This is a genomic window from Streptomyces sp. NPDC001513, from assembly GCF_042894695.1.
Lineage (GTDB): Bacteria > Actinomycetota > Actinomycetes > Streptomycetales > Streptomycetaceae > Streptomyces.
In genome coordinates, this window is the sequence record NZ_JBIAVU010000018.1 from 1 (window position 1) to 55,643 (window position 55,643).

At 71.5% G+C, this 55,643-nt stretch carries 53 protein-coding genes, 1 tRNA gene and 1 pseudogene (1 of these 55 running past the window's edge); 34 read left to right on the forward strand and 21 right to left on the reverse strand.

What is annotated here, in order from left to right; genetic code table 11:
- The first annotated feature begins 490 nt into the window (after positions 1-490).
- Together ACFYZ4_RS33410 and ACFYZ4_RS33415 are read left to right on the forward strand one after the other, a co-directional pair.
- The gene (locus ACFYZ4_RS33410; protein WP_390785652.1) at positions 491-2,098 is read left to right on the forward strand and encodes an alpha/beta hydrolase; all 1,608 of its coding nucleotides are present in this window, start codon (positions 491-493) and stop codon (positions 2,096-2,098) included.
- Between the two features lie 63 nt (positions 2,099-2,161).
- Positions 2,162-2,236, forward strand: a tRNA-Trp gene (locus ACFYZ4_RS33415).
- Between the two features lie 18 nt (positions 2,237-2,254).
- Here the strand turns inward: ACFYZ4_RS33415 and ACFYZ4_RS33420 are convergent.
- A complete protein-coding gene (locus ACFYZ4_RS33420) occupies positions 2,255-2,614 on the reverse strand; it encodes a hypothetical protein (protein WP_390785653.1) in 360 nt (119 codons plus the stop codon).
- A gap of 158 nt (positions 2,615-2,772) precedes the next feature.
- Here ACFYZ4_RS33420 and ACFYZ4_RS33425 point away from each other — a divergent pair, with 158 nt between their 5' ends.
- Entirely contained in the window at positions 2,773-3,195 is a 423-nt protein-coding gene (locus ACFYZ4_RS33425; RefSeq protein WP_390785654.1) for a VOC family protein, read from the forward strand.
- Positions 3,196-3,358: 163 nt separating this feature from the next.
- Positions 3,359-4,354, forward strand: a complete 996-nt coding sequence (locus ACFYZ4_RS33430) for an LLM class flavin-dependent oxidoreductase (protein ID WP_390785655.1) — start codon at positions 3,359-3,361, stop codon at positions 4,352-4,354.
- Between the two features lie 73 nt (positions 4,355-4,427).
- Here the strand turns inward: ACFYZ4_RS33430 and ACFYZ4_RS33435 are convergent, their stop codons facing one another.
- Complete coding sequence (locus ACFYZ4_RS33435; RefSeq protein WP_390785656.1) at positions 4,428-5,561, reverse strand: DNA glycosylase AlkZ-like family protein; 1,134 nt, start codon at positions 5,559-5,561, stop codon at positions 4,428-4,430.
- 340 nt (positions 5,562-5,901) lie between these two features.
- Between ACFYZ4_RS33435 and ACFYZ4_RS33440 the strand changes: the two genes are divergently transcribed.
- Both ACFYZ4_RS33440 and ACFYZ4_RS33445 read left to right on the forward strand, forming a co-directional pair.
- The gene (locus ACFYZ4_RS33440; protein WP_351303894.1) at positions 5,902-7,341 is read left to right on the forward strand and encodes an MFS transporter; all 1,440 of its coding nucleotides are present in this window, start codon (positions 5,902-5,904) and stop codon (positions 7,339-7,341) included.
- A gap of 530 nt (positions 7,342-7,871) precedes the next feature.
- A complete protein-coding gene (locus ACFYZ4_RS33445) occupies positions 7,872-9,131 on the forward strand; it encodes a tryptophan 2,3-dioxygenase family protein (protein WP_390785657.1) in 1,260 nt (419 codons plus the stop codon).
- Positions 9,132-9,134: 3 nt separating this feature from the next.
- Here ACFYZ4_RS33445 and ACFYZ4_RS33450 read toward each other — a convergent pair whose 3' ends face one another.
- Positions 9,135-9,644 (reverse strand): MarR family transcriptional regulator, encoded by a 510-nt coding sequence (locus ACFYZ4_RS33450; protein ID WP_390785658.1) that lies wholly within the window; start codon positions 9,642-9,644, stop codon positions 9,135-9,137.
- Positions 9,645-9,771: 127 nt separating this feature from the next.
- Between ACFYZ4_RS33450 and ACFYZ4_RS33455 the strand changes: the two genes are divergently transcribed.
- Positions 9,772-10,677 carry an alpha/beta fold hydrolase gene (locus ACFYZ4_RS33455; protein WP_390785659.1) on the forward strand — a complete coding sequence of 302 codons (906 nt, stop codon included), beginning with the start codon at positions 9,772-9,774 and terminating at the stop codon, positions 10,675-10,677.
- Between the two features lie 148 nt (positions 10,678-10,825).
- Here ACFYZ4_RS33455 and ACFYZ4_RS33460 read toward each other — a convergent pair whose 3' ends face one another.
- Positions 10,826-11,416, reverse strand: a complete 591-nt coding sequence (locus ACFYZ4_RS33460) for a cysteine hydrolase family protein (RefSeq protein ID WP_390785660.1) — start codon at positions 11,414-11,416, stop codon at positions 10,826-10,828.
- A 240-nt stretch (positions 11,417-11,656) separates the two neighbouring features.
- Here ACFYZ4_RS33460 and ACFYZ4_RS33465 point away from each other — a divergent pair, with 240 nt between their 5' ends.
- Together ACFYZ4_RS33465 and ACFYZ4_RS33470 are read left to right on the forward strand one after the other, a co-directional pair.
- Entirely contained in the window at positions 11,657-12,646 is a 990-nt protein-coding gene (locus ACFYZ4_RS33465; protein WP_351300189.1) for a DJ-1/PfpI family protein, read from the forward strand.
- A 195-nt stretch (positions 12,647-12,841) separates the two neighbouring features.
- Complete coding sequence (locus ACFYZ4_RS33470) at positions 12,842-13,417, forward strand: hypothetical protein (protein ID WP_390785661.1); 576 nt, start codon at positions 12,842-12,844, stop codon at positions 13,415-13,417.
- An 82-nt stretch (positions 13,418-13,499) separates the two neighbouring features.
- Here ACFYZ4_RS33470 and ACFYZ4_RS33475 read toward each other — a convergent pair whose 3' ends face one another.
- Positions 13,500-14,831 carry a hypothetical protein gene (locus ACFYZ4_RS33475; protein WP_390785662.1) on the reverse strand — a complete coding sequence of 444 codons (1,332 nt, stop codon included), beginning with the start codon at positions 14,829-14,831 and terminating at the stop codon, positions 13,500-13,502.
- Between the two features lie 120 nt (positions 14,832-14,951).
- Between ACFYZ4_RS33475 and ACFYZ4_RS33480 the strand changes: the two genes are divergently transcribed.
- Both ACFYZ4_RS33480 and ACFYZ4_RS33485 read left to right on the forward strand, forming a co-directional pair.
- Positions 14,952-15,659: a 4'-phosphopantetheinyl transferase family protein gene (locus ACFYZ4_RS33480; RefSeq protein ID WP_390785663.1), complete on the forward strand. Its 708-nt coding sequence runs from the start codon at positions 14,952-14,954 to the stop codon at positions 15,657-15,659.
- Positions 15,660-16,217: 558 nt separating this feature from the next.
- Positions 16,218-16,889 carry a hypothetical protein gene (locus ACFYZ4_RS33485; protein ID WP_390785664.1) on the forward strand — a complete coding sequence of 224 codons (672 nt, stop codon included), beginning with the start codon at positions 16,218-16,220 and terminating at the stop codon, positions 16,887-16,889.
- Between the two features lie 8 nt (positions 16,890-16,897).
- On the opposite strand, the gene ACFYZ4_RS33490 is transcribed toward ACFYZ4_RS33485, so the two are convergent.
- On the reverse strand, positions 16,898-17,338 hold the full coding sequence (locus ACFYZ4_RS33490; RefSeq protein ID WP_390785665.1) for a hypothetical protein: 441 nt from the start codon (positions 17,336-17,338) through the stop codon (positions 16,898-16,900).
- Between the two features lie 180 nt (positions 17,339-17,518).
- On the opposite strand from ACFYZ4_RS33490, the gene ACFYZ4_RS33495 reads away from it, so the two are divergent.
- The 3 genes from ACFYZ4_RS33495 to ACFYZ4_RS33505 all read left to right on the forward strand — a co-directional run bounded on the left by ACFYZ4_RS33495 (position 17,519) and on the right by ACFYZ4_RS33505 (position 20,008).
- The gene (locus tag ACFYZ4_RS33495; protein WP_390785666.1) at positions 17,519-18,994 is read left to right on the forward strand and encodes an amidohydrolase family protein; all 1,476 of its coding nucleotides are present in this window, start codon (positions 17,519-17,521) and stop codon (positions 18,992-18,994) included.
- Between the two features lie 71 nt (positions 18,995-19,065).
- Positions 19,066-19,485, forward strand: a complete 420-nt coding sequence (locus ACFYZ4_RS33500) for a hypothetical protein (RefSeq protein WP_390785667.1) — start codon at positions 19,066-19,068, stop codon at positions 19,483-19,485.
- A 256-nt stretch (positions 19,486-19,741) separates the two neighbouring features.
- Entirely contained in the window at positions 19,742-20,008 is a 267-nt protein-coding gene (locus ACFYZ4_RS33505) for a hypothetical protein (RefSeq protein ID WP_351300165.1), read from the forward strand.
- Positions 20,009-20,030: 22 nt separating this feature from the next.
- On the opposite strand, the gene ACFYZ4_RS33510 is transcribed toward ACFYZ4_RS33505, so the two are convergent.
- Positions 20,031-20,495, reverse strand: a complete 465-nt coding sequence (locus ACFYZ4_RS33510) for a DUF2809 domain-containing protein (protein WP_351300162.1) — start codon at positions 20,493-20,495, stop codon at positions 20,031-20,033.
- A gap of 256 nt (positions 20,496-20,751) precedes the next feature.
- Between ACFYZ4_RS33510 and ACFYZ4_RS33515 the strand changes: the two genes are divergently transcribed.
- The 4 genes from ACFYZ4_RS33515 (at position 20,752) to ACFYZ4_RS33530 (ending at position 24,292) form a co-directional block, all read left to right on the forward strand.
- Entirely contained in the window at positions 20,752-21,294 is a 543-nt protein-coding gene (locus ACFYZ4_RS33515) for a hypothetical protein (RefSeq protein ID WP_390785668.1), read from the forward strand.
- A gap of 84 nt (positions 21,295-21,378) precedes the next feature.
- Positions 21,379-22,812 carry a PQQ-binding-like beta-propeller repeat protein gene (locus ACFYZ4_RS33520; RefSeq protein ID WP_390785669.1) on the forward strand — a complete coding sequence of 478 codons (1,434 nt, stop codon included), beginning with the start codon at positions 21,379-21,381 and terminating at the stop codon, positions 22,810-22,812.
- Complete coding sequence (locus ACFYZ4_RS33525) at positions 22,809-23,444, forward strand: hypothetical protein (protein ID WP_390785670.1); 636 nt, start codon at positions 22,809-22,811, stop codon at positions 23,442-23,444. Before ACFYZ4_RS33520 ends, ACFYZ4_RS33525 begins: the two co-directional genes overlap by 4 nt.
- Before the next feature lie 38 nt (positions 23,445-23,482).
- Positions 23,483-24,292, forward strand: a complete 810-nt coding sequence (locus ACFYZ4_RS33530) for an inositol monophosphatase family protein (protein WP_390785671.1) — start codon at positions 23,483-23,485, stop codon at positions 24,290-24,292.
- Here the strand turns inward: ACFYZ4_RS33530 and ACFYZ4_RS33535 are convergent.
- Positions 24,289-25,548 (reverse strand): sensor histidine kinase, encoded by a 1,260-nt coding sequence (locus tag ACFYZ4_RS33535; RefSeq protein ID WP_390785672.1) that lies wholly within the window; start codon positions 25,546-25,548, stop codon positions 24,289-24,291. The genes ACFYZ4_RS33530 and ACFYZ4_RS33535 overlap by 4 nt on opposite strands.
- Before the next feature lie 352 nt (positions 25,549-25,900).
- On the opposite strand from ACFYZ4_RS33535, the gene ACFYZ4_RS33540 reads away from it, so the two are divergent.
- Both ACFYZ4_RS33540 and ACFYZ4_RS33545 read left to right on the forward strand, forming a co-directional pair.
- Positions 25,901-26,710, forward strand: coding sequence for a polysaccharide deacetylase family protein (locus ACFYZ4_RS33540; RefSeq protein ID WP_390785673.1), 810 nt, complete (start codon positions 25,901-25,903; stop codon positions 26,708-26,710).
- 95 nt (positions 26,711-26,805) lie between these two features.
- Positions 26,806-27,801, forward strand: a complete 996-nt coding sequence (locus tag ACFYZ4_RS33545) for a nucleotidyl transferase AbiEii/AbiGii toxin family protein (RefSeq protein WP_390785674.1) — start codon at positions 26,806-26,808, stop codon at positions 27,799-27,801.
- A 56-nt stretch (positions 27,802-27,857) separates the two neighbouring features.
- On the opposite strand, the gene ACFYZ4_RS33550 is transcribed toward ACFYZ4_RS33545, so the two are convergent.
- Positions 27,858-28,886 (reverse strand): phosphotransferase, encoded by a 1,029-nt coding sequence (locus tag ACFYZ4_RS33550; protein ID WP_390785675.1) that lies wholly within the window; start codon positions 28,884-28,886, stop codon positions 27,858-27,860.
- 4 nt (positions 28,887-28,890) lie between these two features.
- Positions 28,891-31,980, reverse strand: coding sequence for a DUF4132 domain-containing protein (locus ACFYZ4_RS33555; protein WP_390785676.1), 3,090 nt, complete (start codon positions 31,978-31,980; stop codon positions 28,891-28,893).
- Between the two features lie 408 nt (positions 31,981-32,388).
- On the opposite strand from ACFYZ4_RS33555, the gene ACFYZ4_RS33560 reads away from it, so the two are divergent.
- The gene (locus tag ACFYZ4_RS33560; protein ID WP_351301951.1) at positions 32,389-32,607 is read left to right on the forward strand and encodes a hypothetical protein; all 219 of its coding nucleotides are present in this window, start codon (positions 32,389-32,391) and stop codon (positions 32,605-32,607) included.
- Positions 32,608-32,666: 59 nt separating this feature from the next.
- Here the strand turns inward: ACFYZ4_RS33560 and ACFYZ4_RS33565 are convergent, their stop codons facing one another.
- Complete coding sequence (locus ACFYZ4_RS33565; RefSeq protein WP_351301948.1) at positions 32,667-33,059, reverse strand: CU044_2847 family protein; 393 nt, start codon at positions 33,057-33,059, stop codon at positions 32,667-32,669.
- Between the two features lie 343 nt (positions 33,060-33,402).
- On the opposite strand from ACFYZ4_RS33565, the gene ACFYZ4_RS33570 reads away from it, so the two are divergent.
- From ACFYZ4_RS33570 to ACFYZ4_RS33580, 3 genes are all read left to right on the forward strand, one after another.
- Complete coding sequence (locus tag ACFYZ4_RS33570; RefSeq protein WP_390785677.1) at positions 33,403-33,954, forward strand: HPP family protein; 552 nt, start codon at positions 33,403-33,405, stop codon at positions 33,952-33,954.
- A gap of 147 nt (positions 33,955-34,101) precedes the next feature.
- Positions 34,102-35,349 (forward strand): MFS transporter, encoded by a 1,248-nt coding sequence (locus ACFYZ4_RS33575; RefSeq protein WP_390785678.1) that lies wholly within the window; start codon positions 34,102-34,104, stop codon positions 35,347-35,349.
- Positions 35,350-35,576: 227 nt separating this feature from the next.
- Complete coding sequence (locus ACFYZ4_RS33580; RefSeq protein ID WP_390785679.1) at positions 35,577-35,918, forward strand: hypothetical protein; 342 nt, start codon at positions 35,577-35,579, stop codon at positions 35,916-35,918.
- 61 nt (positions 35,919-35,979) lie between these two features.
- On the opposite strand, the gene ACFYZ4_RS33585 is transcribed toward ACFYZ4_RS33580, so the two are convergent.
- Complete coding sequence (locus ACFYZ4_RS33585; protein ID WP_390785680.1) at positions 35,980-37,455, reverse strand: amidase; 1,476 nt, start codon at positions 37,453-37,455, stop codon at positions 35,980-35,982.
- 257 nt (positions 37,456-37,712) lie between these two features.
- On the opposite strand from ACFYZ4_RS33585, the gene ACFYZ4_RS33590 reads away from it, so the two are divergent.
- The 5 genes from ACFYZ4_RS33590 to ACFYZ4_RS33610 all read left to right on the forward strand — a co-directional run bounded on the left by ACFYZ4_RS33590 (position 37,713) and on the right by ACFYZ4_RS33610 (position 41,832).
- Positions 37,713-37,937: a response regulator transcription factor gene (locus ACFYZ4_RS33590; RefSeq protein ID WP_390785681.1), complete on the forward strand. Its 225-nt coding sequence runs from the start codon at positions 37,713-37,715 to the stop codon at positions 37,935-37,937.
- Positions 37,938-38,236: 299 nt separating this feature from the next.
- Complete coding sequence (locus tag ACFYZ4_RS33595) at positions 38,237-38,854, forward strand: PadR family transcriptional regulator (protein WP_390785682.1); 618 nt, start codon at positions 38,237-38,239, stop codon at positions 38,852-38,854.
- Positions 38,855-38,944: 90 nt separating this feature from the next.
- The gene (locus ACFYZ4_RS33600; RefSeq protein WP_390785683.1) at positions 38,945-40,687 is read left to right on the forward strand and encodes an acyl-CoA dehydrogenase family protein; all 1,743 of its coding nucleotides are present in this window, start codon (positions 38,945-38,947) and stop codon (positions 40,685-40,687) included.
- Positions 40,688-40,914: 227 nt separating this feature from the next.
- Positions 40,915-41,139 (forward strand): helix-turn-helix transcriptional regulator, encoded by a 225-nt coding sequence (locus tag ACFYZ4_RS33605; protein WP_351301924.1) that lies wholly within the window; start codon positions 40,915-40,917, stop codon positions 41,137-41,139.
- Between the two features lie 36 nt (positions 41,140-41,175).
- The gene (locus tag ACFYZ4_RS33610; RefSeq protein ID WP_390785684.1) at positions 41,176-41,832 is read left to right on the forward strand and encodes a class I SAM-dependent methyltransferase; all 657 of its coding nucleotides are present in this window, start codon (positions 41,176-41,178) and stop codon (positions 41,830-41,832) included.
- Positions 41,833-41,867: 35 nt separating this feature from the next.
- On the opposite strand, the pseudogene ACFYZ4_RS33615 reads toward ACFYZ4_RS33610, so the two are convergent.
- From ACFYZ4_RS33615 to ACFYZ4_RS33625, 3 genes and pseudogenes are all read right to left on the reverse strand, one after another.
- Positions 41,868-42,447, reverse strand: a pseudogene (locus tag ACFYZ4_RS33615) (glycosyltransferase family 2 protein); the annotation flags it as partial.
- 10 nt (positions 42,448-42,457) lie between these two features.
- A complete protein-coding gene (locus ACFYZ4_RS33620) occupies positions 42,458-43,678 on the reverse strand; it encodes a cytochrome P450 (RefSeq protein WP_390785685.1) in 1,221 nt (406 codons plus the stop codon).
- 277 nt (positions 43,679-43,955) lie between these two features.
- The gene (locus ACFYZ4_RS33625) at positions 43,956-45,047 is read right to left on the reverse strand and encodes a substrate-binding domain-containing protein (protein ID WP_384351086.1); all 1,092 of its coding nucleotides are present in this window, start codon (positions 45,045-45,047) and stop codon (positions 43,956-43,958) included.
- 293 nt (positions 45,048-45,340) lie between these two features.
- On the opposite strand from ACFYZ4_RS33625, the gene ACFYZ4_RS33630 reads away from it, so the two are divergent.
- Positions 45,341-46,045 carry an intradiol ring-cleavage dioxygenase gene (locus tag ACFYZ4_RS33630; protein ID WP_390785686.1) on the forward strand — a complete coding sequence of 235 codons (705 nt, stop codon included), beginning with the start codon at positions 45,341-45,343 and terminating at the stop codon, positions 46,043-46,045.
- Positions 46,046-46,160: 115 nt separating this feature from the next.
- The gene (locus ACFYZ4_RS33635; protein ID WP_390785687.1) at positions 46,161-47,774 is read left to right on the forward strand and encodes an FAD-dependent monooxygenase; all 1,614 of its coding nucleotides are present in this window, start codon (positions 46,161-46,163) and stop codon (positions 47,772-47,774) included.
- A gap of 52 nt (positions 47,775-47,826) precedes the next feature.
- Here ACFYZ4_RS33635 and ACFYZ4_RS33640 read toward each other — a convergent pair whose 3' ends face one another.
- Positions 47,827-48,336 (reverse strand): hypothetical protein, encoded by a 510-nt coding sequence (locus ACFYZ4_RS33640; protein WP_390785688.1) that lies wholly within the window; start codon positions 48,334-48,336, stop codon positions 47,827-47,829.
- Positions 48,337-48,501: 165 nt separating this feature from the next.
- On the opposite strand from ACFYZ4_RS33640, the gene ACFYZ4_RS33645 reads away from it, so the two are divergent.
- A complete protein-coding gene (locus tag ACFYZ4_RS33645; protein ID WP_351303067.1) occupies positions 48,502-49,467 on the forward strand; it encodes a glycosyltransferase family 2 protein in 966 nt (321 codons plus the stop codon).
- A 20-nt stretch (positions 49,468-49,487) separates the two neighbouring features.
- Here ACFYZ4_RS33645 and ACFYZ4_RS33650 read toward each other — a convergent pair whose 3' ends face one another.
- From ACFYZ4_RS33650 to ACFYZ4_RS33670, 5 genes are all read right to left on the reverse strand, one after another.
- A complete protein-coding gene (locus ACFYZ4_RS33650) occupies positions 49,488-50,714 on the reverse strand; it encodes a hypothetical protein (protein ID WP_390785689.1) in 1,227 nt (408 codons plus the stop codon).
- 216 nt (positions 50,715-50,930) lie between these two features.
- Entirely contained in the window at positions 50,931-51,548 is a 618-nt protein-coding gene (locus ACFYZ4_RS33655) for an NAD(P)H-dependent oxidoreductase (RefSeq protein WP_351303061.1), read from the reverse strand.
- 153 nt (positions 51,549-51,701) lie between these two features.
- Positions 51,702-52,604: an arginase family protein gene (locus tag ACFYZ4_RS33660; RefSeq protein ID WP_390785690.1), complete on the reverse strand. Its 903-nt coding sequence runs from the start codon at positions 52,602-52,604 to the stop codon at positions 51,702-51,704.
- 127 nt (positions 52,605-52,731) lie between these two features.
- Positions 52,732-53,397 (reverse strand): nucleoside/nucleotide kinase family protein, encoded by a 666-nt coding sequence (locus ACFYZ4_RS33665; protein WP_390785691.1) that lies wholly within the window; start codon positions 53,395-53,397, stop codon positions 52,732-52,734.
- Between the two features lie 20 nt (positions 53,398-53,417).
- The gene (locus ACFYZ4_RS33670; RefSeq protein WP_390785692.1) at positions 53,418-54,260 is read right to left on the reverse strand and encodes a class I SAM-dependent methyltransferase; all 843 of its coding nucleotides are present in this window, start codon (positions 54,258-54,260) and stop codon (positions 53,418-53,420) included.
- A gap of 133 nt (positions 54,261-54,393) precedes the next feature.
- Between ACFYZ4_RS33670 and ACFYZ4_RS33675 the strand changes: the two genes are divergently transcribed.
- Together ACFYZ4_RS33675 and ACFYZ4_RS33680 are read left to right on the forward strand one after the other, a co-directional pair.
- Complete coding sequence (locus tag ACFYZ4_RS33675) at positions 54,394-54,996, forward strand: WHG domain-containing protein (RefSeq protein ID WP_351303051.1); 603 nt, start codon at positions 54,394-54,396, stop codon at positions 54,994-54,996.
- A gap of 71 nt (positions 54,997-55,067) precedes the next feature.
- Positions 55,068-55,643, forward strand: the start of a protein-coding gene (locus tag ACFYZ4_RS33680) for a GDSL-type esterase/lipase family protein (protein ID WP_390785693.1). The gene runs 606 nt beyond the window's last position; only the first 576 of its 1,182 coding nucleotides appear in the window; it begins with the start codon at positions 55,068-55,070; the stop codon falls past the right edge of the window.

The following is a 55,643-nucleotide window of genomic DNA, read 5'->3' on the forward strand; positions in this document are numbered from 1 at the left end:
ACAGACCAGGAAACGGAGAACGGGGAACAGGGAACAGGGAACAGGGAACAGGGAACGGGCCAGACTCCCCTCGACAACCACCCACCACACCCCCGCAAACACAGCACAAGGCACGGGCCCGGCAAGACCAGCCCGTTCCGCGGTGCCACGGGCCCGCGTGCACACAGAAAACCCAGTGCCCGTCTGGTCACCCAGCTCACGCGCCGCAGTGGCAACACCAGACAGCAGAGATGCAGTGCATCACCAACACACCCGGCACCGACACCTACACCCACCACCACCGGGGCGCGTGAACACCGGCACGCGCCTGGTTGAGCGCACTCGGGGAACGGACGGTGCAGCAGGGGGGTTTCGGGGGGTGTACCACTGTGGTGGGAGTGGGGCGCCACCCGTGGGGGTAGGGAGGAATCACCTCCTGGTGGGACGACAGGGCGGCGGGCGGCGGCTACGTTGTCGCCCGTTGCGCAACGCCCATACGGAGGTTCGCCGCATGCAGACCCGTTTGGCTGATGGCTCCCGCAAGCCAGTTGTGTGGGGGATCTCCCTCGTCCTGATCACGGTCGCCGCGCTCCTGGGGGTCTCGCCCGGGGCCGCCACGGCGACGGGGCCCGCGGCCGCGCCCGTGCCCGTTCTGTCCTGGGGGCCCTGTGCCGGCCCGGCGGACGGCTTCGAGTGCGCGACCGCCCAAGTGCCGCTGGACCACCGCCGGCCCACCGGTCCCACGATCCCTCTCGCAGTCACCCGGCGGGTCGCGGCCGCGCCGGCCCACCGCTCCGGCGTCCTGGTGCTGCACCCGGGCGGGCCGGGGAACTCCGGTGTGGACTTCGCCCGTAACAGCTACGCCGCGCTCCCCGCGTCCCTGCGTGACGCCTTCGACGTCGTCGGGTACGACATGCGCGGTGTGGCGCGCAGCGGTCAGGTGGAGTGCTGGGACGACAAGGAGTACGCGGCCGCCGTCGACGCCGCGCGCGGCGTACCCGGGCCGCGGGCCCTGCAAACAGCGATCCGGCAAGGCGCCGACTTCGCCAACGCGTGCCGGCAACGCTCCGGTGACCTCGTGCCGTTCATCGGCACCGCCTCGAACGCCAAGGACCTCGACCTGCTGCGCCAGGCCCTCGGCGAGGAGAAGCTCTCCTTCTACGGCCGGTCCTTCGGCAGTTACGTCGGCACCGTCTACGCCGCGCAGTTTCCCCGGCGAGTGCGCGCCATGGTCCTTGACGGGGCCTACGATCCGCGGCGTTACGCGGACGTGCCGTACGCCTACGACGCCGCGCAGTTCGTCGCCCTGGACGCGGCGGTGGGCCGGTTCCTGGACTGGTGCGCGCACAACCCCGCCGCCTGCGGGTTCGGCGAGGGGCGGCCGCGGCAGGCTTTCGAGGAGCTGAAGCGGTCGCTGGACGCGGATCCGGTCATCAGCGCGAGCGGGCGTCCGGCCACGGGGTACACGCTCGCGTACCGCCTGATGTTCAACATCAACGCGGGCAAGGAGATCTGGCCCGAGCTGGGGCAGGCCCTGCGGGCGGCCCAGGCGCGCCAGGGTTCGTTCCTGCTGAACCCGCCCTCCCCCGCGTCGTTCGACTTCCTCAACGTGAACACGGCCGTCGAGTGCGCCGACCGCGTCTACCCGGCCGGCCGACTGCTCCTGGGCGCGCTGGTCAGTGCCCATGTGGCGTCGGCGCCGTTGCTGGGTCCCCCGATCGGGCTCGGGCCGCCCACCTACGACCACAACCACGCGCCGACCTGCGCCCAGTGGCCGGCCGAGCGCCCGAGCCGCTACGAGGGCTCCTACCGGGCGCGGGGTTCCGCCCCGATTCTGGTCCTCGGCACGACAGGGGACCCGGACACCCCCTACCAGGACGCGGTGGCCCTGGCCGGGACGCTGGAGGCCGGGCGGCTGCTGACGTTCGACGCCGAGGGACACACCGCCTACAACCGCAGTGCGTGCGTCAGCGCCCTGGTCACGGACTACCTCGCCACCCTGGCGCTGCCCGCACGCGGGACCGTCTGTGCGGACGAGACGCCGGCGGGGGCGCCGGGCCGCCGCATCACGGGTATCGAGGTCGACGAGACCCGCGATGTGATCCCCACGCTGCGCTGACCGCACGGGCATCAGGTCGGGGTGGGGCGGGTCGGGTGGGGTGGCTTAGGATGCCGGGCGGACGGAGCCGTAGCGCAGAGGTCGACGCGCGCGGTCTCCAAAACCGCGAGGACGCCGGTTCGAATCCGGTCGGCTCCGTCCGAACCGACCACCGGGTCATGCGTAGCTGAGGATGACCAGCAGCCCGGTGCATTCCGCGAGGAGCTGGGCGGCGAGGGCCGCCCGTCGCAGCCGCCCGGCGGGAGCGGCCAGGGCGGCGGCGAACGCGACGGCGCCGAGGCTGGCGCTCCACAGGAACAGCGAACCGGGAAGCCCGGAAGTGCACTGCTCCCCGTACGTCACACAGCGCGAGGCTCCTGGGGAGGACAGGGCCAGGACGCCGGCGGCGAGGGCCGCCGGTATGAAGAGGGCGGCGGCGAGGGCGGACCAGAGACGGGTGCGGTCCCTTCTCGCGTTCACGTTCACGTTCGCGTTCACGGGTGCCGGGGGCGGCGTAGAGGGAGCGGTTGCGTTCATGCCCCACATCCAACCCGTGCGGCGGGCCCGGCACAGCCGTGCGGGTACTCAGCTCGCGGGTGCGCGCCGTACTCAGACCGACTGCAGCGCACGCGGGCCGGGTTCCCCGGGGCGCGTCGGCCGGCTCGTGGCGGCCGTTGCGCAGGCACACTGGGGCGATGAACGTGAACGGCGATCTTCTGGCCCGGGCGCGCGTGGCGACCCGGCTTCCCGCCCAGGATCTGGAACGGGCACGGCGTTTCTACGCGGAGCGGCTTGGCCTGGAGCCGGTCGACGAACGGCCCGGCGGCCTTCTGTACCGGTGCGGGGGTGCGGAGTTCGTGCTGTTCCGGTCCACGGGGGCCTCGCCCGGTACGTTCACGCAGATGGCGTTCGAGGTCGACGACCTCACGGCCGTGGTCGCGGAGCTCAAGCGGCGGGGCGTGGTGTTCGAGGACGTCGACGTGCCCGGGTTCACGACGAGGGACTCGATCGCCGAGATCGAGGGGAACTACCCGAGCAAGGGCGCCCGGGGCGAGCGCGGCGCCTGGTTCCGTGACAGCGAGGGCAACCTGCTGGGCATTGGCGAACCGGTCATCTGAGCAGTGAACCGGCAAGGGGACCACAGCGGACTCCGGCCGAGGCAAACAGGTCGCCTGCACCTGGGCCTGTCGACGGCGCGCACGCTCCTCGGCCTCGGTTCGCACGTGGCGGGAAAGAGATCGTCGCCGCCCTGACGAGGCGCAAGATCCCTATGCTGACGGCATGCTCGATATACCTCTTTCAGCGCTGGAAGTCGCCATGGTCCAGACGGGCACCCGGGCCGTGGAGACCCTGCGGGACACCGCGGCCTTCGCGCAGGGGGTGGAACGGCTGGGCTACCGCAGGCTCTGGTACGCGGAGCACCACCACTCCCCCGCGATCGGCGCGTTCCCGCCCGTCGTCCTGACCGCGCACGCCGCCGCTTCGACCTCGCGCATCCGCCTCGGGTCGGGCGGGGTGCTCGCCCCCAACCACGCGCCCATCACGGTGGCCGAGCAGTACGGGACGCTGGCCGCCCTGCACCCCGACCGTATCGATCTGGGCATCGGCCGCGGTCCCGGCACCTTCGACGAGGCCACCGCGCGGGCGCTTCGCCGCGGTGCCGGGCCGGCCACCGACGAGGAGTACCAGGAGGACGTCGCCGCGATCCTGTCGTTCCTGGTCGACGAGGTCGCGCTCGGCCCGCTGCCGGAGCCGTGGCTGCTGGCCTCCAGCCCCCAAGGGGCCGTTCTCGCCGCGGCCCTCGGCCTGCCCGTCGCGATCGCCCACCACATCCGGCCGGACAACACCCAGGCCGTACTGGACTGTTACCGGGCGAAGTTCACCCCCTCGCGTTGGTGCGAGCAGCCCCGGGTGCTGCTGTGTGTGGAGACGGTGTGCGCCGAGACGGACGAGGAAGCCGCGTGGCGGGCGAGGCCTATGGAGGTCGTCAAGGCCGGGCTCCTCAAGGGACTGAGCCAGATGCCCTTCCCCACCCCCGCACAGGCGGCCACCCACCCCTTCACCGCCGAGGAACGTCAGGCGCTGGCGGGTTTCCGTGCGCAGCAGGCCGTCGGGGCGCCCGGCACGGTCATCGACCGGCTCGCGCGACTGGCCGCCGAGACCGGGGCGGACGAGCTGATGCTGACCACCCCCGTCCACGACCTCCGTGACCGCCTCGGCTCCTACGAACTCATCAGGAAGCACTCCGGCGCCGCGGCCACGACGACCGTGCCCTAGCGACGGAGCCCGGAACATCACACCCATGGCGGGGCAGGGGCGGGGGCGGGGGCGGGGGCAGGGGTCGCGCAGGTCAGAGCATCCGTACCTCGGCCTCGGGGAGTTTGTCCCACCAGTGGTGGTAGCGGCGGTAGACCTCCGTCTCGCGCTCGCCCAGCAGGGCGGTCAAGGAGTGGGCCTCCGCGGCGAGTCCGTGCCAAGTGGCGGCTGACAGCGGGTGGAAGGCGGTGGCCTCGATGCCGCCCGGCAGCGGGCGCCACACGCCGGCGACGTGGCCGTCCACCAACAGGGTGGGCAGTACGTCGCCGTTGCGGCGGATCACCAGAGGACGGTAGGCGGGCGGTATCACGCGGCTGCGGTCGACGTAGGCCAGTAGGACGCTGTCCCACATGGCCATGAGGCGCGGCGGGGCCGGGGTTTCGGCCGGCGGCCGCAAGGCGCCCGGCAGGTCGAACAGCGTGGTGCCGTCCGGGCCCTGGAGCTGTTCGACCGCTCCGTCCAGCGCGCGTAGTGCCGTACGGACGGAGGCGCGGCGCACCAGGGCGAACTGCGCGACGTCCGCGGCCGAGGCGGGCCCGAACCCCGCCAGGTAGCGCAGGATCAGGGCCTGGAGTGCTTCGGACTCCCCCGTCCACCCGGCGGGAACCGGTCCGGGTGTGGCAGCAATGAAGGACGGGCGGTGGCCGAACGACCAGAGCGCATCCGTCGGGGCGTGGTGCAGGGGCGCGTACGCCTTCAGCCCCCACCACGCGCCGTCCCTCTTCTCGGCGCCGAGCCGCTCCTCGGTCCACGCCTGCATCTGGGCCGAGGTCCGCGGCAGGCGGGCGAAGGCCAACAGTTCCGGGAGCAGTTCGTCGGCGTCGGCGGGGCTCAGTCCGGCGGCGGCGAAGCGGGCACCGAGCCGGGAGGCGTACAGCGTGGGCTGCATCGCCGTGCGCAGGAGCGGGTAGTCCTCGGCGTGCACGGCGTGCAGGGTGATCCGCATCAGGGTGGCCTTGACCACCGACCGCCCGGTGAAGGCGGCGTCGAATTCGGCCGGGGCGAAAGCGGTGAGCCGGTTCCACAGGGCGAGGTAGGGCGAGGCCGGATGCTGTGCCTGGAGGGCGACCACGCGCCGTACCCCCTCGGGTACGGTCAGCGGCTCGCGGTGGAGCAGCAACTGGCGGGCCAGGGTTGCCCGGTTGAGTTCGCGCGCGGTGATCGTCACAATCCGCGATTGTGCCCTGTGCTGCTCCCCCGGCCGAGACCCGGGCCCGTCATCACCCTCAGGCCGGGCGGTCACAGCGGTGGCGGGTCGTGGCCTCGGCCAGGAGGCCCGCTGGAGTGGTGCGGCCGGGTTGCCGGCCAGGTGGGGCCCCGCCGGCCACGGCTGCGGTAGCTGCGGCCCCGGCCCTTGCCCCCGGTGCGGCTCCGGCTGCGCTGTGGCTCTGGTTGTGCTGGTGGGTGGCCGGACTGCGGGCTGTGGCGGGCCGCTCCACAATGGGACGAGGGGCATGCGTGCGGCCGTGGGCGGTGTGCCGGCGGCATCGGCTGAGAGGAACGCCCACATGCGCGCTGGGTCTTCGGCGGCCGCGCGGAGGACTGGGGCCTTCGTTGCGGTGGCCGTCGCGCTGTTCTGCATCCAGCTCGACTTCTTCGCCCTCAACCTCGCCCTTCCCGGTATCGCGGCGGAGCTCGACGTCACGGTTTCGGCCGCGCAGTGGACCCTGTCCGCCTACATGCTCGCCATCGGCTGTTTCTTCATCATCGGCGGCCGGGTGGGGGACGTCTTCGGGCGGCGCGGCACCTTGCTGGCCGGGACCGCCCTGTTCACGGCCGGTTCGGTGGGCTGCGCGCTGGCTCCCGGGCTGGGCTGGCTGGTCGCGGCCCGGATCGCGCAGGGGGTGGGCGCGGCGTTCGTCTTCCCGGTGTCGGTGTCCGTGATCACGAACACCTTTCCCGAGGAGTCCCGCCCCCGGGCACTGGGCGCCGTGTTCGGCGTCGCGAACATCGGGACCGCGCTCGGTCCCTTCGTGGGCGGCGGGTTCACCGAGGGGCCCGGCTGGCGGTGGATCTTCTGGCTGATGGTGCCGCTGAGCCTGCTCTCGCTGCTCACCGCTCTCGTGTACGTGCCGGACTCGCGCGATACGTCGGCGCCGCGCGAGCTGGATCTCGCCGGCTGCGCGCTGATCGTGTGTGCGCTGGCCGCGCTCACCCTGGCCGTGGAGCGGGGGGACGCCTGGGGGTGGGCAAGCGCCCGTACCCTCGGCCTCTTCACGCTGGCGGTGGTGGCCGGCGCCCTGTTCGTGGTGCGGGAGCGGCTGGCCCGGCACCCGCTGATCGATCTGCGGCTGTTCCGCAACGTCCCCTACGTCCTGGTGACCGGGATGGGTTCGCTCTCGAACATGGGCTACGGCGTGACCGTCTTCCTCGCCACCCTCTACCTGCAGGATGTACGCGGGCTCTCGCCGCTCCTGGCCGGCACGGTGTTCCTGGCCCCGGCCCTGCTGGTGGCCCTCAGCGGGCCGCTCGGGGCGCGGCTGGCCCGCCACATGCGGCCGACCGCGGTGATGGCGCTGGCCGGGGCGGTCGCGGGCACGGGGATGTACGCGCTGGCGCAGGTCAGCGCCTGGTGGCTGTACGTGCCGGTGTTCGCGTGGTGCGGGCTGGGGCTGGGGCTGGGCTGGACCTTCTCCAGCGTGGCGACACAGCAGGTCGTAGCGCCGGAGCGGGCGGGTGAGGCCTCGGGGGTGCTGCTGACGTTCCTGGTCACGCTGGGTGCGATCGCGCTGGCCGGGGCGGCGGCGGCGATCTCGGCGATGACGCCGCAGCGGTCGCCCGAGGAGGCCTACGACGCGATCCTGCAGCTGGGCGGGGTGGTCATCGCCGTGACGGCGGTGGCCGTGATGGCCGTACGCCACCGGCTGGTGGTGCTCGGCAGGATCGCACCGCTGTCGATGCGGGCCCACGGTGACGCCGGGCCGGAACCGGGCCGCCGGCAGCCCTGACCCCCGTCAGGCCCGGGCCCGGGAAGGTCCAGGCGCGCCGGTAGCGGGCGTAGGCGGCGTCCCAGTCGTCCGTGGAAGCGGAGGCGAAGCCACCTTCCCAGTCGAGCAGGGAGTGGGCCCGCGTCCCGGCGTACAGGGGGAACAGGTCACTCAGGATGACCGCGGTCAGCAGCAGCACCACCACGGCGGCCAGGAGGAGGCGTGGCGTCTGCGGTGTCTACCGCGTATCCGCAGGTCGCAGGGGTAGCGCCGGTCCGCCGCCCCGGCCGCGAGGGGCGGCGGACCGGACGGTGGCGGATGTGGCGGGCGCGTCGGGACGCGGCGGGGCTCGGGGTGCGGGGTGCGGGGCGGGGTGTCAAGTCACGAATGTTCGAGACATGACGTGCGGAGGTTCGGTCGCGCCTACTGAGAGCTCCTGCCTCACCCGGAGTGTGTGAGGCCCGCCTGAGCGCGTGAGGAGTCGATGGGTGATGAATTCCGAATGCCGTGGACACCAGTGTGCCGATCGCCCTCGCGTCGGTCCGTGCGCGTTGACGTTCGAGGAAGTGGAGCGGTGGGCGGCCGCCGGGCAGGTCGACGGTGATCTGGACGGGATTCACCTGGCCCGGGTGATCACGGAGGAGGTGAGGCGGGCTGGGAAGCACTTTCTGCCGCAGCCGTTCCTGCTTCAGCTGAGTGAGATCCGCCGCCGGCACACCACCGACCGCCGGCCTTTCCTGCGGGCCTTTCTCGACTGCCTGCTCGACAAGCACGAGGAGCGCTACTGGAACCGGACGTACCTTTCCCTGCCGCTGCTGGAGCTGATCTCGGACGAGCCGGGGCACGGGCCGGGGCCGAGCCGGCTGGCGACCTGGCTCATCTCCGACGTGGTGCGTTTCGAGGCGCGGAGTGCGGCCGCACCACAGGAACCGGCAGGCGCGGACGCCGACACGGACGAGGACCGGGGCCCGGACACGGATCCGGACCGGGACCGGCCCGGGGCGGTGACCTTGCGCAAGCGTCTGCGGCACGCCCTGCGGTTCGTGGCGCACGACCACGACGGGCTGGACGTCGAGGATCTCAGCCTGCGGGCCGCCGAGTTGCTCCCGGGGCCTGCCGCGACGGATGCGGGGCGCTGGTTCGAGATGACGGTGCAGCCCGTGTACGTGCTGCACGACGAGTACTTCTTCATGCGTGCGCTGCAGGCCCACGAGATGGTGTTCACGGCGATCGCGCAGGACATGACGGCGGCGATCGCGGCATTGCGCGACGGCTGTCTGGAGCCGGCGGCCGCGTGCGTGGACCGGGCGGCCGCCTCGTTCGAGCGGGCTTCGGCGCTGTTCAGGCTGGTCGCGACGATGCGGCCGGAGCATTTCCACGGGTTCCGGGAGTTTACTCAGGGCGCGAGTGCCATTCAGTCCGAGCAGTACAAGCGGTTCGAGATCCTGTGCGGCCTCCCGCACGCCGAGCGTCTGGGATCCGAGGCGTTCACGAGTGTTCCGGCCGTACGGGCCCAGGCGCAGGACGCGGGCCATGACACGGTCACGCACGCGTACCTCGACCTCCGCCGCAGGGCTCGGTTCAGCTGGACGGACTGGAACCGATTCCACACCGCCCTGGGCGGGCTGGAGGAGCGGCACCAGCGGTGGAAGTCCACGCACCGCAGTCTCGCGACGCGGATGCTCGGCAGTGCGCGCGGCTCGGGTGACACCGAGGGAGTGCCGTATCTGACGCAGTGTCTGGACAACCGGCTCTTCGGCCGGCTGAGCGGTCAACGCGTGCCCCAATGCGGCCGGGCCGCGGCCCCGTGACGGCTACGGCGTGGGCGGGGCGCCGGGTGAGGGGGGTGGGGTGGCGTCGAGGGCGCGGGCCCGGGCGGCGACCGAGGGGGTGAGCCGGCGGGCCAGCAGGTCGAGGGCCTCGGCGACCTCTCGGACGGTGTCGGGCTGCGCGGCGGCGCCGTCCGGGCCGGCCAGCGCGGCGGCCAGGGCGTCGTCGATGGTCGTGGCGCGGACCTTGGTGAGGCGGGCGGAGGGCTTCGCGGCGGGCCGGATGAGGCGGCGCCGACGGTCGGCCGGGTCGGGCTCCGTGTCGATGGCGCCCGCCTGCTCCAGGCGGGCGACAGCGGTGGAGACCTGACTCTGCGGCAGGCCGGTCCGGCCGGCGATCTCACCGACGGTCGTCGCGGGGTTGGCGACCAGGTCGCCCAGGACGACGGCGACCGCACGGTGCGAGCCGGGCGTGCCCGGTTCCGCCTGCGGCATGGCCTGTTCGCCGATCTTCATGAGGGTGCGTCCCAGGAGGAACAGTTCGACTCCGTTCACGCCCCCACAGTACATCCCAATCGATGCATCTATCTTGATGCATCGATTGGGATGGGTTACGGTCGGGGTGCCGCTCACCGACACAGGCGATAACCGGCAACAACCGGCACACACAGGGGGATTCACCATGATCACGACCACGACCACGACGGCCACAGCCACAGCCACAGCCACGAGCACGCCGGCCACGGCCGCCACCACTGTCCGTACGCTCCCCGTCCCGGGCGCCACCCTCCACTTCCAGACCCAGGGCAGCGGCCCCGTCCTGCTCCTGTCCCAGAGCGGCGAGGGCGACGCGGACCGCACCGCCGACCTCGTCCCGCACCTGGCCGACGCCTTCACCGTCGTCACCTACGACCGTCGCGGCCTCTCGCGCAGCACCCGCGACTCCCCCACCCGGCCCCTCGCCATGGCCGACCACGCCGACGACGTCGCCCGCCTGCTCGCCGAGGTCACCGACGGGCCGGCCCTGATGGCCGGGTTCAGCATGGGCGCGGCGATCGGCCTGCAGGCCACGGTCCGCCATCCGGGCCTGCTGAGCACGCTGATCGCACACGAGCCGGTGATGCCTGGCCTGCTGCCCGCGGCGGAGTGCGCCGAGCACACCGGCGAGCTGACGGCCATCCAAGTCGCCTACGCGGCCGGGGGCTTGACAGCTGCCCTCCCCGCGATCACGGCGCACCTCGGCATCGACGCGGCGCACGACGAGACCGAGGAGAACCTCACCCCCCAGCCGCTGACACCCCGCCGGCAGGCCAACTTCCGCTTCTTCATCGAGACGGAGTTCACGGCTCTGACCACCGACCCGATCGGTGCGGCGGAGCCGGTGCGGGCCGCGGCCCTGGCCGGCGCACGGATCATCGCGGCCACCGGCCGCACGACCCGCCCCACCGTCCACACCCACCGCTGCGCTCGGGCACTGGCCGCCCGACTGGGCACCGAGCCCGTCGAGTTCCCCGGCGGCCACAACGGGAACACCGCCTTCCCCCGGGCAACCGCACAACTCCTGAAGGAACTCCTGCTCGCCCGCTGACCCCCGGCACACGGGAGGGCAAGCATGACGTCCGGCACCCCCGGGCGAGGCGCCGCCTGCGGCGTCTCCCCCGACGGCAGGGCCCCCGCTCACCTCCGGCAGCCGGAGAGAGGCGGCGGGGGCGGGCCGCGCCGAAACCGGCCGCCGGTCAGCCCAGGGCCGCTACGGACGGCACCACCACGCCGTACAGGTCCTCGACCGTGGCGAGCGCCGCGTGGTGGAGCTGGATGGCCGACACCTCGACACCGGCGGCCCGCAGCGGGCGGGTGGCCGAGGCGTCCGCGACCACGGTGGGCCGGTTGCCTCGCAGGAACGCACCGGCCGCCGTGTACTGCACGCACATGTGGGTCATGAACCCGGCGAGGACCAGGTCGGTGTTCCCGGCACGGTCGACGACCTCGCCCAGGTTCGTCTCGTGGAAGGCGTCAGGGGTGGTCTTCACGACGACCTGCTCACCCTCGGCCGGTGCCACGGCCGGGTGGATCTGGCCGATCTCGGCCCGGATGTCGTACGGGGTGCCCTCACCGCCGTCGTTGACGACGTGGACCACGGTTGCGCCCGCCTCCCGGGCCCGGGCCAGCAGCTCGACGGCGGCGTCCAGCGCCTCCTTCCAGCCCTCCAGCTCCATCACACCACGGGTGTAGGTGTTCTGGTAATCGATCAGGACCACGGTCGCCGCGGCCAGGGAGGCCGGGCTCTGGTCGAAGCCGTTCAGTTCACGCAGGGTCGTCGAAGACATGCCGCACCGTTTCGGTTCGCGTATCGGAAGAGAGTAGGAATGGCGCCACACGCGGTGGCGCACCAACCACGCTACGAACCCCACCCGCATGGCGGCAATGTCACGTAACTTGCAGATACCGACACCACTGTGATGTCGTGCGACCACCCCACCCACACCTTCGCTCTCGCCCTCGCCCCTGCCCAGGCCTGTGCCTTCGGCTTCGGCTTCGGCTTTGGCCCTGACTGGACGGACATCCCTGTGAGCACCCTGAACCGGCTCTTCGTCGTACTCCTCTTCGACGGCGTCGACCTGCTCGACGTCACCGGCCCCCCGGAAGTGTTCGCCCTGCTGCGGCGAGAGACCGGCAGCGCGCAGGGTTACCACGTGGTGCTGGCCGCCGAGACCATGGAGGCGGTCACCACGTCCGCCGGGGTGCGGATCCTGCCCGATCTCACCTTCGAGGAGGCCGCGGCGCGCAGTATCGACACCCTCATGGTTCCCGGCTCGGTCGAGGTCGACGGCCAGTCGCGCGTCCATGCCGTCACCGATGCGGCCGTGGTGCACTGGGTGAAGGAACTGGCGGGCAGGTCCCGGCGTATCGCGTCAGTGTGCGTGGGGGCGCACCTGCTGGCGGCCGCCGGGCTCCTGGACGGCAGACGTGCCACCACCCACTGGTCGACCGCGCAGCAGCTCGCCGCCGACCACCCGGCCGTCGAGGTCGACGCCGACCCCATCTTCATCCGCGACCAGAACGTGTGGACCGGAGCCGGAATCACCGCCTGTCTGGACCTGTCGCTGGCGCTGGTCGCCGAGGACTTCGGCGAGGCGGTCGCGCTGCGCGTCGCCCGGCAGCTGGTCATGTACCTCAAGCGCCCCAGCGGGCAGAGTCAGTTCAGCGTCCCGATCGAGCCGCTCTCCACGACCCGGCGCATGGACGACATACGCCACTACATCACCGGCAACATCGCCGGCCGGCTCACGGTCACCGACCTCGCCGAGCAGGCCCACGTCAGCGAACGGCAACTCACCCGCATCTTCAAGACCGAACTGGGCACGACACCGGCCGCCTACATCGAGGCAGCCCGCGTCGAGGTGGCCCGCAACCACCTCGAATCCACCGACGACACCCTGGAACGCGTCGCGTCAGCCTGCGGCTTCAACACCCCCGATACCCTCATCCGCGCGTTCCGCCGCAAACTGAACACCACCCCCACCGAGTACCGCAGCCGCTTCCGCCACACCCCATGACCACCACACCCACTCTCACCGGGGTGAAGAACGCCACCGCCCAGGGCGAGCTGTACATGTCCTGTTCCGATCCGGTCCGATCCGATCCGGTTCCCAGGGGCTGGGCCGTCTCGTGCGGATCTTGGGTCCGCACGGGGACAGGCTGCGGAAAACTGCTTTGGGCGGCCATGCCTCCGCACGCGAGAATCCGTTGTCATGGGAGCGGAAATACACGGGTTCATCGAGTGTCGGGGCACGTACGGCAACCTTGACGAGGAGGATTCGAGCTGGCATGCCGCCATCGACCTGGATCTGCTGTACGGCGGACGGAGCTACGACGCCTTCGGCTGTCTGTTCGGTGTACGCAACCATGCCGGCTTCCGGCCTCTCGCCGAAGGGCGTGGGCTGCCGCCCGACGTGACCGCCGAGGTCCGGAGCCAGTACGAGGACGCACCCGACCTCTTTCACAGCGCGTCCTGGATCGGGTGGGCGGAACTGACCGCCGTCGACTGGGACGAGCCCGCGCTCACCCTCGACGCGCGCGTGCGCGAGTACCGGTACAGCGTCGAGCACGGCTGGTACGAGTCGGGGAAGACGTTCCAGAACCTCGCCGGCCGCTCCGAAGGCGACGAGTGGATACAGGAGGGCAAGATCATGCGGGTGAGCCGCATGACGCGCCGGGAAGCGGTGCGCGAGGACGGCGAGTGGACCCCGGTCTGGGCGACCATGAAGGCCCTCGCCGACGTACACGGTCCCCAGTACGTGCGGCTCGTCGTCTGGTTCGACAACTAGGCCGTGCCACCCCGGCCATCGGAGCCGGACCCCACCTCGCTGCCACCTCATCCGGACAGCGAGGTGATCCGAAGGAACGTGACTAGGGGTGCAGGACGCCGGGGCGGTCGGCGGTGCGCAGCGCGTCCAGCCGCTGCTCGGCCAAACGCAGATGGCGAGGATCCGGCAGCGGCAGGACCCGCAGGAGGGCAACCAGGTCAGGCCCGAACTCCAATACGAGAGCACGGTCCCTCAACTGCGCCCAGCAGTACAGGGCGCCGGCCGCCGCGGCATGCACCTCCAGCCCACCGGCACCCTCACGCGTCAGACGGGTCTGGCCCACACCCATCCACAACCGGGTCGCCAGAGGGAAATCACCCGCCATCCGCGCCAGATCCGCACGGATCTCCGCCCACCCGATGGCCTCCGAGGATCCCTGCCCGCACGTCTGCAGCGCATGCTCCTCCCACACCCGGGCAAGCCCGGCCGCCTCCCCATGACGACCGGCCACAGCCAAAGCATGGATGGACGGCCGTGGATCCTCACCCCCACCCCAATCCATCCCGGACTCCGAAACCGACACCGACACCGAGCCCCGCGCAGGAGGAGCCGGCGCGGGTTGCTGCGGCTGTTCGGGATGCGGGGACTGCTGAAGGTGTGGTGACGGGTTGGTGTGTGGTGGCTGTTGGGGGTGGTGTGCCTGTGGGGGATGCTGGGGTTCGTGCTGCGGGCCGGAGCGCATGCCGAGCTCACGCGCGGTCGGCAGGACCAGCGTTCCCGGAGGCAACGCCGCCGCCGAAACCGCGAGCGCATGCACCTGCACATTGGCCGGCCGGCCCGGCCCGCGACGCAGCTGCTCAATCCAATGCCGGGTGTAGCCGCTCACCGCAGCGCCCACCGCAGCCGGGGCGAAAGCCGGCGGACAGACCACCCCGTACACCTCCGCCGACCCGGAATCCGGCAAACCACCGCTCTCCTGAAGCAACGGCCACGCACTCTTGTCCGCAACAAGATCGACAACCACCGTGGTCAGCCCCGCCGGACGCCCCCGCAGCTCAACACCCAACCATTCCCACGGCAACGCGCTGTAACGGACCGTTCCCGCCGTCGCCCCGGCCAGCGCGAAACACAACCCACCGCCACGGCGATCGACCGTCAGCCGCCCCGAGAGATAGACCAGCAACGGCCCACGCGTCGCAGCAGCCGCCCGCAACCGCGTCAGCACCGTATTCGGGTCACGCGCCCCGTCCAAACACACCGTGTCACACGGTACGTCGCTCCCCAGCAACACCGAACCCGGCACCATCGCAAGAGCCGCGACATTGGCACTCGGCGCCACCTGCACCACACGGCGACGCACGGCCACATCACCCGCCACCACAAGGACGTGCCCCCGCCCCTGCCCCTGCTCGTGCCCCGCTCCACTCAAGTACATGAACAGACCGTACTCACACCACACGCCGCCCCATCACCCGCACACCAAAAACCCCACACCCCCCGGACGCCCGCCCGGGTACCCGTCCGGACACCCGCCGGCTGGTCTACCCTCGGACAGGTGATCGAGCATGTGAATCAACTCTGCGGCCAGCCACCACACATCGGACCGGCCCCCACCGACAGCACTCCCATCGTCTGGGCCTGGAGTACCAGTACCGAGACCCTCGGCGGGCACCCGGTCAACACCGCGGCAGCCATCCTCGACACAAACGAACGCACCCGCGCCGAGCGAATGATCAAGCCCGCCGACCGCCACCGCTATCTCGCCTCCCACCTCGGCCTACGCATCATCCTCGGCGCCTACATCAACCTCCCCCCACAGCACATCCGCCTCACCCGCGAAGACTGCCCCACCTGTGGCGGACCCCACGGCCGCCCCACCACGCCCGACTCCCCCCTCCACTTCAATCTCTCCCACAGCGGCGACCTCGCCTACCTCGCCCTCGCCACACGACCCACCGGCATCGACGTCGAACTGACCCCCACCCCTCAGACCGTGACCGACATCCTCCACACCCTCCACCCCACAGAAACCGACGAACTCACCAGCCTCCCCGAAGACCAACGCCCCCAAGCGCTGGCCCGCATCTGGACGCGCAAAGAGGCCATCCTCAAAGCCACCGGCCACGGCCTCGCCGAAGGCCTCACCCACCCCTACGTCGGCTCCCACCCCACCCCCGCCGCCATCCCCGGCTACACCCTCACCGACCTCCATGCCCCCGACCACTACACCGCCGCCCTCGCCACCGCCAACCCCACCGAATAGCCCCGGCAAGGCGCTCCCTTCCGGCGTGTTCACCGCCCTCGCGCCATTCCGCCAGGTCCGCCGCCGCCGGCCCGAGCCCCGTCGGCTGGAGCCCGGTCACGCCTCGTCATCGACCAGCTCGGGGAACCAGCGCATCATCAGCGCTCACTCGGCTCCTCGCCATGGACAACGCGTCTCCTGTGTCTCGTGGCGACCTCACAAATGGCCTCCGCCGAGCTCGATATCCCGTAGGCGTAACCCAACGGCCGGTCTGTCGTTGAACCGGACGGTCAAGCGAAGTGCACAACGAGGCCCCGGGACACTCGTCCCGGGGCCTTGTGCGTGCCACCCGGAGACGTCCCGCCCCCGGACCACTGGCGTCCGCAACGCGCTGGTACGGTGCCGGTGTCCGGTTGATCCCGGACCTGCCCCGCAGACAGGGACGCACCCCCGCGAGGGCGGTCCTCCCGTCCTCCCATTCGCTCGCCCACAGGCTCCCCGCCGACCGCCTCCCGCGCGCCCGTGCACGAGCCCGGCCGCGCAGGCCCGCCCCCCACCCCATCGCCGAAGGAAGCGCGCATGACCGACCAGACTCCCCCCGCCGCCCAGGACGCCGCCGCGGACCCGCTGCGCAACGTCTATCTGCGGCTGGCCGCCGCCGAGTCCATACCGCCGGAGGCCGCCCAGCAGTTCGGCTACCTGCGGCCCGTCGCGACCGACCTTCTCGAAGGCATCGCGTACGACACTCCGGACAGCGTCCGCCTGCTGGACGACCAGGATGTCGCCCGGGTGGACCGCGACGTGCTCTACGCGGCCGCGCGCGCCAACCTGCTTGCCGAGCCGGTGGGTTACGACACGATCGAGCGGCCCGGTGGCGCCGTGCTCCACATCATCGGCGGCGATTCCGTCTACGCCGCCAGCAAGGCGCTCGTCTTCGAAGAGGCGGTACGCGCTGCGGGCGGGCCCGAACTTCCCGCCGAGGGCGTCCTGCTGACGGTCCCGAACCGCCACAACCTCGTCTTCTACCCGCTCGCCGACCGCCATGTGGGCGAAGCCGTCAACGACCTCGCCCAGTTCGGTCTCGGCGCCTACGAGGACGGTCCCGGACGCCTCTCGCCGCGCGTGTTCTGGTGGCGGGCGGGCAGCCTGACCACGATCACCGTCTTCGACGAGGAGACCAGGACGATGAGCATCGCCCCGCCGCCCGAGCTCATGGACACGATGCGCCGCCTCGCCGGCAGCGGGGGCTGACCTTACGGTTACGTCCGCACGCGCGGCCGGAGCCGCTCCCGCGGCCGGGGCGGACCGGCACCGCGGTGGGGTGGGGACGTTTGTGCTGCCAGGCCTCGGGCCGGTAGCGGTTGGTGCGCTCGTGCCAGGCGTAGTCTCCGGCAAGCCCAGTCCTTGAGGCCCTGGAGACAGCGTGCCGTGTCGCGGCCGTCGGAGGCCTGTGGGGAGGCCGTGTCGGCGAACGCCTCGTGCAGCCGCTCCAGGGCCGGCTGTTCGCGCACAACCGGCGGCAGGTCGAGACCGAGGGCGCGTTCGACGAGCTGTGCGGCCCAGAGGGCGCCGCCGGCTCGGCGCCGCATGCCGATGTAGTCCACCGGATCGGGGATCCGGCCGGAGGCCAGGTTGTCGACCTCCCACAAGGCGTCATCGAACATGTTCGGCAGCCGCGCCCTCAGCCGCTGCCGCCACACCGTGTCCCCGGACCACCATCACCCCCAGGAGCGACAACAGCGGAAAATGTTTTCCACTGGTGCCTATCGAAAGGCCGTTCGCTGGGCATGATGCGTGTAATCTCCCGCCACTGCTCGACGCCCTCCCATGGCGTCGCCCGGGCGGGCCTTCCGTTCTGAGCCCTCGGGAGGTACCACGCCATGCAGTCGATCCCCACACCGCCGTCGGCCCCCAGCCGGCGCGATCTGCTCACCGGCCTCGGTCTGGCCGCCGCCGCCCCGCTCGTCCTCGGCGTCACGGCGGGTCCCGCTCTCCTCGGCCGCCCCGCCCACCAGCCCGTCGGGCACGTCCAGCCCGTCGAGGTCGGCCAAGGAAGCCAGGGAGACCGGGCGGTCCTGCTCCGCGGGGCCTCGCTGGTGCTCACCATGGACCCCGCCGTCGGCAACGGCCCCCTCGGCGCCGTAGCGAACGCCGACGTCCTGATGCAGAACGGCACCATCACCGCCGTGGGCACGGCCCTCCGGGCACCGCGCGGCGCCTGGGTGGTGGACGCCACGGGCAAGCTGGCCATGCCGGGATTCGTCGACACCCACACCCACCTCTGGCAGGCGGTGATCCGCGGTGGGTGTACCGACCGCGACCTGTTCGGCTGGTTCGAGGGGTGTACCGACCCCCAGCGCGGCCGGCTGACGCCCGCCGCCGTCCACAGCTTCGTCCGACTCGCCGCCCTCGACGCCGTCCAGTCGGGCGTGACCACGCTGGTGGACTGGGTGGACATCTTCTCGTACGACCTCATCGAGAGCTACGTACGGGCCCTGGCCGGCACCGGGGTGCGGTTCACCTACGCGATGTTCCCGCCCAAGCCCGACGGGGTGCTGGTCAGGAAGGTGAAGAAGGAACTCGTCGACCCGGTTCCGCTCGGCTCCTTCCAAGTGGCCACGCATGCGGCCCGGGCCGTCCAGGACCTCAACCGCGCGCACTGGGAACTCGCCCAGGACATGGGCGTCATGCTCAACTCCCATGTCCTGGAGCGCCCCGAGCAGCGCGCCGACGACCCCATCGGGGTCCTCACCGACATCGGCGCGCTGGGTCCGCGGCTCCTGGTCAACCATGCGATCCACCTGACCGACGCCGAGATCGCCGCCGTCGCCGAGCACGACGTGCGGGCGGCCCACTGCCCGCTGAGCAACATGCGGTTGGCCTCCGGCATCATGCGGCTCTCCGAGTTCAGCCGGCGGGGCGTCAAGGTCGGGCTCGGCCTGGACGGCGGGACCAACGACAGCTCGGACTTCCACGCGCTGATGAAGACGGCCATCGGCCTGCAACGCGCCCGCGCCACGGACGCCGGCGTCTTCCCGCAGGTGCACGACGTCCTGCGGATGGCCACACTGGGCGGCGCCGAGGCCCTCGGCATCGCCGACCAGGTGGGCTCCCTGACCCCCGGCAAGCGGGCCGACCTCGTCGTCGTGGACCCGGCGGCCCTGAACTTCGCGCCGCGCTTCGACTGGATCGGCCAGGTCGTCTTCAACGGGCGCCCCGAGAACGTCGACGCCGTGTTCGTGGACGGACGGGCGCTGAAGCTCGGCGGCCGTCTGGTCGAGGTCGACACCGACCGCGTCGTACGGGAGGCCGAAGCGGCCGCCACCCGGCTCCGTGCCGCCGGCCAGGCCGGATAATGGCAGCGACCGGGGCCACCACCGTGCGCGTACGAGGGCGCGGCCCGACCGACCGGAGAGATGAAGGATCCATGACGCTCGAACAAGGCCAGCGGGTCACGCTGGCAGCAGACCTCAGGCTGGCCGGGTCGGTCGTTCTGGCCGAGGACCCCGCGGCGGACACCGAGGACCTCCCGGCGGACACGGGTACCGTCGCCGGCTCGCTTTCCCTGGCATCGGGCATCGAGGGCACCGTCGAGCGGGTGAACGATCCCGAGCAGGAGGAACAGAGCCGGGAGGTCCGCGAGTACGTACGGCTCAAGTCGCTCCTCGACGACTTCGGCCACCAGATGCCCACGGGTACCAGGAAACAGCTCGAAGAGCAGGTCAGGTCGCTGGAAGCCGAGTGGATCGCCTACCAGGAGCAGACGCTCCGCGTGACGGTCCGCGTCCGGTTCGACAACGGGTTCGTCCTCGACGACGCGCACGAAGGGGTCTTCGCCTCCGTCTGACCCCGCATCACGGTCTTGAGGTGTACCGGTGGGTGCCGGTGGGTGCCGGTGGGGCAGGGAGCCCTCGGAGGACGCACCCTCCCGGGTGAGGCGATCACGTGCCCGGCGCGTGCGACGGACCATGGAACGTCCGCCGCCGCGCGGCCCGGGGGAAGGCCCGCCTTCGTGGACGCCCGGCAGCGCGGCTCGTGGCACTCTCGCCGTGTCCTGCCGCGCGAGCGCGCGTTACTCGCGTCCGGCAGACGACACTGGACCCATGAGCGAGCACCGCTTCACCCTCGAACACGTCAGCGACGGCATCGCCCCGGCCGCTGCCCGCACACGCCACTACCCACACAACCTCCGATACGAGAGGCCTGCGGGGACCACCCGGACCGGCCCCGAGGGCCACACCCTGCGCGCTCTGTCCGACCTCACGGTGGTGACCTGTGCCTGCGGCCTCACGACCCCGGCGCTCCCGAACGACGACGCGCGGCTCGTCTACGAGGAGCACCGCAACGTGATCCGCGACGAGATGGCCTGAGGGCCGGCTCGACGGCAGCGGCTCAGGCAGACGGGCAGGGAGGGGGCGGGAGCTTCCCGCTCCCCCGCCCACCGCGGCGGGACCGCACCGCGGCGGTGTGGACGAGCCATCCGGCTGCCGCGCCCACCGAGTACCACAAGAGGTCCGGCGGGTTGAAGGTGGAACCCAGCACGAGGCGGGCGACCGTGCTGCGTCGGGAGAGGTCCGCCGGCACCGAGCTGAGCTGGAGGAACTCGACCATGCAACTGACCGCGAGCGCGCTTCCGGCGGCCCTCAGGGGCGATACTCGTGGCGCCACCAGCACGACGAGACTCAGGAGGAGCACGGTGTAGAGCGCGTCTCCGCCGTACTTGGCCACGCTCCCCGTCGTCACGGCCCTGAGACCCAGTCCCGCACCGACGACCACCAACGCCGCGGCCGCAGCCGCCAGACGGGTCCGTACCCGGTCGGCGGCGGCACGGTCGCGGTTTTCGGTTGTGCGGGCCACGGGGTCATACTGCCAGCCGCACCGGCTCCGCCCGCCCGCCCTCTCGGGAGTCTGAGCACGCGGCCGCCCCGATCTGAGTACGCGCACTCATCCGTTCCCCGCGGTCGGCCCCCAGAATGATCACATCACCGCAGATCAGCGCCCGGGAGTCCGCCATGTGCACGGCGCCCATGAAGCAGAGCCCGGGCGCATCCCGACACACTTCCGCCCGCGGATGGTGTCGGCACGCACGAGCAATCCTGGAGAACCGTTCACCATGGCAACACCGCAGCACCAGGCGTCCGACCAGAGCCCCGTACCGGGCAACCCGTACGGTGCCGCCGGAGAGTACGGCCAGACCCAGGCACCCTGGAACCAGGGGCCCGTGCCCGGCGGTTGGGGAGCCCCGGCGGCCGCGAGCCACGCGCCGCGCCATTGCCGCGCGTGCGGCGGGCAGTACGCCGAGGACTTCAAGGTCCGGTCCCACATGGGCATTCTCATCATGATGAAGTTCGAGCACCTGAACGGACCGTTCTGCCGGGACTGTGGCATAGCAGTCGTCCGGCAGATGACCACCAGGGCGCTGGTCCTGGGATGGTGGGGGCCGCTCTCCCTCGTGATCTTCAACCCGTTCACGCTCATATGGAACCTGCTGGGCTACCGGAAGTTCAGCAAGCTTCCCCCGTCGACGCCCGCGCCGGGACGCACCCACCTCGACACGGGCCCGGCGGTGCTCCGTCGGCCGCAGGCCTACGTGACGCTCATCCCCATCGCATGGGCCGTCTGGATCATCTCGCAGGCCCTGACACACTCCTCCTAGGCGAGCGCCGACTTCGGCGGCCGCGCGGCACGAGTCCGACCTCAGCACGCACCACCCATCAGAGCGAAAGAAGAACACCAGCGCATGGCGCACCACTCGCGGCCGCACCCCGCCGAAGGCCGCGGCCCCATACCGCCACGGCGGAGCGGCACCCGTCTGCGGGACCGCGGCCGCCGGATCCTCGCCGCCACCGCCACCACCGCTCTCCTCCTCACCGGCGCGACAGCCTGCGGCGGCACCGCCGAGAGCCCGGCGCCCCAGAGCAGCCCGGCGCCGAAGGAACCGTTCGTCCCGGCGCAGCTCGCCCAGGCCTGGAAGACGGCCCCCGCCGAAGGGCACACGCTGCGCACGCCGTTGATGGCCACCTGGCGCACGAAGACCGCCTACTACGTGGGCCGCGGGACCGGCGTCGAGATCCTCGACCCGGCGACCGGAAAGCCGCTGGGCACCCTCGCACCGCCCGAACCCGACATGCACCCCTGCGGTATGACCGAGGGTCTGACCGCCGAGGGCCTCGGCGCGATCGCGTGGATCAAGGGCGACCCGCTCGACACCAAGGCCAGCTGCGACCGCGTCTCACTGATCGACACCCGCAACGGCAACTCGATCGCCTGGACCAAGCAGGTGTCCGGCGCGCCCATGGACGGCAAACCGCTGACCGACGACACCACCCGGCTGGCCTTCATCGCCGGCGGGGTCCTCGCGGTCATGACCCCCAACACCGTCGTCGGCATGCGTCCCGACGGCACCGAGGCGTGGACCTGGCGCAACGCCGGTGTGCCCCTCAACGAGTACGTGCTGAACTGGACCATGAGCACCCACCACGACCGGATCATGGTCGTGCTCGCCGTGCAGCGCACCGGATGGCGGAACTGGGTGGTCACTCTCGACGCCACGGGCAAGGAGTTGTCCCCCGAGCCCGTGTCCATCCCGAAGGAATCGCGCGTCGGTGTGATCGACGGCGGCCCCATGGCCGTGATCCTCACGCCCTCGGCCCTCGGGGAGGCCAAGAATCCGGAGCTCATGACCTTCACCCGTGAGGGCCGCGTGGCCCGGGTCATCCCGCTCGCTTCCGACGCCGGCCCGGTCCAGCTGAACCGGAGCAGCCGCCTCGGCCGCTCCGCTCGCTATGACATCGCCTTCAGCGGATCCACGGCCTACGTCGTCGCGGGCGATTCCCTGAGCAGCAGCTCAGTACTCGCTCAGATCGTCGCCTTCGACCTGGAGACGGGCGCCACGCGGTGGACCCAGCCTGTCGACACGCTCACCATTCCTCGATTCCTCGGATCCGACAAAGACATGGTGTACGTCCTCGGAGGGAAGGCAACCAAGGACATGGCCGTCTACGCCTACGCGGCGAACGACGGCACCAGGACCCAGATCAGCACCGTGAAGGCACCCGACACCACCTTGTCCTTGGGCGGCGTGGCCGTCGACTACGGCGCGGGCAGCCTCGCCCTGACCGATCCCGGCCGCTACACGTACGGAACCGTCATGTTCCGGTCCCCCACCCCTTGACGGGCCGGCAGGCGGCAGGGCCGAGCCGCAAGCGGAGGGCCGCCACCACCACGCGGCCCGGTGAGTCCCGGGCCGCACGCCTGATCACCGATGGGCTCGATCCCAAGACCTGGATCATCGCCGACACCCTCCTCATCGGCTGGCACACCGGCCGGCTCGCCGGGATCGGATGGGGTCTCGTCGGCTGTCTGTTCGCCGCGGGCATTCCGCTGGCCTTCATCAAGTACGGCATCCGCCGCGGCCGCTGGGCCGACCGGCACGTCGGCCAGCGGCGGCAGCGGATCATCGTGATGGCCTTCATCATCGCGTCGGTCGCCACCGGCACCGCATTGCTGTGGGCCTTCGGTGCCCCCAGGACGATGATCGCGCTGATCGCGGCCATGCTGAGCACCCTGGCCGCGCTGCTCGCCGTGACCCCCGCCTGGAAGATCAGCGTGCACGCCGCCGTCTCCTCCGGAAGCGTGGCCATGCTCGCCTTGACCTACGGGCCGTGGGCGCTCCTTGCCTACCCCGTGGTGGCCGTCGTCGGCTGGTCACGGGTGGAGCTGAAGGACCACACCCTCGGCCAGGTGCTGGTGGGCGCCGCGGTGGGCGGGGCCGTCGCGGCCGGTACCTTCGCGCTGGTCCGGTAGCCATGGGTGCGCCGGGGTGGCCCGGTATGCTCCAGAGCATGATCGACTTACACACGAACCTTGATGATGCCGGGGTCGCGATAGCCGCGGCACGTGCCGGTGCGGACGTGGTGGGCCGCATGTACGGCCGGCCGCTCTCGCGGATCGACAAGGGCGCCGGGGACTTCGCCACCGCTGCCGACGTGGAGGCCGAGAAGGCGATCCTCGGTGTCATCCGTGCCGCTCGGCCCGACGACGCGGTGCTGGGCGAGGAGGGCGGGCAGCAAGGTGCGGCCGCCGCCGTCCGCCAGTGGTTGGTCGATCCCCTGTGCGGCACGCTGAACTACGCCGTCGGCAACATGCTGGTGGCCGTCAATGTGGCGTTGCGCGACGGGGCGGCGGCGGTGGCCGACCCGTTCAGCGGCGAGGTCTTCTTCACCGACGGTGAGACCGCCCGCGTGCGGAACGCAGGGGTCGACACACGGCTGGCACCCACGCCCGCCACCCGGCTGGTGGACGTCAACCTGGATCCGCCGTTCCCGAGTGCGCCCGGATTCCGGGCCGTGGACCTGCTGGCCGACGCCGGGTTCGTCGAGCGGTTCCGGCCGCGGGTCGTGTCCACGACGTTGGCGTTGGCCTGGGTCGCGGCAGGCAAGCGGGCGGCGTACGTCACCGATGGCGGTGACCTGTCCGGAAGCGTGCACTTCGCCGCCGGTATCGCCGTGTGCCGGGCCGCCGGCTGTGTGGTCACGGGGCTGGACGGCGGCCCGCTCGGCCCGGCGGGCCGCGGGCTCGTGGCGGCCGCCGACGCCGAGACCCATGCACTGTTGCTGTCGATGATCTCCGGTCCCCGCCCGGACAGGGCTTAGAGCCGGGCTCCCGTCCGGGGTGACGGAAGGACGAGGCGGACCTCGAAGCCACCGAGGGGGCGGGGGCCGGCGGTGACCGTGCCGCCGTAGATCTTCGCGCGTTCGCTCATCCCGATCAATCCGTGACCTGGTGTGATCACCGTGTCCGGGCGGGAGTTGTCGCTTCCCTCGTCGGTGACCGACACCACGATGGCGCGGCTCTCGTAGCGGATGGTGACGTCCGCGCTGGTCGGCCCGGCGTGCTTGAGCACATTGGTCAGTGCCTCCTGGATCACGCGGAAGACACACAGCGCCATGCCTTGCGGAAGGGGTGTGGGGGAACCGACGATTTCCATGGTGGCCCGGACCCCCGCGCCCCGTACCCGCTCGAGCAGCCGGTCCAGGAGGTCCAGCCCGGGGGCCGGCGCGTACGCACCGCCGTCCTCCGGCTCGGCGGCGTAGGCGGCGTCGGCATCGGCCGGATGCGCCCGCCCTTCCGGTGGCCCTTCCCGGCCGACGCGGAGCACGACGAGCATGCGGCGCATCTCCTCCAGCGCCTCCCTGCTGGTACGGGCGATGGTGTCCAGGGCCTGCCGGCTCACCGCCGGATTCGTGGGAAACACGTACGAGGCCATGCCCGCCTGGAGCGAGATCACGGACATGTGGTGGGCGACCACGTCGTGCAGTTCCCGGGCGATGCGCACCCGCTCCTCCGTGAGTGCCTGGCGGGCGTTCTCCTCCTGCTGTCTGCGCAGTTGGCAGGTCAGTTCGGCGAACTGCCTGTTCCGCTCGGCAAGTCGTCCCGAGCCGCGCCCCACGACGAACACCACGGCCGGGAACAGGACCGCCTGGGCGAAGACGGTCGGCATGGAGCTGTTGTCGGCGTTGCCCAGTCCCGCGTACACCCACGTGCAGGACACAACCACCGCACAGACGAGGGAAGTACGCAGGTGGCGGGTCGCCGCCACCGTGTACAGACCGAGGAGCGGGGGCATCGAGTTGATCACCGGCCAGTACCCGCAGGCGATGAACAGGATCCACAGCGCGCTGCTGGTGGCGAACACCCCGACGGGCGCGATGCGGCGGGCGAGCAGCACCAGACCCACGAGTACGGTGAGGACCGCCCCCAGCCCGTCCATGGGCTGCCATCCGACGGGCGGCTGCTCCCGCCCCAGGAGCAGGCCCGCGCCGGCGTAGCCCAGTGCGAGCAGCGAGTCGACGACGAGCGCCCGGTACCTTCCCGTGAGCTTGTCGAGGAACCCGGATCCGGCGCGCATCGCCGCAGCCTACGGGCCGCGGCCGGGGCAGGTGCCCGGAATCGCGTCTCAGGCCGGCTGTGCCCGTACTCTGCCGGCCGGAACGGGCGCGGGGTGTCCGGCTGAAGATCGATGCGCGGCCTCCTCGTCCGCCTCTCGCGCCGGCTGTTCGGTGACACTGCTCACACGCGGCGGGACGCCGTGCGCCGTGCGACTCCCGCAGACCGGGTGCGGACGCTGGCCAGGGCCTGCCTCGCTCCCCCGGCGGGGCCGTCGAAGGGGCCGTTCGGACGAGGAAGGGGCCCGGACGCATGACCTAGCCTGGATCGGCAACGCGAGATCCGGGGGCCGAGCGCAAAGGAAGAGCGCGTCCATGGGCATCACCACCAGTTCCGCACGTCGTCTGCGTGCGGGATCCGCCGCGGCGGCGGCCGTCCTCGGCCTTCTGGCGGCAGCCGGCACCCCCGCCCTCGCCGCGACGGACGACTCCGCGGGCCGGTCCCCGGTCACGGCCCCCGGCCGCCACTCCGAGGCCTCCGGAGGCTCGGGATCCGTCCAGGGCGCCGCCGGGGTCCCGCTGGGGATATCCAGGCTGGCGCAGGGCGCGGGCCGCGACGTCGCGATCACCATCGACGACGGCCCGGATCCCCGCTGGACGCCCCAGGTCCTCAAGGTGCTGCGGGAGAACCACGTCAAGGCCACCTTCTGCATGATCGGGACGAAGGCGCAGAAGTACCCGGACCTGGCGCGCGCCGTTGCCGCCGACGGGCACCGGCTGTGCAACCACTCCGTCGACCACGACGTGACCATGGACCACAAGCCCGTCGCCTACCAGCAGCAGCAGATCCTCGACGCCAAGGCCATGATCGAGAAGGCCGTACCGGGTGTCCCCGTCGGGTACTACCGCGCGCCTGGCGGAGCCTTCACCCCCGACAGCCGGGCGATAGCCGCGGCCAGCGGGATGCGGCCGCTGGGCTGGAGCGTGGACCCCAAGGACTGGAGCCAACCGGGCCTGCCCGCGATCATCTCCGCCCTTGAGGAGAAGCTCCCGCAGCAGCCGACCGTCCTCTTCCACGACGGGGGCGGCGACCGCAGCGAGACCGTCGCGGCGCTGAAGGAGTACCTGCCGTGGCTCAGGGCACACGGCTACACCTTCTCCTTCCCGGCCCGCACCACCCCGTAGTCCTGCCTGCCGCGACCCGGCCCGTCCTTCGTCGCTGTCAGTGGTGATCAGTACCGTTGGCCACCAGTGAGCGGACGGGCGCGTGTGGGGCGGCAGTGAAGGATTCTTCGGGGAAGTTCGCGCGCGAACGCGGGCGCGCCGCGCACCGGGCTGTGCTGGATCACCTGCTCGGCCTCGTCGCCGGGTCGCCGTTGGGTGACGACCTGGTGCTGCGCGGGAGCATGGTGATGGCGGCATGGGTGGGGGCCGACGCGCGGGAGCCTGCGGACCTGGACTGGATCGTTCCCCCGCCTCTGCTGGTCCCGATCGATGCCGGGCACCCGTATCCGTACGTGGAGGGGGTGGAGGTCGTCCAACAGTGGCCCGAGGCGGCCGACGGCGCGGAGCGGTACGAGATCTGGAAGTTCGAGGAGTTCGACACCAGGAGCCTTCGGCCTGCGGTACCGCCCGAAGGGCTGCGCTGGGTCCTCGAAGCGGAGCCGGAGGGCTGCCCACCGCACGAGACGCTGCTCGATCTGGTGCGTGAGCGTCCGGTGGCCGCGCCGGGCGTGGTCCTCGACGCGGACGCCGCCCGGGACGACGGCACCTGGACCTACTCGGAGTACGACACCCCGGGCATCCGGCTGAGCATCCCCTGGGAGGCGGAGGGGCTCCCGCCGGGCGTGGTGCGGCTGGACTTTGCCCGCGACGAGTGGCTCCCGGAGCCGCCCGTTCCGACGGCGATACCCCGTGGTGACGGGACCGGCCCCACCGTCGTGCGCACCGCGAGCCGTGAACTGTCGCTCGCCTGGAAGTTGCTGTGGCTGCACGCCGACTGCGCCGCGGAGGGCCGGGCGCAGGCGAAGGACCTCTACGACGCCGTACTTCTCGCGGAGGCGGAAGCCACGCGACTGTCCCCGCGGCTGCTGCGCACGGTGTTCCGCCACGAGCCGGGCCGTACGGCTGCCGCGGACGCCCTGCGCCTGGACGTCGTCGCGCTGTGGTCGGTGGACTGGGAGGCCTTCCGCGCGAACCACCCGCGGGTACGGGGCACGGCGCAGGAGTGGCTGGAGCGCCTGGGCCGGGCGCTGGAGCCGGTGTGGGGACGGTAGGCAGAGCGGTGACGTTTCGGGCGGGGGTGAGGCCCCTCGTGGGTGTCCGGGGCTGCTCAGGGCCGCTGTGTGGGGACGGGCCCAAGGGTGGGCCAGCGGGCGAGCATGCGGTGACGCATGGCGGTGCTGAGGCTGCTCAGGCCGGTGAGGGAGGCGTCGTCGGCCGCCATCCGGCCGACGACGTCGAGCCGGTGCACGAGCCGTTGGCGGGCGGTCGCGGTGCCCCACGTCCAGTCTTGGTGGGGAGTCCGGGCGAGGTGGTCCGTGCCGTCGCGGTGTGCCCGCTGGACCAGTGCGTCGCCTCGGATCAGCCAGCCGGCGCACGCGTCGGCGAGCCCACCGTGGGCTTCTGAGCCCGTCGCGGTGCGCCACGCCTCGCGGTAGGCGTTCTCCGCCCGCTCCAGCAGCGGCTCCGACGCCGAAGTGACGCACCAGCAGGTCGGAAAGCCGATGCGCAGGTAGGCGAGCTCCATCACGCCGCTGCCCAAGGAGGCTTGTTCGAAGTCGATGAATCTGATCCCCGATGCCGTGTGGAGATCGTTGCCGGGGCAGGGATCCCCGTGGAGGAGGGCGTGCCCGGGTGCCTGGTCGAGCCTGTCGACGAGGGCGTCGAGTTCGCCGGACACGCCTGACGTGACCGGGACCTCCAGCGCACCGGCCAGGCGCAGGAAGGACTCGACGTCGCCCTGGTTCGGTCCCTGCCATCGGGGAAGCGCCCCGACGTCATCGGGGCGGGCCGTGGCGTGCAGCCGTGCCAACGCGGTCGCGTACCCGACGATCCAGTCGCCGGCCGGGCGTTGATGTTCGAGATGCTCCAACACCAGGACCCGCTCGGCGGGATCGGTGGCCAGCAGCGCCGGCACCACGGGGACACCGGCTCGGGCCGCGAGCCGCAGGGCGGCCACTTCACGGGCGTACCGTTCGTCGGCATCGGGACCGCCGACGAGTTGCTTCACCACCGCTGTCGACGTCGGCAACTCGACGCGCCACACCCGCGAGCGGGGGCTGCTGCTCAGTCTGAGAGGGCGCTCGGGCACTCCCAGCGCGGCGCGTAACGTGTCTCCGAAAGGCAGTCGTGTCCCCATCAACTCATCCTCCCACGCGCACGAACCGGCGGAGCGTTGCCTGCCACGTCTCGCACCACAGCACGCCCTGTACGACGCCGAGCGCGTGCGATCGGCAGGCTTCGTCCGTCGGCTGCGGCAGGGCCGCCTCGATCCCGGGCAGCAGGTCCTGCGCGAACTCCGATCCCACGTCGAAGGCGAGGTACCGGCTTCTGCGGGTGGCCGGTTCCACGGCGAACCCCTGCGCATGGCGCTGCCGTGTGGCCGTGTCCGTCGACTCCAGCAGTTTCCGCGCGTGGTCGACGGTCACCTCCCGCAGTCCGCAGGTGTCCGGCCGGCCGCTGTCGTGCCCGTGGCCGACGCAGTGCGCGCGCAGGGTGTCCGCCAGCAGTGCCGCCGGATCGGCGGCCAGTGCCTCCTGTACGTACGCGTCGAAGTGCTTCGCCGCCCCGGCGACGACGAAGGGCTCGACATGGAGCAGCAGGTCCTGGAGGGCGAACAGCCCGCCCGTGCCGCCCGCCCGTACGCGCCGTGCACGTTCGTCGAGGATCCCGGTCATCAGCTCCCGCAGTGGTTCCAGCGCTGCCACCCGCTTCGTGACCTTCGGGAACGGCGTCAGGCTGTGCCGTGTGACGGTGTAGCCGTAGCTCCCCCGCACCGTGCCGGTGAGTTCGGTGCGGATCGGCTCGCGGAACGCGGGATCGCCCAGTACGGATTCGACACCGTCGGTCCCCCGGCGCTGTATCCACTGCAGGGCGAAGACGCGCTGACCGTCCTTGGGGTCGGCGAGGGGCATTCCCGCGCGCCGCATGAGGACGAGCAGTTCGAGGTCGATGCCGACGCCCCAGAAGTCACCCCCGAGCGATCTGCTCTCCAGCCCGAGCAGTGGGTCGCGGGTCTCGCCCGCCGCGCGCATCCGTGCCGCGATCGACGCCACCACCGGTTCCAGACCGGCGACGGGCTGGCGCAGGCCCGCGTACCGCCGGAGGAACAGCGTCAGCCAGGCGTTCGCCGCCTGCGTCGATGCGACGGAGGCGGGCTCCGCCCCTCCGGTGAGCCGTTCCAGCAGGCCGAGGCGTGCCATCAGGGCGAGCCAGGCCTCGGCGGCCGCGGTCTTCGCCACGGCCGAGGAGCCCCGGGGCTCCGGCAGGTGGGTCCGCAGGTGTCCGGCCGTGTCGGGGTGTTCCGCGAGATCCCGCTCCAGCGGCGCCGCCCAGGCCTCCCATACGGGCGCCGTGGCCGTTGACAGTGCGCCGCCTCGCAGCAGCCGGTGGAAGATCTCGGTGTTGGTGTCGTCGGCGGCCAACGGGCCGCCGCCGGTTCCCTCCGCCAGCTCCACGGCGAAGGACGCGGGGATCCCGTTCTCCCTGCGGCACGATGCGAGGACGAGCCGGCGGTAGCGCTCGTACGCCTCGCCCGCCGTCGTGCGCGCGGCGATGTCGTCGCGGTACTGCCTGAGCAGCTTCTCGTCGACGACGCCGAGCGCACGGAACTCGGAGACGAGCTCCCACAGGGCGCTCTCGTCGATGCGGCCCAGCCGCTTCTCGGCGGTGCGTGCCTCGGTGTAGAGCGGCCTGGCCATCGCCACGCTGCCCGCCGCGGCCACGATCCGCGCCCCCTCGTCCAGGGCGAAGGGCAGGAGCTCGGGGTGAGGTGCCGTCAGTTTCCTCATGCCGGCCGCAAGCTGGGTCGCTGCCCGGCCCGGTTTCGTATCGGCCGTCTTGGCGCAGGTGCGCAGCGGAGCGAGCAGTCCCATCGCCTGCCGTGCGAGCTCCGGGTGCACCCGGCAGACCCGGGAGAGGAAGTCCAGGGGGCGTACCGGTGTCCGGCCGACCGGCGTGGCCTCGCCCGTGTCGGGCTCCAGGCCCAGCGACCGCGCCACCGCGTCCTGGGCCCCGACGGCCCGGGCCACGACCAGCCGTACGAAATGCCCGCCGTCCTCCAGCAGCGGCGATCCGTAGCGGCGCGCGGTCAGCGGTTCCTCGTCCGGGCCGGCCGGGTCGCCCGCGAGCACCGCGCCCGCGTCGAGGAGCCGGCGTGCGTCGGCGGGCTGCCATGGCTCCGGAGGGCCGGCCTCCGGTGCGCCTGTCGCGGCGTACTCCGCGCACGCGACGAGAAAGGACTGGTACCCGGAGGCCCCGTCGGCGGGCATGGTCCTGAGGGAGCGCCCCTCAGCGGCTTCCCGCTCGTCGTAGAGGGCCGTGATCGCTCTGATCCCCTCGGACCAGACGGTCCTCGGCACCACGTCGTACGTCCCGGATCCCTGCCACCCCCGGACGTCGGTGAACCGGAAGTCGTTCAGGCTCACCGGAGCCAGCGGTCCCTGGTAGCGCAGGTCGGCCACCATGCCGTGCCAGCGCCCCTGGTGGCCGAACGTGAATCCGGCGTGCTCCCCGCTGATGCGTCCGCCGAACCGCGCCACCGAGCGCTCGAAGCGGGCACCGGACTCGTACGAGGCGCCGTGGAAGACCCTGATCCCCTCGCGTGTGCTCCGCGTTCCCGCGGCGGGCGCGGGCGAGCAGTCCGGCCGTACGTACACCGCGCGGTGCAGCTGCTCGATCCCCTGCTCCCCGCCCAGCGGATCCAGCAGCTTCCGCCAGCGTTCGAGCAGGCCGGTGCCGCGCGGGTCGAGGAGCACCGGATGCGGGATCACGACCAGGGCGTCGTCCAGCTCGTGTTCCCCGTCGAGCCCCGTCACCACCAGCACAGGACCGCCCGGGCGCGCCGCGACGCCCGTGAGTACCCCGGCGCGCCGCACGTCCGGCTCTTCCGCCGTCCCGTCGCCCGCCCCGCCGTAGGGCGCGATCACCGCGTACCGCAGAGCGCGCTGCCAGTACGGGTCGGGCCACACCTGCCGTATCAACGTGGCGGGCACCGGCAGGCATTGCGTCATCCACCGCTCGACGCTCGTCTGCGCCTGGACGGCGTGGTCGCCGATCCATTCCGCCAGCGCGGTCAACTCCTGCACCAGCGGCTCGGTCTTGAGTGCAGGGGGCACCTTCTTCAGCTCGCGGCCCGCCGCGGTGCGGCAGCGGAGCACCGGCTTCGGCCCTGCCCAGGGATCGAGTGTCAGCTCGTGGTCCCCGGCAGCCCTCCATGCAGTGGTCGAACTCATCGCGTGTACCCCCGTGGTGCATCGGTGCCCGCGCTCGTACGAGCAGCCGATCACAACCTACCGGCCCCCACTGACAGCCGACCGCCTGAGCCTCACCGGCCTGCCGTCCCGAGATGCCGACCGACGGGTGGGTGACTAGTATCTTCCGTAGGTAACTGTGGCAATTGCGGGAAACACACCCTTTGCCTGCAGTGATGCGCCAGCACGCGTGGCGTGCGAATTTCGCACCAGCCCCGAAGGTCCGTGGCCCAACGAGGCCGCGTTGACGGCGGGCGCGCACTCTACACATCACATGTGCAAGGAAATTTATGGACACAGGTGCGGCGCGTGCACACATCTCATGCGTGAGGAGGAAAAGAAGTCTTCGTGCTCAAAGCAATGATGAAGGGTTCTGAAACCATGCGAGCAATGAGAGTGAAGCGGCTCTTCGCGGTCTCCGCCATCGGTGTTCTGATGGCCGGCGGCGCCGCCATCGGAGCCGCAGGTACGGCTTCGGCTGCAACCCCGACCCACTCCGCCACTTATGTGACCGGCGGCGGCTGGGACCACGACCGGGGCGGCCACGGCTGGTACGACGACGATGACGACGACTGGGGCGGCTACGGAGGGTACAACGACGACTGCTGACCGGCCAGAAAGGCGCTGTGCGGCCCCAACGCGGGCTGCACAGCGTCGCCTTTCGGTTTTCAGTGCGCGAGCCGTCCATGTGAGGTGTCCGGATCCACCGCGCCTTCACCTTCCCCGGGGCGCCAGGTGAGGGTGACCGAGATCGCGGCCTTGGCCTCGCCGTCCGCCAGCAGGGCGACGGCCTTGCCGGGCTTGGCCATCAGCTCGATGCCGAAGGTGACACTGACCTCGTCGGGGCCGGCGGCCAACGCGGAGTCGAGTACGGCGGAGCCGATGCCGCTGACCAGTTCGTTCAGCTGGTCCACCCGGGCGGTGAGCTGGTCCAGCGCGCCCACGTCCTCGTAGGCGGGTTCGTCCGATCCGCGGGGAACGTCCTCGGGCCGCATCACGCTGACGCGTGCCAGTACGGTCTCCCCGCCCGGTAGTTCGATCTGCTGGATCCGCCGTTCCATCGGCTCTCCCCCCGCCACGGACAACCGGCGTTCGCCCATGCCGCGTTGACCTCGCCGAAGGACATTGTGCCCGCCGTGTCCGGCTCGCGTGAGGGCGATGGCCCGATCCGTGCGCGCACCGCGGCCGGACCCACCGGGTGCCGGCGGTGCGTCCATGGCCCAGCCCGGCTCCGCCGACGGCTGCCGCCCCCGGCGGAGTCGTCGCGCACCGGCCGGATATCGTCGTACCGGACGTCCCCGGCCCACCCTCGCCCCGGGCCGCCCCTGCCCCGGCAACCCGCCCGGGCGCCCTCCCGCCCCGCCCCGGCCCGTCGGCCGCCTATCCCGGACGTTCCCCACCTTCATGAGCACCCACACCGTCCTGCGCCCCGAGCCCACGCCTGCCCCGGCACCGCCCCCTTCCGCGAAGGGAGCCGGGCGGGCTCCGGCCAGGCCCACTCCGGCGGCGGCCCTCCACAGCATCTGCGCGGCGACCGCCGTCCTGCTGGGCCTCGTGGCGATCGGCGCGATGATCCACGAACCGGTGCTGATACCCCCGCTGGCCGCCAGCGCCGCGCTGGTCCACAGCGCCCCGGCCCTGCCGCTCGCGCAGCCTCGCAGCGTCGTCATCGGCCACCTCGTCGGCTGCGCCGTGGGCTATTGCGTACTCGCCGTGGCGGGCAGCAGCGCCTGGGCGGCGGCCGTGGCGGCCGGGATCACGCTCGCCCTGAACATGGCCGCCCGCACACCCCACTCGCCGGCCGTGGCCACCGCCGTGATCATCCTGCTCCAGACGCCGGACCCCCGCCGGTTCGTCCCGCTGCTGTTCGGTTCGGCGGTCCTGCTGGTACTGACCGGATACGCCGCTTCCCGGGTTCGCCGCAACGCTCCGAGGTACCCCGCCTACTGGTGGTGATCCGGTCACCGGCCGACAGGTGGCTCGGCCTGGTGGCTTGACCCGATGGTTTGACCCGGTGGTGTGCCGCTCGCTTTGATTGCGCCCGCCGACTGAGGTTGTTTGTAGGAGATAGCTCAAGGGCGAGAGGGCGAGGGCGCGCTGATCATGGTGGCTGGGCGCGCGCTGGGGCGGCGGTTCGGGTGGCTCTGGGCGGCGTACGCGGTCAGCACGCTCGGCACGTGGCTCGCGTTCGACGCGTTCACCTTGATCGCCATCCTCGTCCTGCACGCCGGGGCGACCGAGGTGTCGGTGCTGGCGGCCGCGGGGCTGGCGATCGGCTCGGTCGTGGCGTTGCCGCTCGGCCCGTGGGTGGAGTTCCGCCGCAAGCGGCCGGTGATGATCGCGATGGACCTCGTCCGGTTCGCGGCGTTGATGAGCGTGCCCGTGGCGTTCGCGCTCGGCCGGCTCGGCTTCGCCCAGCTGCTCGTCGTGTCGGTCGTCGTCGGCGCAGCCGACATCGCCTTCACGGCGGCCAGTGGCGCGTACCTGAAGGCACTCGTCCGCCCGGAGGACCTGCTCGTCGCGAACGGCCGGTTCGAGTCCACGACCTGGACCGCCACCATGCTCGGCCCCCCGCTCGGCGGTGCCGCGATCGTCCTGATCGGCCCGGTGATGACCGTGGTGGCCAACGCGGTCAGCTTTCTGCTCTCGGCAGTGGGGATCCGCGCGATCGGCGGGCAGGAGGCGCACCCGGCGCCCGCCGAAACGCGGCCGCGGCTGCGCGTCCGCGACCTGGCCGAAGGATGGCGGTACATCCTGACCGACTCCGCGCTGCGCCCCTTGTTCGCCAATACGGTCCTGGTCAACGGCCTGATCATGGCGGCCTCGCCGCTGCTCGCCGTCCTCATGGTCCGCGACCTCGCCTTCACACCCTGGCAGTACGGCCTCGCCTTCGCCGTGCCCTGCGTCGGCGGCCTGATCGGCGCACGGCTGGCTCCCCGCCTCGTCGCGCGGTTCGGCCGGCACAGGGTCATGGTCACGACCGGGGCGCTGCGGGCGTGCTGGCTGCTGGGGCTGGCCTTCGTCGGCCCCGGGGCCGCCGGGCTCGTGCTCGTCATGGCCGTGGAGCTCGGGCTGATCACCTGCATGGGCGTGTTCAACCCGGTGTTCGCCACCTACCGGCTCGACCGGACCCCGACGGACCGGGTCGCCCGGATCCTGTCCGCGTGGTCGGTCACCAGCAAGGCGACCATCGCCGCGCTGACCGCCCTGTGGGGCCTGCTGGCCGGCATCACCGGCCCCCGCACCGCGATCGCGCTCGCCGGTCTCCTCGTCATGGCGACCCCGTTCCTCCTCCCCCGGCGCGACGGCACGCCACGGCCCGAGCGGGAGCCGGCCCACGACCGCACCTGACACCCCGCGGCCCAAGGCAGGGAGCCCGGGCCATGGCCGGGCCCCGGCGCGGGCGGTCAACGGCCCCCGTCCGTACGGTACGTTGGGCATGCCTCGCGGTGACCTGCACGGACGGACCGGATCACGACGAGGCCACCTGGCCGAACCGACACACTGCCTCCCGGGCGTGCCCGGACGGTCCACGCCGTCGGGGCCCGCCCCGGACCGCCCTACTCCAGGAGTCACCCGTGGCGCGCTCGCTCGACGGCCTCGTCTTCGTCCCGGTGGCCGATCAGGCACCCGGCCAGGTCGGCCGGCAGACCCGGTTCGAGTACCACGAGCAGGACGACCGGGTCTGGGCCGAGTACGGCGGCGGGGACGTGCTCAGGGGCTATCTCGTCGGCACCCGGGCGGACGACACCGTCGACTTCCGCTACGTTCAGCTCCGCCTCGACGGCACGACCGCGTCGGGGCACTGCACCTCGCTCGTCACGGAGCTCGCCGACGGCCGCCTCCGCCTGGAGGAGACGTGGACGTGGGAGTCCCAGGAGGGGCACGGCACCAGCACGGTCGATCAGCCGCTCGGCTGAGGCCCTGCCGCCGACGCCGGAGCCGCCGCGCCGAAGCTCGCCCCACGGCCGGCCCGCTCGATCACCGAGCCGGCGGCTCCGGACGCCGCTGCGACCACGGCCGGACCGTCTCCAGCTGCGCCGCCACCCTGAGTACGGTCACCTCGTCGTCGCGGCGGCCCACCAGTTGCACGGCGAGCGGCAGCCCGTCCGGCCCGAGGCCCGCCGGGACGGACGCGGCCGGGTGTCCGGTCACGTTCCACAGCGCGGTGTAGGCGACCATCGGGCGCGAGCGTGCCAGCGCCGTCAGCAGCCCGGCGCCGTCCAGCGCGCCCACCGGGCGCGGGCGCTCGGCGATCACCGGGGTCAGCAGCAGGTCCATGGTGGTGAACATCCGGTCCGCGCGTACCGCCAGCCGCTCCCCCGCCCGGATCCCGCGCTCCACGGCGGATTCGGGGACGAGCCGGGCGAGCGCGAGGGTGCTGCGGGTGCGTCGCTCCAGCAGGTCGGGGCGCTCGACCGCGGCGGCCTCCGCCCGTACGCCACCGCAGAACTGCGCGGCGAACGGGGCCGTCGCGTCCGGGTAGCGGGGGTTGACCTCGCGCACGTCGTGACCCAGTTCGCGCAGTGCCCGTACGGTCTCCAGCATGGCCTCGACGTGCACGGGATGCGGGCGTACGCCGGGCACGGCCGGCTTGGCGGAGTAGCCGATCCGGAGCCGGCCGGGCTGGGTCTCCAGGGCCCGTACCCAGGCGGTGGTCGCGGGGCGGGCGCTCCAGCGGTCGGTCGGGGTGGTGCCGGCGAGGACGTCGTAGAGCAGGGCGGTATCGCGGACAGTGCGGGTCAGCGGCCCCACGGTGCCGAGGGCGTACCAGAGGTGGGCGTTCGGGGCGGTGGAGACCCGGCCGCGCTGGGGTTTGAGGCCGAAGAGTCCGCAGCAGGCCGCCGGGATGCGGATCGAGCCGCCGCCGTCGCCGCCGAGGGCCGCCCCGACCAGTCCGGCCGCGACGGCGGCGGCGCTGCCGCCGCTGGAGCCGCCGGGGGTGCGGGTGGTGTCCCAGGGGTTGCGGGTGTGGCCGTGGGCCACGGATTCGGTGAAGGGCCACTGGCCGAACTCGGGCATCGTCGTCTTGCCGATGACGACGGCACCGGCGGCGCGCAGGCGGCGTACGGCCTCGGAGTCGCCGGTCACGGGGGTCTGGTTGGCGGCGCCGCCGAAGGTGGTGACCTGACCGGCGACGTCCAGCTCGTCCTTGACCGCGATGGGGACGCCGTGGAGCGGGCCGTCCGCTCCTTCCGCGTCCCGGGCATCGGCCTCGGCGAGGGCCTGCTCGGCGAGGACGACGCGGAAGGCTCCGAGGGCGGGGTCGACCCGGGCGATGCGGCGCAGCGCGGCCTCGACGAGGGCGCGGGAGGTGGTCTTGCCGGTGCGTACCAGCTCGGCCTGCCGCTCGACGGACTGGTACATCAACTCCGCATCGTCCCGGTCCTGTTCCCCGCTCCGCTCCCGGCCCTGTTCCCTGCTCTGTTCCTTGCCGTGTGCGCCGTCCGTGTCCATGGCCACCCCTCCCGCTTACCTGTCGGTAACTCCGGGCAAGGCTGTCGTCCCGCCGCGTGCACGTCAAGCAGTCGATGTCGGCCCGGTGTGCGGCGACATGCCCTGTCACACGCCTGTGACAGTCGGCTGACACAGCCATGAAGTCACACGACCAATCTCTTTATCAGGGACAAACACCGCATTACGGAAAGCGTCCCCTGCTTCCGAGGTCGTGAGCAGAGATGACCGAGACGAAACGAAACGTCGGAGGAAATCCCATGAGCCTCACCCTCACCGCACCGACCGCAGAAGCCACCCTCCTCGCCCCCCGCGAACAAGAAGCCCTGCGCCACATCGCCGCCGGACACACCTACCTCCAAACCGCCCGCCAGATGGGACTCTCCAAACACACCGTCGACGCCTACCTCCGCCGCATCCGCGCCAAGCTCAACATCAACAGCACCGCCGAAATGACCCGCATGGCCATCACCCTCGGACTCTGACAGCGGTCTACGAGGCGCTGGGAACGGGACCCGGCCGAGCCGCGGCCCGGTACGTGCCCGGGCGGTCGTACGTGCACACGCGGGTGAACGCGGCCACGCCCGGCAGCACCGCCGGGACCTTCGGCACGGGCGGGGTGATGTCGGTCAGCGACCACGGCTCCGGTGTGCCCGGCCCCCGGTGTGCCCGCCACCAGTAGGACGACGGCGACCGCAGGGGCCGTCACCCCGCCCGGGTGAGCCGCGTCTCACCTGGCTGCCGCCGCTTGTCTGTGCAACAAGTTGCATAGCAAGATCGCGGCATGGCGCTCGAACACGCGATCCTCGTCTCCCTGCTGGAGAAGCCGGGCTCCGGCTATGAGCTGGCCCGCCGGTTCGACCGGTCCATCGGCTACTTCTGGACCGCCACCCACCAGCAGATCTACCGCGTCCTCAAGCGCATGGAGAGCGACGGCCTGCTCACCGTCCGCACCGTCCCACAGCAGGGCCGGCCGGACAAGAACGAGTATTCAGCCGCCGGCCCGGGCCGCGCCGCCCTCGCCCAGTGGCTGCACGAGCCGATCGAACCCGAGAGCCTGCGGCACGACCTCGCCGTGAAGATCCGTGGCGCGGCCTTCGACGACCCCGCCTCCCTGATCCGCGAGGTCGAGCGGCACCAGCGGGCGCACAGGGACCGCCTGGCGCGCTATCTCGCCGGGGAGCTGCGCGACTTCACCGGGCCCGACGCCCCCGCACCCCTGGACGCCGGCCAGGAACTCCAGCACGTCGTCCTGCGGGGCGGAATCGCGCAGGAGCGGATGACGATCGCCTGGCTCGACGACGTCCTGGCGACCCTCCACCGGCTCGCCCGGCCCACGCAGACCGTTCAGGGCGGGCAGGCCGCGCCCAGCACGCTCACCCCGCCCACCACTGCCGCCTGAAGCGCACGGCAGACACCCCCACCAGCACCGCCTCCTCCCTCCGCGCGTCCGCGCGACCTACGGTTCCAACCCCTCGGAAGGTGAATCGCCATGTCCGACCCTCTGCTGTTCCACCCGCACACCTACGACCCCGCGCACTTCGACCCGGAGACCCGCAGGCTCCTGCGCGCCACCATCGACTGGTTCGAGGCCCGCGGCAAGCGCCGGCTCATCGAGGACTACCGCTCCCGCGCCTGGCTGGCCGATTTCCTCGCGTTCTCCGCCAAGGAAGGGCTCTTCGCGACCTTCCTGACCCCGGCCCCCGCCGCCGGCGAGGGCGAGGGCGAGGGCGAGGGCGAGTCGGACAAGCGCTGGGACACCGCGCGCATCGCGGCCCTCAACGAGATCTTCGGCTTCTACGGCCTCGACTACTGGTACGCGTGGCAGGTCACCATCCTCGGCCTCGGCCCGGTCTGGCAGAGCGACAACGCGGCCGCCCGCGCCCGCGCCGCGCAACTCCTCTCCGAGGGCGAGGTGTTCGCCTTCGGCCTGTCCGAGAAGACCCACGGCGCCGACATCTACTCCACGGACATGCTGCTGGAGCCCGACGGCGACGGCGGCTTCCGCGCGAGCGGCTCCAAGTACTACATCGGCAACGGCAACGCCGCCGGCCTCGTCTCCGTCTTCGGCCGCCGCACCGACGTCGAAGGCCCCGACGGCTACGTCTTCTTCGCCGCCGACAGCCGCCACCCGGCCTACCGGCTCGTGAAGAACGTCGTCGACTCCTCCAAGTACGTCAGCGAGTTCCGCCTCGACGACTACCCGGTGGCCGCCGACGACGTCCTGCACACCGGCCGCGCCGCCTTCGACGCCGCCCTGAACACCGTCAACGTAGGCAAGTTCAACCTCTGCACCGCCTCCATCGGCATCTGCGAGCACGCGATGTACGAGGCCGTCACGCACGCGCACAACCGGATCCTCTACGGCCGCCCCGTCACCGCCTTCCCGCACGTGCGCCGCGAGCTGGCCGACGCCTACGTCCGCCTCGTCGGGATGAAGCTGTTCAGCGACCGCGCCGTCGACTACTTCCGCTCCGCCGGACCCGACGACCGCCGTTACCTGCTCTTCAACCCGATGACCAAGATGAAGGTCACCACGGAGGGCGAGAAGGTCATCGACCTGATGTGGGACGTCATCGCCGCCAAGGGCTTCGAGAAGGACAACTACTTCGCCCAGGCGGCCATCGAGATCCGCGGGCTGCCGAAGCTCGAGGGCACCGTCCACGTCAACCTCGCGCTGATCCTCAAGTTCATGCGCAACCACCTGCTGGACCCGGCCGAGTACGCACCCGTACCGACCCGCCTCGACGCCGCCGACGACGACTTCCTGTTCCGGCAGGGACCGGCCCGCGGCCTGGGCTCCGTACGCTTCCACGACTGGCGTCCCGCGTACGGCGCCTACGCGGCCGTGCCCAATGTCGCGCGCTTCCGTGAGCAGGCGGACGCCCTGTGCGAGTTCGCGGCCACCATCGCCCCCGACGAGAAGCAGAGCCGGGACCTCGACTTCCTGCTCTCCGTGGGCCAGCTGTTCGCCCTGGTCGTCCACGGACAGCTCATCCTGGAGCAGGCTCGCCTGACGGACCTGGACGAGTCCGTACTCGACGAACTGTTCTCCGTCCTCGTACGCGACTTCTCCCAGCACGCCATCGAGCTCCACGGCAAGGACTCCACCACCGTCGAGCAGCAGGCCTGGGCACTCGGCGCGATCCGGCGCCCGGTGGTCGACGAGGCTCGCGCGGCCCGTGTCTGGGCGCGCGTCGAGGCGCTCTCGGGCGCCTACGCAATGACTCCGTAGGCGCCGCGGCCCCCTCGGCGGCGTGCAGGCCGCCGAGGGGGGGACCCCTCCGGGGGCGTGCGGCGACATGCCCTGTCACACGCCTGTGACAGTCGGCTGACACAGCCATGAAGTCACACGACCAATCTCTTTATCAGGGACAAACACCGCATTACGGAAAGCGTCCCCTGCTTCCGAGGTCGTGAGCAGAGATGACCGAGACGAAACGAAACGTCGGAGGAAATCCCATGAGCCTCACCCTCACCGCACCGACCGCAGAAGCCACCCTCCTCGCCCCCCGCGAACAAGAAGCCCTGCGCCACATCGCCGCCGGACACACCTACCTCCAAACCGCCCGCCACATGGGACTCTCCAAACACACCGTCGACGCCTACCTCCGCCGCATCCGCGCCAAGCTCAACATCAACAGCACCGCCGAAATGACCCGCATGGCCATCACCCTCGGACTCTGACACCCCGGTGTCAGCGGGGGCTGAGAACATCGGTTCATGACCGACCGTGCCGCCTTGATTACCGCGTACTGGGATGCCGCCGCAGCGACCTTCGACGACGAGCCCGACCACGGGCTGAGGGCCGAGAGCACGCGCACCGCGTGGATCCGGCTCCTGCACGCGCTGCTGCCGACTGAACCGGCCGACGTCCTCGACATCGGCTGTGGCACCGGGTCGGTGTCGGTGCTACTGGCCGAGGCCGGGCACCGGCCGACGGGTGTCGACCTGGCGCCGCGCATGGTGGAGCGGGCGCGCGCGAAGTTCGAGGCCGCCGGCCTCGCGGGCCGTTTCATGGTCGGTGACGCCATGCTGCCGCCGACGGGGAAGCAGCGGTTCGATGTCGTGCTGTCCCGTCATCTCGTGTGGACGCTGCCCGATCCGGAAGCCGCCTTGCGCGCGTGGGTGACGCGCCTGCGCCCGGGAGGCAGGCTGGTGCTGGTCGAGGGGCGCTGGCGCGAGGCGGGCCAGACGGGTGCCCCGTACGTCTCCGGGGCCGAATCGCTCCCGTGGAACGGCGGAATCACCGCCGAAGACCTCGCGGCGGCCGTCCGCCCGCTGGCTGCCGCCGTACGCATCGAACCACTCAGCAGCAACACCGACCTCTGGGGTGGCCCGGTAACCGACGAACGGTTCGCCCTGATCGCCGACGTGTGAGCCACCGAGGAGGCGTGCACCCGCACCTGCATCGGCTAGACGACCGGTGGGCGGCCCAGTCGGGGCATGCGGAGCACGGTCGACCACCGCATGGGCCGCCTCTCGCCACCGCTGCTGCGCACGCCTTCGCCGAATCCCGCCAGCCAGGCCCGCAGGCCTGGCGTCGAGCGGGTACGGGCGACGGTCAGCACCGTCCAGACACCCAGGTAGACGGGGATCAGGAGGGCGGGCAGGTGCCGCTTGGCCAGCCATACCCGGTTGCGGGCGGTCATCCGGTAGTACACGGCGTGCCGCGCCGGGGACGTCTTCGGGTGCGCGGCGCATCGGGTCTTTGGCCCGCAGCCGGGGGATGTGCCGGCGTTGCGTCTCGCCCGTCTCGTCCGCGATCCGGAAGCTGACGATGCCCAGGCGGCCGTCGGTCTCGTAGAGGTCGGCGATCCTGCGGATCACGTCGGAGTCGACGAGGAGGCCGTCGTCGTCCAGGTCCACGAGCACGTCGATGTCGCCGAGCTCGCGCAGCGTGCGCCAGGCGACGTTCCGGCCGCCGGACACCCCCAGATTCTCCGCGAGCTCCACCCCGCTCACCCCGGACGGCAGGTCCGCCAGGGCGCAGCCACCGAGCGGGCTAGCCGACGGGGGTGAAGGTGACCGGGAGGGTCTGGGGGCCGCGGAGGCCGCCGGGGCGCCAGCGGATCTCGTCTGGGGCTACGGCGAGGGCGAGGCCGGGGAGTCGGCGCAGGGCCGTGCCGATGGCGATCTGGCCCTCCAGACGGGCCAGCGGCGCGCCCAGGCAGTAGTGGATGCCGTGCCCGAAGGCGAGGTGGGGGTTGTCCTGACGGGTGATGTCCAGGTGGTCGGGGGCGGGGAACCGGGCCGGGTCGCGGTCGGCGATGGCCGAGGCGATCAGTACGGTCGCGCCGCGCGGGATGGACGTGCCCGCGATCTCGACGTCCTCGCGCGCGAAGCGGGCGATGCCCGGGCTGACGGGGCCGTCGTAGCGGAGGAACTCCTCGATCGCGCCCGGCAGCAGTTCGGCGTCGGAGCGCAGCAGGTCGAGCTGGTCGGGGTGGGCGAGCAGCATGGCGATGCCGCCGCCGATCAGGTTGACCGTGGTGATGTAGCCGGCAACCAGCAGCAGGAACACCATGGCGATGAGTTCGTCCTCGCTCAGCTGCTGTTCCGCGTCGCGGGCGGTGATGAGGCCGCTGAGCAGGTCGTCGCCCGGGGCTGCCCGTTTGGCGCGGATGAGCTCGGTGACGTACGCGCGCATGTGCTGCCACGCCTCGTTCACCACGGCGGGGTCCGGCGGCTCCGCGCCCCGCATGATCATGCGGTCGGTCCAGCCCTGGAAGTCGTGACGGTCGTCGACCGGGACTCCGAGCAGTTCGCTGATCACCGTGACCGGGAGCGGCAGCGCGAAGTCCGCGATGAGGTCGGCGCGGCCGTGCGCCGCGACCGCGTCCAGCAGCCCGTCGGCGATGGACTGGATCCGGGGCCGCATCCCGGCCACCCTGCGGGCGGTGAACGCCTTGGAGACCAGGCGGCGCAGGCGGGTGTGGTCGGGCGGGTCGCTGCGGAGCATGTTGCTCAGCATCGACTCGCGCTCCGTTTCCGGCAGCTGTTGCAGGAGGCGGGTGTCCGAGGCGTCGCGTACGTCGCTGCTGAGGCGGGGTTCGGAGAGGGCCGCGAGTCCGTCTTCGTAGCGGGTGACGAGCCAGGCCTCCAGGCCGCCCGCGATGACGACGCGCCGGACGGGGCCGTCCTCGCGCAGCTGCCGGTACAGGGGGAAGGGGTCCGCGACGAAGGCCGGATCGGCGTAGGGGAGAAGGACCGGCCGCTCGCTCATCATGCCTCCAGAAGTACGTCGCCTTCTCTGTGGAGCGTGATGATATATGCCTAGCTCTCCCCTAATGTCGGTTTCCGGCCGCGCCCGTCGCTGCCCGCCCTAGGGCCTGTCTTTTGGATCAGGCCGGATCAGCCCGCGGCGTCTGGTGCCGTGCATCGCAAGGCCGAGGAGGGAGTCCATGCGGAGCATCGACGACCGACGAGAACGCAGCGAGGTGCGGTGCCAGGCGTCGCGGGCCCGGCATGATCCGAAAGACAGGCCCTAGGGGAGGACCGGGTCACTTCAGGCCGATCTCCTCGCATGTGGCCTTGAGCTTGTCGGTGCAGATCTCCTCGATGGTGAAGACACCGTCGAGGACCACGGTGCTGCCGATGTTGTTCCTGGTCACGGAGGTGCCGGGAATGAGCACGGACGGCACGCGCTTGGTGGTCGGGCTGCTGACCACCTGGTTGATGATCCCGTCGATCTTCTCGCCTTCGGCGAGGGTGACGGCGAGCTCCGCGGCGGCCTCGGCCTCACGGGGGTACGGCTTGTAGACGCTCATGTACTGTTCGCCGGCCACGATGCGCTGCACGCCGGCGAGTTCGGCGTCCTGACCGGTGACCGGGGGCAGCGGGTTGACGCCCGCGGCCTTGAGGGCCGCGATGATGCCGCCGGCCATGCCGTCGTTGGCGGAGTAGACGGCGACGATCTTGTCCTTGCCGAGAGCGGAGATCGCGGCCGCCATGTTGCTGTTGGCGTTCTCCGGCTTCCACTCGACGGTGTCGTACTCCTTGCCGACGTTCACCTTGCCGTCGAGGACGGAGCGGGCACCGGATCTGAACTGGGCGGCGTTCGGGTCGGTGACCGCGCCGTTCATCATGACGATCTTCCCGTTCCTGGCCTTGTCGCCCAGGGCCTCCAGCAGCGCCTTGCCCTGCACGCGACCGACGTCCTCGTTGTCGAAGGAGGTGTACGCGTCGATCGGGCCCTCGGCCAGGCGGTCGTAGGCGACGACCGCGATGCCCGCGGCCTTGGCCTTGGCCACCGCGCCGGCGATCGTCTTGGCGTCCACCGCGTCGATGATCAGGGCATCGACCTTGTTGCCGATCATCGTGTCGACCTGGGCGTTCTGCTTCGCCGCGTCCCCCATGGCGTTGGCGTAGAGCACCTTGCCCTTGCCGAGCGTCAGGAGGGCGACCTTCTTCTCGATCAGGGGCTTGTCGAACTTCTCGTAGCGCGCGGTCTCGTTCTCGGGGAGCAGGAGGCCGATCTTGACCGCGCCCTTGCTCCCGCCGGCCGCGTCCTCCGCGCCACCGCAAGCGGCGAGCGTGACGGTGAGGGCCGAAACGGCGAGTCCAACGGCGGCACGACCCACATACACGTTCACGAAGTGAACCTCCCTGACGGGGCCGTGTCCGAACGGCCGAGGTGGGGGCAGTCAACGTGGCCGCTCCACTGCCGTCAAGAAGTGAAGTGTTAACGACCTGGCAACGTTGTCTTGATCTCGCCGCAAATCCCCCATGCCGGTGTTTTATCCCCTACTTGCACCCCTGCTTCCTGACATTGCGTCAACTTCTGAACGAATGGTCCAGGCCAGGCCGGGCCGCCGAAACCCGCCGGCGGCCGGCCCTCGGTGTGTCGGTACCGACCGCCGAAGGCGCCGTCCGGCACGGTGGGCGCATGGCCGAGAACGACACCAACCGGACCAGCCGTCGTGCTGTTCTACGAGCCGCCGGTACGGCCGGGGCCGCCGCGCTGGCCGCGGCCTGCGCCGGTCCCGCCGGGACACGGGGTGCGGCAGGACAGCCGTCGGCCTCGACCCCCCGGCCGTCGGCCGGCAGCGGCAGCCCGTCCTGCGTCCTCGCCGTCGAGGCGGGCGCAGGCCCGTACTACCTGGACCTGGACCGGGTGCGTTCGGACATCACCGAAGGCATGGGCGGAGTGCCGTTCCGGCTGGACCTGACGGTGGTCCGGGCGTCGGCGGGCTGCCGGCCGCTCGCGGCCGCCACCGTGGACGTCTGGCACGCCGACCCCGCAGGCGCGTACTCCACCGGCAAGTCCACCTTCCTGCGCGGCACACAGGTCACCGACAACGCCGGCCGATGCGTGTTCCGGACGATCGTGCCCGGCTGGTACGCGGGGCTGGCACCCCACATCCACTTCAAAGTGCACCCCGACAGCCGCACCGAGACGACCTCCCAGCTCTTCTTCCCCGAGGACCTCCTGCTGAAGGTGTACGCGCGCCAGCCCTACGCACGCCGCCCCGCACCGAAGCACCCCAACCAGCGGGACAGCCGCTACCGGGCCGCCGGCGCCACCATGACGCTGGCCGTCTCACCCGACGGCGACGGCTTCCGTGGCGCGTACACGGTGGGAATCGCCTAGACGGCCTAGACGGCCTGGCCGGGCGGCCGCGCGCCGCTTGCGGGGCTCCGGCGCATCGCCTGGCTAAAGTAGGGCGTAGTGCCCCAGCCCCTCGGATCAGCAGGAGGATCGTGGCATGCCCGCGGCAGACACCGAGGTGGACGTACTGATCGTCGGCGGTGGGCCGGTCGGGCTCACCGCACGCGCGCTGCTCCAACGCTGGGGCGTACGGACCGTGCTGGTCGAGAAGCACTCCGAGCTGTCGCCGTTCCCCCGCTCCCGGCTGGTCAACGCGCGCTCGATGGAGATCTTCCGGCAGCTGGGCGTCGCTGCCGAGATCACGACCAACGCGTTCCCACGGGAATTCGGCCGCATCCGCTTCCGCGACACGCTGTACGACGGCGACTTCGCCACTGCGGCGATGGTCGGGGTCAACGCGCCGATCCCCGAAAGCCCCGTGATCGGCGTGGCGACCTCGCAGGACCGGCTGGAACCCACCCTGCTCGCCGCGGCGGACGCACCGGTGTGGTTCGGGGTCGAGCTCGTCGGCCTGGCCGAAGAACCCGACAGCGTCGCCGCCGAACTCGTCGACCGCCGAAGCGGTGGCGGGATGCGCGTCCGCGCCCGCTACGTGCTCGCCGCCGACGGCGCGAACTCCACCGTCCGGCAACGGCTGGGGATCGACACCACCGGACCGGGAGCGATGGCGGCCGTCACCACCGTCGTGTTCGACGCCGACCTCACCGGCTGGTGCGCCGACCAGCCCGCCGGGGTCTACTTCACCGCCCACGGATCCTTCCTCCCGCTCTACCCGGAAGGGGGCTGGGCCTGGCTGGCCCCCACGCCCGAGGACCCGGATCGCGCCGACTGGGCCGACCTCGTCTCGCGCGCCCTCGGCTCGGGCCCCGGCAGCGGCCCCGGCGTGCGGGCCGACGTGGTGCGGGTCCAGCACTGGGTGATGAACGCGTTCGTCGCGGAACGCTTCCACCACGACCGGATCCTGCTGGCGGGCGACGCCGCGCACGCGATGCCCGTCATCGGCGGCCTGGGCATGAACACCGGCCTCTCCGACGTGCACAACCTGTGCTGGAAACTGGCGGGCGTACTCCACGGCTGGGCCGGATCAAGCCTGTTGGAGACGTACGCAACGGAACGTGAACCCGTCGCCCACCTGACCCTCCGCCAAGCGGTGGCCAACACCCGCCTCATGTTCCAGGCGCAAAGTTTGCGCCAAGAGCAGCTCAGCTCCGGCGAATCAGCACCGGCACACGTCGAACTGCCCTGGTCGGACCGGTACTTCGCTCAGCTCGGCCTCGTGCTCGGCGTCACCTACCGCTCCGCGGCCGTCCTCGTCGACGGCAGTCCCCCGCCGCCCGAACCACCCGAGCCGTCCGACCTGTCCGAGCCGTCCGACGTGGGCACGGACTACGTCCCCACCGCGGAACCGGGCCACCGCATGCCCCACTTCTGGCGCGCGCCCGACCGCTCGACGCTCGATGCCTTCGGCGAGTGGTTCACCCTGCTCACCCCGGACCCCACCCGCTGGGAACGACAGACCCCCGCTCCGTGGCCGCTGCGCGTCGAGACCCTTGCCGCGGAGCACGCGGAGCTCTGCGGTCTGTCCGCGGACGGTGCACTGCTCGTCCGGCCCGACGGCCACATCGGCGCCCGCTGGCCCGGCCGTCCGCCGGACGACTCCGCCCTCGTCCGAGCCCTCGCGGCCGTCACCGGCTCGACGGCGCCCGCATAGCCCGTACGAGGACGGCCCCGTCGGTGGTTCACCGACGGGGCCGAACGCTGCGTCAGAGGGCGCTCTTGGTCGCGCTGTCGACGGAGCACTTCTTGTACTCGCTGCCGTCGCCCTTCCCGGTGTACGGGGTCTTGGCCTCGGCCTGCGCGGACGCACCCGCCTTGACGGTGAGCGCGCTCACCCTGGCCTGGGCGGGGGTAGCGGTCGAGGTGGTGTCCCCGCTGAACTTCATGGTGATGTTGTAGGTGTAGTCCACCGAACCGCTGTTGGTGACGGTGAGCCGGGCGACCAGGTTCTTGCCCGAGTCGTCCAGCTTGCAGCTGTCGATCCTGATGTCGCGCTCGGCCTTGTTCTTGCTGCTGGAACCGCCGGTGACGGACGTGCCGCCGGAAGTGCTGCTGCTGCTGTCGCTGCCACCACCGGTGGTGCCCCCGCTGGAGCTGCTGGAGCTCGAGCTGTGGCTGCTGCCGCCGCAGCTGGCGCCGTGGGAGCCACGGGCTCCGGTGAGTGCGACGATCGCGATGCCGAAGACGGCGATCGCACGGACATGGCGAAGCTTCACGTTCAACCCCGTTGAAATATCAGTGACCAAAAACCACCCGTCTTGACGGGCACACGTCACCCTAACAGCGGACGTCGGAGGCCTTGTCCGAGCCCACGCCGGCGGCACGGCGGCGCAGTGGCACTCGGGCGTCTCAACGTGCCGCCTCCAGGCGGTTCACGCATCATGAGTGCTGTGCATGACCCACACAGGGGACCGGTCTCTCTGTCGATCGTGGTCCCCATCTTCAACGAGGAGGAGGCCCTGCCTGTTCTGGCGGCGCGGCTCCGGCCGGTCCTGGACGGGTGCGACGAACCGTACGAGGTCCTCGCCGTCGACGACGGCTCGACCGACAAGACCTCCCATCTGCTGGAGGACCTGCGCAACGTCTGGCCCCAGCTGCGCGTCGTGGCCCTGCGGCGCAACAGCGGCCACCAGGCGGCCCTCACGGCCGGACTGCACCGCGCCCGTGGCGCGTACGTGATCAGCATGGACGCGGACCTGCAGGACCCGCCGGAAGTCATTCCCGGCATGCTGGCCCTCGCCCGGGCGGACGGTCTCGACGTCGTCTACGGCGTCCGTTTGGACCGCTCCGCCGACACCGGCTTCAAACGCCGGACCGCCGGCGCCTACTACTGGCTCATGCGCCGCCTGGCCGGCTCCCACGTCCCCGCCCAGGCCGGCGACTTCCGCCTGCTGACCCGCCCCGTGGTGGAGACCCTGAGAACCCTCCCCGAGCAGCAGCAGATCTACCGCCTGCTCATCCCCTGGCTCGGGTTCCCCAGCGGTCAGGTCACCTACCAGCGCGCGGAGCGGGTGGCGGGCACCACCAAATACCCCCTGCACAAAATGGTCCTCCTGGCCTTGGACAGCATCACCAGCTTCTCGGCGGCCCCCCTGCGCCTGGCCACGGCACTCGGCGCCTTCAGTCTCGTCGTCTGCCTCGGGTTCCTCACCTGGACCCTCGTCGTCTACGCCACGGGAAGCACCCTGCCCGGCTGGACCTCCTTGATCATCACGATCCTGTTCTTCGGCGCCGTTCAGCTTTTCTGCGTGGGAATGCTCGGCGAGTACGTGGCCCGCATCTACACGGCCGTCCAGGCCCGGCCCACGTATTACGTCGCCCGCGACACGGACGAAGAACAGCACTAGAGGCCGCTCCCCTCCACCACCTACACCAGCACCCCGGAGAAGAACATCGCCCCCAAAAGGGCGTACTGGATCGCGCAGAGAACCAGCAGGGGCACTTGAACGAACCGGGACATGCGCCTGACCAGGATGAGCCCGACGAACATCTGCGCGTGATTTCGGTACCACGACATTTCCGCGCCCGCGAAGAACGGCACCAGGAAGATGGCCACCGTCAAGGTGAGGGCAGCCCATTCCTCGACCTCAAGTGCACGGTTACGGATGAGGAGAGCGGCGGCCGTCGCCAGCACGAGCAGCACGAAGACGAGGTTCAGCCAGAGCTGGGGCCTGTGCGCGGCGAGAGCGTGTTCCACCAGCCACGGCAGCTGCCCCTTGGGCGTGTACCAGTCGCTGAACGGGAAATCGTAGGCGTCCCTCATCGCGGCGAAGGGCTGGTGCAGGCCTCCTTGCCCGTAACTGGATTCCTGGAGGATCTCGTACGCGTCCCAGTGGCCTGTCGCCTGCCACATCAGCCATTTGGTCCAGAGCACGCCGCAGCCGGCGAGGGCTGCCGACAGCCCGGCCTTCGCGAACCGGATCGGCCACGTGTCCCTTCGCCATGCGAAGAGCGCGCTCAACAGGAGCATGCCGACGGCGACGGCGCCGACGGGATAGCAGGAGGCCGCCACGAAACCGCCGGCGGCAGCGATGATCCAGGAGCCGCGCTTCACTCCGGCGATGCAGACGAGCAGCGCCAGTGTTCCGGTGGCGAGGGGGAACACCGCATGGAGGTAGATGCCGCCCGGAAATACCGTGCCGATGGCCAAGATGAGGCCCGTGGCCCAGGTGAGCCGGGCGCCGAGCAGCCACCACAGCACCGCGAACATGCCGAACAGCGACACTTCGGTGACGACCACGGCGGACAGCTCATAGGAAAGCCCGGTGGCGGAAACCGCCCGGACCGACATGGGATATCCGGGAAACCAGGCGACGTTTCCACACATGACATCGCGGAAGTTCGGGTACCGGTCCCGGCACCAGAACATTTCGTAGCCGGTCTTGGCGATGGACAGGTAGTGGGTGGAATCCCAGCGGCTGCGGCCGCTTGTGGACCAGTACGCCACCTTGGATCCGTCGCCGGCGATCGATGCCTTCGCGACCGTCCAGGTGACGAGGTTCGCGAGCAGCCAGGCGGCGACAGGCGGCAGCAGTCCATGGCGCCAGTCGCGGCGCGCCGGCCGGGCCGGTTCCACCACTGCCGGGTCAGGCATCTGGCACCGTGCCGATCATCTCCAGCTCCGCGGTCCGTCGTCCAGCCCGTACGGTGCCGTGCCGCACGATCAGTTTGGCGAACGCCTCGCGGAGCCGCACCCGGAAGCACCCCTCCGGCCGAGCAGAGCCGAGCCGACCGGCGGCCAGCGGCCGCCTGGACCCCCACGGGTCCGGACGGCCGCACGCGGCGGATGCGGAGGCTGCGGCCGGTGGTGCTACCGGCCCGCGGGCTCCTCCTCGAACGGGAAGCGGGCGAGCGGGGTCTCACCGTGGAAGAACGTCTTGGCGCGGACCAGCGCGCGTTCGTCGTTCTTCACCTGACCCGGGCGCGAGCCGTTGCCGAACAGCACCCCGCCGAACCGCATCCCCAGGTAGGCGGCCGAGTTGTTGAGGCTCGCCACCATGCCGTCGGCGACCACCTCGTCGCGATCGGCCATGACCGTCACGCCCCACAGGGTCCGGCCCGCCATCCGCTGCTTGAAGTCCGAGCCGGGTGTCGTCAGCCAGCCCGACCAGTAGTCGAGGTAGCGCTTGGTCTGCGCGGAGAGCGAGTACCAGTACAGGGGCGAGGCGATGACGATGTCCGTGGCCTCCAGGGTGGCCTGGCGCAGCAGTTCCTCGTTCTCGTCGACGATCCGGAACTCGCTTTCGTGCCGCCCGTCCTCGAAATCGGGCAGGGGCAGCATGGCCAGGTCCACCCAGCGCCGCGGTACTTCGGCGGGCAGTTGTTCGGCCGCTGCCCGCGCGAGCATCTCGGTGTTGCCGTCCGCGCGGGAGCTGCCGAGGACGAAGAGGAACGAGCGGTCTGCGCCACGGGGCGTCTCGGTCTGCATGTCTGCTCCGGTTCTTCCACCCCGAGTACGGGGGAACGGCTGCGATCTTCGCCTCCAACGCCCCCGACCTGCACGCCTATTCCGACAGGCGTACGAGGTGTACGAGGTGCAGGAGGTGTACGCGGCCTACGAGACGTACGAGTCGAAGCCGGCTCACGGCGTGTGACCGGACCCGGTCCGCGCCGCCAGCCCTCGGCGCAGGCACGCGGTGAGCCGGGCCGCGATGGTCCCGTCGGGGTCGAGTCTCGGGTTGAAGATCGTGACGTCGAGGCCGGCGGCCCGCTCGTCGGCCAGTGCCGTGCGCAGCACGCTCTCCAGCTCCGACCAGGTGAGCCCGCCGGGGATGCGGTAGTCGACGGCGGGCATGACCGCGTCGTCTAGAACGTCGACGTCGAGGTGGACCCAGTAGCCGGCGCTCTCGTCGTGCGTGAGGCGGCTGATCGCCGTACGCGCGGCGGTGGCGGCGCCCGCCGCGCGCACGGCGTCGAGGTCGATCGCGTGGAGTCGGGGCGGCAGCGGCTGCATCCCGGCCTCGCGGGACTCGGCGGAGTCGCGGAATCCGAAGGCGACGACGTCCTCGTCGCGCAGCAGGGGCCCGCGGCCTTCGAGGTCGGTGAGCAGCCGGGGGCCGCGGCCGGTGGCGAGGGCGAGTTCCATCGAGGCCGCCTCGCCGGTGGGCTCCGCCGAGGGCTGGTAGAAGTCGGTGTGGCCGTCGAGGAACAGCAGGCCGTGGCGGCCTCGGCGGCGCAGGGCGAGGAGGTTGCCGAGCAGGATGGTGCAGTCGCCGCCGAGGACCACGGGAAAGCGGCCGTCGTCGAGGACGGCGCCGACGACGTCGGCGAGGCGGGCGGAGTAGCGGGCGATGCCGGCGGGGTTGAGGACCTGGGTGTCGGGGTCCCGTCGCGGGTCGTACGCCGGTGGCTCGACCCGGCCGGCGTGCACCGTGCCGGGGTGGTCCGCCAGACCGGCTGCGAGCAGGGCCGCGGGCAGGTCCTGGACGCCGGACGGGCGCAGCCCGAGCACGGACGGTGCCTCGATGATCGCCGTTGCGCGCACGGAACCATGATCCCGTACGAGGGTGCACCCTGCCGAGCCGAGCCGGAGCTGACAGCTGCCGGGCGGGATGGGTTCGGGGCGGGTCCGTGTGCGGGTTTCGGGTACGGGTACGGGTACGGCGTCGTCCTCAGCCGGTGTCGAGGACGAGGTCGGCGCGGTGTCGGCCCGGGGCGACGAGGCGGGCGTTCGCCTCGTCCGAGCGGGTCACCCACGCGCGTGCGTACGCCGGCTCCTTGCCGTGGCGTACGTGCCGGTCGACCAGGCGCCGGACGCGCAGGTCCTCGTCCGGGGCGAGGTACCAGGCCTCGTCCAGCAGTGGTCGTACCGCCGCCCACTCCCCCGCGTCGTGCAGCAGGTAGTTCCCCTCGGTGATCACCAGCGGTACGGCCGGGGGCACGGGGATGCTGCCCGCGATCGGCTCCTCCAGGGAGCGGTCGAAGGCGGGCGCGTACACCGTGGCCCCGTCGGAGGCGCACAGGCGGCGCAGCAGCGAGACGTACCCCGCCACGTCGAAGGTGTCCGGGGCGCCCTTGCGGTCGGCCAGTCCCGTCCGGGCCAGCTCGGCCTGGGCGAGGTGGAACCCGTCCATCGGGACCACCACGGCCGTCTCCGGCCCGAGCGCTTCGGCGAGCCGGGCGGCCAGTGTCGACTTTCCGGCTCCGGGTGGCCCGGCGATGCCCAGGATCCGCCGGCTGCCCCGTACGGCCGGCCCGGCCTCTCCGGCCGCCGGCCCGGCCGGCCTGGCCAGCCCGGCCGCTCTCAGTACCAGCTCCGTGGTCGTCTGCACCTGCATCCGCACATCCTGCCCGAGGATCACGCGGCCGTGGGCGCCCCGCCCTTCCACCCCCAGGCCGTGAGCATGCCCGGTGAGAGGCCGGTGCACCGGGGGGAATCCAGGTACCGCACGGCTTCGTCGAGCTGTCCGTCGTCGACGATGCCGGTTCCGACCATGGCCTCGCGCGCCCGATCCCAGGTCTCCGCCCAGAACCTGCTGATCGCGCTGCCCGGCAGGAGGGGCGGTACGTGGATCTCGGCCGCCACGGACTCCAGCCCGGCCTCGCGCAGCAGCTCGGGATGGCCGGGCACCCGTGACACGTCGGTGCCGATGCTGTTGCGCAGCCCCTCCCACATGGCCCGCATCGCGCGTGTGTACGGGGTGACGGGCGCCGAGCCGGTGGTCAGGTCGACCGCATCGCTGACGACCAGTACGCCGCCGGGGCCGAGCAGCCCGCTCAGCTTGGCGACCATGCGCTGTGGGGAAGGCAGGTGCATGAGGACGAACCGGGCGTGGACGAGGTGGAACAGGCCCGGGGCGAAGTCGTCGGAGGTGACGTCCCCCTGGAGCACCGTCAGTCCGGGCACGGGGTGCGCCGCGAGGAACCGTACGTCGCGGTCCACGGCGAGAACCGTCTCGACGCCCGCTTCGTCCAGCAGGCGGCGCGCCACCGTGCCGGTTCCGGCGCCCACGTCCAGGCAGTTCCAGCCCGGGCCCGCGCCCAGCAGCTTCAGCCGGGCCAGGGTCGTCGCGTCGTAGGTGAGGGCTCCGAGGTCGATCCGGGCGCCCTCGCCTCCCTCGTCGGGGCGGAAGACGCGCTCGCCGTAGCGCCCCTCGCCCGGGGAGCCGGTGTGGTCCGATGACAGCTCTTGGCCGGTCATGGGCCGATTGTCCCTCGATCGGCTGCTGCGGGCCCGCCCACGGGGACGCCACGCGGCCACACGTCGCCCACGTCGGCTTGCCTAAATGCTTTAGGTAACTTAATAATATGTATAGGTGAATGGGAGAATGGCTATGGCGCGCGTAGGACTGACCACGGAACGACTGACCCGGGCGGGGGCGGAACTCGCCGACGAGGTCGGCTTCGACCAGGTGACCGTCTCGGCGCTCGCCCGGCACTTCGACGTCAAGGTGGCGAGCCTGTACTCGCACGTGAAGAACTCCCAGGACCTCAAGACCCGGATCGCCCTCCTCGCCCTGGAGGAGCTCGCCGACCGGGTGGCCGCGGCGCTCGCGGGACGGGCCGGCAAGGACGCCCTGACCGCGTTCGCGAACGTCTACCGCGACTACGCCAAGGAGCACCCCGGCCGCTACGCCGCGGCACAGCTGAGGCTCAGCCCGCAGGACGCGGCCGCCAGCGCGGGCGTCAGGCACGCACAGATGACCCGGGCGATCCTGCGCGGCTACGACCTGACGGAACCCGACCAGACCCACGCCGTCCGGCTCCTGGGCAGCGTCTTCCACGGCTACGTCAGCCTGGAGCTGGGCGGGAGCTTCAGCCACAGCGCCCCCGACGCACAGGAATCCTGGTCGCGGGTCCTCGACGCCCTCGACGCCCTGCTGCGGAACTGGCCCGCGCCCGCCGGCGAACCGGGACCGACCACCCGGACCACGTAGACCGCCCAGTCCACACAGACCACTCAGACCACTTAAAAGACTCAGAAGACTCAGATCAACAGGCTGGAACCGTGAGTACCACACCCCGCTGGATCACCACCCCCCTCACCGCCGACCTCCTGCGCGGCGCCCTCGACCTGGAGCGGACCGCCCACGGCGTGCTGCCGCACCGGCTGCCCGCCCGGGCCCGCGCCCAGAGCACCGACGGCCAACTGGCCATGGCCGAGGCCCAGCCCTCCGGCGTACGCGTGGTCCTGCGCACCCGCGCCACCGTCATCGAGCTGGACGCGCTGCGCACCAAGCGTGCCTACGTGGGCGCCCCGCCCCGTCCCGACGGCGTCTACGACCTCCTCGTCGACGGACAGCCGGCCGGGCAGGCCTCCGTCACCGGCGGCAACCTGCTGACGGTGGACATGGCCACCGGCTCCGCGGAGACCCGGACCGGCCCGGTCGGCACCGTCCGGTTCGCCGGTCTCCACGATCGCGTCAAGGACGTGGAGATCTGGCTGCCGTACAACGAGACGACCGAGCTGGTCGCCCTGCGCACGGATGCCCCCGTCGAGCCCGTGCCGGACCGGGGCCGCGCGCGGTGGGTCCACCACGGCAGCTCGATCAGCCACGGTTCCGACGCCGCGAGCCCCAGCGCG

Coding starts and splice junctions, on each gene's coding strand:
- ACFYZ4_RS33410 (WP_390785652.1), top strand. CDS start 491: ATGCAGACCCGTTTGGCTGATGGCTCCCGCAAGCCAGTTGTGTGGGGG.
- ACFYZ4_RS33420 (WP_390785653.1), bottom strand. CDS start 2,614: ATGAACGCAACCGCTCCCTCTACGCCGCCCCCGGCACCCGTGAACGCG.
- ACFYZ4_RS33425 (WP_390785654.1), top strand. CDS start 2,773: ATGAACGTGAACGGCGATCTTCTGGCCCGGGCGCGCGTGGCGACCCGG.
- ACFYZ4_RS33430 (WP_390785655.1), top strand. CDS start 3,359: ATGCTCGATATACCTCTTTCAGCGCTGGAAGTCGCCATGGTCCAGACG.
- ACFYZ4_RS33440 (WP_351303894.1), top strand. CDS start 5,902: ATGCGCGCTGGGTCTTCGGCGGCCGCGCGGAGGACTGGGGCCTTCGTT.
- ACFYZ4_RS33455 (WP_390785659.1), top strand. CDS start 9,772: ATGATCACGACCACGACCACGACGGCCACAGCCACAGCCACAGCCACG.
- ACFYZ4_RS33460 (WP_390785660.1), bottom strand. CDS start 11,416: ATGTCTTCGACGACCCTGCGTGAACTGAACGGCTTCGACCAGAGCCCG.
- ACFYZ4_RS33470 (WP_390785661.1), top strand. CDS start 12,842: ATGGGAGCGGAAATACACGGGTTCATCGAGTGTCGGGGCACGTACGGC.
- ACFYZ4_RS33475 (WP_390785662.1), bottom strand. CDS start 14,831: ATGTACTTGAGTGGAGCGGGGCACGAGCAGGGGCAGGGGCGGGGGCAC.
- ACFYZ4_RS33485 (WP_390785664.1), top strand. CDS start 16,218: ATGACCGACCAGACTCCCCCCGCCGCCCAGGACGCCGCCGCGGACCCG.
- ACFYZ4_RS33495 (WP_390785666.1), top strand. CDS start 17,519: ATGCAGTCGATCCCCACACCGCCGTCGGCCCCCAGCCGGCGCGATCTG.
- ACFYZ4_RS33500 (WP_390785667.1), top strand. CDS start 19,066: ATGACGCTCGAACAAGGCCAGCGGGTCACGCTGGCAGCAGACCTCAGG.
- ACFYZ4_RS33505 (WP_351300165.1), top strand. CDS start 19,742: ATGAGCGAGCACCGCTTCACCCTCGAACACGTCAGCGACGGCATCGCC.
- ACFYZ4_RS33515 (WP_390785668.1), top strand. CDS start 20,752: ATGGCAACACCGCAGCACCAGGCGTCCGACCAGAGCCCCGTACCGGGC.
- ACFYZ4_RS33520 (WP_390785669.1), top strand. CDS start 21,379: ATGGCGCACCACTCGCGGCCGCACCCCGCCGAAGGCCGCGGCCCCATA.
- ACFYZ4_RS33530 (WP_390785671.1), top strand. CDS start 23,483: ATGATCGACTTACACACGAACCTTGATGATGCCGGGGTCGCGATAGCC.
- ACFYZ4_RS33535 (WP_390785672.1), bottom strand. CDS start 25,548: ATGCGCGCCGGATCCGGGTTCCTCGACAAGCTCACGGGAAGGTACCGG.
- ACFYZ4_RS33540 (WP_390785673.1), top strand. CDS start 25,901: ATGGGCATCACCACCAGTTCCGCACGTCGTCTGCGTGCGGGATCCGCC.
- ACFYZ4_RS33550 (WP_390785675.1), bottom strand. CDS start 28,886: ATGGGGACACGACTGCCTTTCGGAGACACGTTACGCGCCGCGCTGGGA.
- ACFYZ4_RS33555 (WP_390785676.1), bottom strand. CDS start 31,980: ATGAGTTCGACCACTGCATGGAGGGCTGCCGGGGACCACGAGCTGACA.
- ACFYZ4_RS33560 (WP_351301951.1), top strand. CDS start 32,389: ATGAGAGTGAAGCGGCTCTTCGCGGTCTCCGCCATCGGTGTTCTGATG.
- ACFYZ4_RS33565 (WP_351301948.1), bottom strand. CDS start 33,059: ATGGAACGGCGGATCCAGCAGATCGAACTACCGGGCGGGGAGACCGTA.
- ACFYZ4_RS33570 (WP_390785677.1), top strand. CDS start 33,403: ATGAGCACCCACACCGTCCTGCGCCCCGAGCCCACGCCTGCCCCGGCA.
- ACFYZ4_RS33575 (WP_390785678.1), top strand. CDS start 34,102: ATGGTGGCTGGGCGCGCGCTGGGGCGGCGGTTCGGGTGGCTCTGGGCG.
- ACFYZ4_RS33585 (WP_390785680.1), bottom strand. CDS start 37,455: ATGGACACGGACGGCGCACACGGCAAGGAACAGAGCAGGGAACAGGGC.
- ACFYZ4_RS33590 (WP_390785681.1), top strand. CDS start 37,713: ATGAGCCTCACCCTCACCGCACCGACCGCAGAAGCCACCCTCCTCGCC.
- ACFYZ4_RS33595 (WP_390785682.1), top strand. CDS start 38,237: ATGGCGCTCGAACACGCGATCCTCGTCTCCCTGCTGGAGAAGCCGGGC.
- ACFYZ4_RS33600 (WP_390785683.1), top strand. CDS start 38,945: ATGTCCGACCCTCTGCTGTTCCACCCGCACACCTACGACCCCGCGCAC.
- ACFYZ4_RS33605 (WP_351301924.1), top strand. CDS start 40,915: ATGAGCCTCACCCTCACCGCACCGACCGCAGAAGCCACCCTCCTCGCC.
- ACFYZ4_RS33610 (WP_390785684.1), top strand. CDS start 41,176: ATGACCGACCGTGCCGCCTTGATTACCGCGTACTGGGATGCCGCCGCA.
- ACFYZ4_RS33620 (WP_390785685.1), bottom strand. CDS start 43,678: ATGAGCGAGCGGCCGGTCCTTCTCCCCTACGCCGATCCGGCCTTCGTC.
- ACFYZ4_RS33630 (WP_390785686.1), top strand. CDS start 45,341: ATGGCCGAGAACGACACCAACCGGACCAGCCGTCGTGCTGTTCTACGA.
- ACFYZ4_RS33635 (WP_390785687.1), top strand. CDS start 46,161: ATGCCCGCGGCAGACACCGAGGTGGACGTACTGATCGTCGGCGGTGGG.
- ACFYZ4_RS33645 (WP_351303067.1), top strand. CDS start 48,502: ATGAGTGCTGTGCATGACCCACACAGGGGACCGGTCTCTCTGTCGATC.
- ACFYZ4_RS33650 (WP_390785689.1), bottom strand. CDS start 50,714: ATGCCTGACCCGGCAGTGGTGGAACCGGCCCGGCCGGCGCGCCGCGAC.
- ACFYZ4_RS33655 (WP_351303061.1), bottom strand. CDS start 51,548: ATGCAGACCGAGACGCCCCGTGGCGCAGACCGCTCGTTCCTCTTCGTC.
- ACFYZ4_RS33665 (WP_390785691.1), bottom strand. CDS start 53,397: ATGCAGGTGCAGACGACCACGGAGCTGGTACTGAGAGCGGCCGGGCTG.
- ACFYZ4_RS33670 (WP_390785692.1), bottom strand. CDS start 54,260: ATGACCGGCCAAGAGCTGTCATCGGACCACACCGGCTCCCCGGGCGAG.
- ACFYZ4_RS33675 (WP_351303051.1), top strand. CDS start 54,394: ATGGCGCGCGTAGGACTGACCACGGAACGACTGACCCGGGCGGGGGCG.